The sequence below is a fragment of the Methylobacterium sp. UNC378MF genome (genome assembly GCF_900103195.1).
GTDB lineage: Bacteria > Pseudomonadota > Alphaproteobacteria > Rhizobiales > Beijerinckiaceae > Methylobacterium.
Window position 1 is genome coordinate 115344 of record NZ_FMWU01000004.1, and the last position, 55695, is coordinate 171038.

The 55695-nt window shown below is 68.1% G+C and carries 54 protein-coding genes (2 of these 54 running past the window's edge); 32 read left to right on the plus strand and 22 right to left on the minus strand.

Annotated features, from left to right (window positions below):
- From BLT59_RS05645 to fghA, 6 genes are all read left to right on the plus strand, one after another.
- Positions 1-5: the 3' portion of a hypothetical protein gene (locus tag BLT59_RS05645; protein WP_091777360.1), read on the plus strand. 379 nt of this gene lie to the left of the window's left edge; the window shows 5 of its 384 coding nt (coding positions 380-384); its start codon lies beyond the left edge, outside the window; its stop codon occupies positions 3-5.
- An 89-nt stretch (positions 6-94) separates the two neighbouring features.
- Positions 95-739 (plus strand): MBL fold metallo-hydrolase, encoded by a 645-nt coding sequence (locus tag BLT59_RS05650; protein WP_091777362.1) that lies wholly within the window; start codon positions 95-97, stop codon positions 737-739.
- A gap of 5 nt (positions 740-744) precedes the next feature.
- The gene (locus BLT59_RS05655) at positions 745-1707 is read left to right on the plus strand and encodes an aldo/keto reductase (protein ID WP_091777364.1); all 963 of its coding nucleotides are present in this window, start codon (positions 745-747) and stop codon (positions 1705-1707) included.
- A gap of 179 nt (positions 1708-1886) precedes the next feature.
- On the plus strand, positions 1887-4331 hold the full coding sequence (gene gyrB / locus BLT59_RS05660) for a DNA topoisomerase (ATP-hydrolyzing) subunit B (RefSeq protein ID WP_091777366.1): 2445 nt from the start codon (positions 1887-1889) through the stop codon (positions 4329-4331).
- 1017 nt (positions 4332-5348) lie between these two features.
- Complete coding sequence (locus BLT59_RS05670) at positions 5349-6485, plus strand: S-(hydroxymethyl)glutathione dehydrogenase/class III alcohol dehydrogenase (protein WP_091777368.1); 1137 nt, start codon at positions 5349-5351, stop codon at positions 6483-6485.
- A 214-nt stretch (positions 6486-6699) separates the two neighbouring features.
- Positions 6700-7533 carry an S-formylglutathione hydrolase gene (gene fghA / locus BLT59_RS05675; protein ID WP_091777370.1) on the plus strand — a complete coding sequence of 278 codons (834 nt, stop codon included), beginning with the start codon at positions 6700-6702 and terminating at the stop codon, positions 7531-7533.
- A gap of 361 nt (positions 7534-7894) precedes the next feature.
- Here the strand turns inward: fghA and asd are convergent, their stop codons facing one another.
- Positions 7895-8797: an archaetidylserine decarboxylase gene (gene asd / locus BLT59_RS05680; RefSeq protein WP_091777372.1), complete on the minus strand. Its 903-nt coding sequence runs from the start codon at positions 8795-8797 to the stop codon at positions 7895-7897.
- A gap of 32 nt (positions 8798-8829) precedes the next feature.
- On the opposite strand from asd, the gene BLT59_RS05685 reads away from it, so the two are divergent.
- Positions 8830-10521 (plus strand): aminotransferase class III-fold pyridoxal phosphate-dependent enzyme, encoded by a 1692-nt coding sequence (locus BLT59_RS05685; RefSeq protein ID WP_091777374.1) that lies wholly within the window; start codon positions 8830-8832, stop codon positions 10519-10521.
- 32 nt (positions 10522-10553) lie between these two features.
- Here BLT59_RS05685 and BLT59_RS05690 read toward each other — a convergent pair whose 3' ends face one another.
- Positions 10554-11165, minus strand: coding sequence for a hypothetical protein (locus BLT59_RS05690; RefSeq protein WP_091777376.1), 612 nt, complete (start codon positions 11163-11165; stop codon positions 10554-10556).
- Between the two features lie 50 nt (positions 11166-11215).
- Positions 11216-11902, minus strand: a complete 687-nt coding sequence (locus BLT59_RS05695) for a class I SAM-dependent methyltransferase (RefSeq protein WP_091777378.1) — start codon at positions 11900-11902, stop codon at positions 11216-11218.
- 684 nt (positions 11903-12586) lie between these two features.
- Between BLT59_RS05695 and BLT59_RS05700 the strand changes: the two genes are divergently transcribed.
- The 4 genes from BLT59_RS05700 to mqo all read left to right on the plus strand — a co-directional run bounded on the left by BLT59_RS05700 (position 12587) and on the right by mqo (position 17683).
- Positions 12587-13381 (plus strand): lytic murein transglycosylase, encoded by a 795-nt coding sequence (locus BLT59_RS05700; RefSeq protein WP_091777379.1) that lies wholly within the window; start codon positions 12587-12589, stop codon positions 13379-13381.
- Positions 13382-13611: 230 nt separating this feature from the next.
- Positions 13612-14718, plus strand: a complete 1107-nt coding sequence (locus BLT59_RS05705) for a tlde1 domain-containing protein (protein ID WP_091777630.1) — start codon at positions 13612-13614, stop codon at positions 14716-14718.
- A 168-nt stretch (positions 14719-14886) separates the two neighbouring features.
- On the plus strand, positions 14887-15411 hold the full coding sequence (locus BLT59_RS05710; RefSeq protein WP_244513866.1) for a lipocalin-like domain-containing protein: 525 nt from the start codon (positions 14887-14889) through the stop codon (positions 15409-15411).
- Positions 15412-15952: 541 nt separating this feature from the next.
- Positions 15953-17683 carry a malate dehydrogenase (quinone) gene (mqo, locus tag BLT59_RS05715; protein WP_091777381.1) on the plus strand — a complete coding sequence of 577 codons (1731 nt, stop codon included), beginning with the start codon at positions 15953-15955 and terminating at the stop codon, positions 17681-17683.
- 58 nt (positions 17684-17741) lie between these two features.
- On the opposite strand, the gene BLT59_RS05720 is transcribed toward mqo, so the two are convergent.
- The 3 genes from BLT59_RS05720 to BLT59_RS05730 all read right to left on the minus strand — a co-directional run bounded on the left by BLT59_RS05720 (position 17742) and on the right by BLT59_RS05730 (position 20601).
- A complete protein-coding gene (locus BLT59_RS05720; RefSeq protein ID WP_091777383.1) occupies positions 17742-18476 on the minus strand; it encodes a DUF3750 domain-containing protein in 735 nt (244 codons plus the stop codon).
- A gap of 96 nt (positions 18477-18572) precedes the next feature.
- Complete coding sequence (mdcB, locus tag BLT59_RS05725) at positions 18573-19463, minus strand: triphosphoribosyl-dephospho-CoA synthase MdcB (protein WP_244513867.1); 891 nt, start codon at positions 19461-19463, stop codon at positions 18573-18575.
- Positions 19464-19758: 295 nt separating this feature from the next.
- On the minus strand, positions 19759-20601 hold the full coding sequence (locus tag BLT59_RS05730) for a glycosyltransferase family 2 protein (protein WP_091777385.1): 843 nt from the start codon (positions 20599-20601) through the stop codon (positions 19759-19761).
- Between the two features lie 80 nt (positions 20602-20681).
- Here BLT59_RS05730 and BLT59_RS05735 point away from each other — a divergent pair, with 80 nt between their 5' ends.
- Positions 20682-22094, plus strand: coding sequence for a methyltransferase domain-containing protein (locus BLT59_RS05735; RefSeq protein WP_091777387.1), 1413 nt, complete (start codon positions 20682-20684; stop codon positions 22092-22094).
- Between the two features lie 87 nt (positions 22095-22181).
- Here the strand turns inward: BLT59_RS05735 and BLT59_RS05740 are convergent, their stop codons facing one another.
- Positions 22182-24164 carry an acyl CoA:acetate/3-ketoacid CoA transferase gene (locus tag BLT59_RS05740; protein ID WP_091777389.1) on the minus strand — a complete coding sequence of 661 codons (1983 nt, stop codon included), beginning with the start codon at positions 24162-24164 and terminating at the stop codon, positions 22182-22184.
- Between the two features lie 735 nt (positions 24165-24899).
- Here BLT59_RS05740 and BLT59_RS05750 point away from each other — a divergent pair.
- Positions 24900-25220, plus strand: a complete 321-nt coding sequence (locus BLT59_RS05750; protein ID WP_091777393.1) for a hypothetical protein — start codon at positions 24900-24902, stop codon at positions 25218-25220.
- A gap of 50 nt (positions 25221-25270) precedes the next feature.
- Here BLT59_RS05750 and arsH read toward each other — a convergent pair whose 3' ends face one another.
- Positions 25271-26047 (minus strand): arsenical resistance protein ArsH, encoded by a 777-nt coding sequence (gene arsH, locus BLT59_RS05755; protein WP_091777395.1) that lies wholly within the window; start codon positions 26045-26047, stop codon positions 25271-25273.
- A gap of 50 nt (positions 26048-26097) precedes the next feature.
- Between arsH and BLT59_RS05760 the strand changes: the two genes are divergently transcribed.
- From BLT59_RS05760 to BLT59_RS05775, 4 genes are read left to right on the plus strand one after another with little or no spacing between them, the layout of a single operon-like run.
- Positions 26098-26457, plus strand: a complete 360-nt coding sequence (locus BLT59_RS05760) for an ArsR/SmtB family transcription factor (RefSeq protein WP_091777397.1) — start codon at positions 26098-26100, stop codon at positions 26455-26457.
- A complete protein-coding gene (gene arsC, locus BLT59_RS05765) occupies positions 26450-26887 on the plus strand; it encodes an arsenate reductase (glutaredoxin) (protein WP_091777399.1) in 438 nt (145 codons plus the stop codon). The genes BLT59_RS05760 and arsC overlap by 8 nt, the downstream gene beginning before the upstream one ends.
- A gap of 34 nt (positions 26888-26921) precedes the next feature.
- A complete protein-coding gene (locus tag BLT59_RS05770; RefSeq protein WP_091777401.1) occupies positions 26922-28217 on the plus strand; it encodes an arsenic transporter in 1296 nt (431 codons plus the stop codon).
- A gap of 34 nt (positions 28218-28251) precedes the next feature.
- Complete coding sequence (locus BLT59_RS05775) at positions 28252-29421, plus strand: MFS transporter (protein WP_091777403.1); 1170 nt, start codon at positions 28252-28254, stop codon at positions 29419-29421.
- A gap of 40 nt (positions 29422-29461) precedes the next feature.
- Here BLT59_RS05775 and BLT59_RS05780 read toward each other — a convergent pair whose 3' ends face one another.
- Genes BLT59_RS05780 through BLT59_RS05795 form a run of 4 tightly spaced genes read right to left on the minus strand, consistent with a single transcriptional unit; the run spans position 29462 to position 32933 of the window.
- On the minus strand, positions 29462-30751 hold the full coding sequence (locus tag BLT59_RS05780; protein WP_091777405.1) for an NAD(P)/FAD-dependent oxidoreductase: 1290 nt from the start codon (positions 30749-30751) through the stop codon (positions 29462-29464).
- A gap of 8 nt (positions 30752-30759) precedes the next feature.
- On the minus strand, positions 30760-31491 hold the full coding sequence (locus BLT59_RS05785; RefSeq protein WP_091777407.1) for an amino acid ABC transporter ATP-binding protein: 732 nt from the start codon (positions 31489-31491) through the stop codon (positions 30760-30762).
- The gene (locus BLT59_RS05790) at positions 31488-32141 is read right to left on the minus strand and encodes an amino acid ABC transporter permease (protein ID WP_091777409.1); all 654 of its coding nucleotides are present in this window, start codon (positions 32139-32141) and stop codon (positions 31488-31490) included. Before BLT59_RS05790 ends, BLT59_RS05785 begins: the two co-directional genes overlap by 4 nt.
- An 18-nt stretch (positions 32142-32159) precedes the next feature.
- Positions 32160-32933, minus strand: coding sequence for an ABC transporter substrate-binding protein (locus tag BLT59_RS05795; protein WP_091777637.1), 774 nt, complete (start codon positions 32931-32933; stop codon positions 32160-32162).
- A gap of 140 nt (positions 32934-33073) precedes the next feature.
- Between BLT59_RS05795 and BLT59_RS05800 the strand changes: the two genes are divergently transcribed.
- Positions 33074-33697, plus strand: coding sequence for a cupin domain-containing protein (locus BLT59_RS05800; protein WP_091777411.1), 624 nt, complete (start codon positions 33074-33076; stop codon positions 33695-33697).
- Positions 33698-33794: 97 nt separating this feature from the next.
- Here the strand turns inward: BLT59_RS05800 and BLT59_RS05805 are convergent, their stop codons facing one another.
- Genes BLT59_RS05805 through BLT59_RS05815 form a run of 3 tightly spaced genes read right to left on the minus strand, consistent with a single transcriptional unit; the run spans position 33795 to position 36363 of the window.
- Complete coding sequence (locus tag BLT59_RS05805) at positions 33795-35108, minus strand: TadE/TadG family type IV pilus assembly protein (RefSeq protein WP_091777413.1); 1314 nt, start codon at positions 35106-35108, stop codon at positions 33795-33797.
- Positions 35109-35125: 17 nt separating this feature from the next.
- A complete protein-coding gene (locus BLT59_RS05810) occupies positions 35126-35740 on the minus strand; it encodes a TadE/TadG family type IV pilus assembly protein (protein ID WP_091777415.1) in 615 nt (204 codons plus the stop codon).
- Positions 35740-36363, minus strand: a complete 624-nt coding sequence (locus BLT59_RS05815) for a TadE/TadG family type IV pilus assembly protein (RefSeq protein ID WP_091777417.1) — start codon at positions 36361-36363, stop codon at positions 35740-35742. Before BLT59_RS05815 ends, BLT59_RS05810 begins: the two co-directional genes overlap by 1 nt.
- A 424-nt stretch (positions 36364-36787) precedes the next feature.
- On the opposite strand from BLT59_RS05815, the gene BLT59_RS05820 reads away from it, so the two are divergent.
- Positions 36788-37339 carry a protein phosphatase CheZ gene (locus BLT59_RS05820; RefSeq protein ID WP_091777419.1) on the plus strand — a complete coding sequence of 184 codons (552 nt, stop codon included), beginning with the start codon at positions 36788-36790 and terminating at the stop codon, positions 37337-37339.
- A gap of 23 nt (positions 37340-37362) precedes the next feature.
- A complete protein-coding gene (locus tag BLT59_RS05825; RefSeq protein ID WP_091777421.1) occupies positions 37363-38439 on the plus strand; it encodes an HD-GYP domain-containing protein in 1077 nt (358 codons plus the stop codon).
- A gap of 194 nt (positions 38440-38633) precedes the next feature.
- Here the strand turns inward: BLT59_RS05825 and BLT59_RS05830 are convergent, their stop codons facing one another.
- Positions 38634-39977: a dicarboxylate/amino acid:cation symporter gene (locus BLT59_RS05830; RefSeq protein ID WP_091777423.1), complete on the minus strand. Its 1344-nt coding sequence runs from the start codon at positions 39975-39977 to the stop codon at positions 38634-38636.
- A 295-nt stretch (positions 39978-40272) separates the two neighbouring features.
- Here BLT59_RS05830 and BLT59_RS05835 point away from each other — a divergent pair, with 295 nt between their 5' ends.
- The 6 genes from BLT59_RS05835 to BLT59_RS05860 all read left to right on the plus strand — a co-directional run bounded on the left by BLT59_RS05835 (position 40273) and on the right by BLT59_RS05860 (position 47449).
- On the plus strand, positions 40273-42138 hold the full coding sequence (locus tag BLT59_RS05835; protein ID WP_091777425.1) for an ATP-binding protein: 1866 nt from the start codon (positions 40273-40275) through the stop codon (positions 42136-42138).
- Positions 42135-43487, plus strand: coding sequence for a sigma-54-dependent transcriptional regulator (locus BLT59_RS05840; protein WP_091777427.1), 1353 nt, complete (start codon positions 42135-42137; stop codon positions 43485-43487). The genes BLT59_RS05835 and BLT59_RS05840 overlap by 4 nt, the downstream gene beginning before the upstream one ends.
- Positions 43488-43627: 140 nt before the next feature.
- Positions 43628-43864 (plus strand): DUF6894 family protein, encoded by a 237-nt coding sequence (locus tag BLT59_RS05845; RefSeq protein WP_091777429.1) that lies wholly within the window; start codon positions 43628-43630, stop codon positions 43862-43864.
- 156 nt (positions 43865-44020) lie between these two features.
- Complete coding sequence (locus tag BLT59_RS05850; RefSeq protein ID WP_091777639.1) at positions 44021-45946, plus strand: heavy metal translocating P-type ATPase; 1926 nt, start codon at positions 44021-44023, stop codon at positions 45944-45946.
- A 97-nt stretch (positions 45947-46043) separates the two neighbouring features.
- Complete coding sequence (locus tag BLT59_RS05855) at positions 46044-46856, plus strand: universal stress protein (protein ID WP_091777641.1); 813 nt, start codon at positions 46044-46046, stop codon at positions 46854-46856.
- 188 nt (positions 46857-47044) lie between these two features.
- The gene (locus BLT59_RS05860; RefSeq protein ID WP_091777431.1) at positions 47045-47449 is read left to right on the plus strand and encodes a BLUF domain-containing protein; all 405 of its coding nucleotides are present in this window, start codon (positions 47045-47047) and stop codon (positions 47447-47449) included.
- A gap of 268 nt (positions 47450-47717) precedes the next feature.
- Here BLT59_RS05860 and BLT59_RS05865 read toward each other — a convergent pair whose 3' ends face one another.
- Complete coding sequence (locus BLT59_RS05865) at positions 47718-48578, minus strand: universal stress protein (protein ID WP_091777433.1); 861 nt, start codon at positions 48576-48578, stop codon at positions 47718-47720.
- Between the two features lie 266 nt (positions 48579-48844).
- Here BLT59_RS05865 and BLT59_RS05870 point away from each other — a divergent pair, with 266 nt between their 5' ends.
- From BLT59_RS05870 to BLT59_RS05880, 3 genes are all read left to right on the plus strand, one after another.
- Positions 48845-49501, plus strand: coding sequence for a sensor histidine kinase (locus BLT59_RS05870; protein WP_091777435.1), 657 nt, complete (start codon positions 48845-48847; stop codon positions 49499-49501).
- A complete protein-coding gene (fixJ, locus tag BLT59_RS05875; RefSeq protein WP_091777437.1) occupies positions 49491-50099 on the plus strand; it encodes a response regulator FixJ in 609 nt (202 codons plus the stop codon). Before BLT59_RS05870 ends, fixJ begins: the two co-directional genes overlap by 11 nt.
- 91 nt (positions 50100-50190) lie before the next feature.
- Entirely contained in the window at positions 50191-50583 is a 393-nt protein-coding gene (locus tag BLT59_RS05880) for a response regulator transcription factor (protein WP_175543948.1), read from the plus strand.
- 174 nt (positions 50584-50757) lie between these two features.
- Here BLT59_RS05880 and BLT59_RS05885 read toward each other — a convergent pair whose 3' ends face one another.
- Both BLT59_RS05885 and BLT59_RS05890 read right to left on the minus strand, forming a co-directional pair.
- A complete protein-coding gene (locus BLT59_RS05885) occupies positions 50758-50943 on the minus strand; it encodes a hypothetical protein (protein WP_244513868.1) in 186 nt (61 codons plus the stop codon).
- 166 nt (positions 50944-51109) lie between these two features.
- A complete protein-coding gene (locus tag BLT59_RS05890) occupies positions 51110-51427 on the minus strand; it encodes a phasin family protein (protein ID WP_091777443.1) in 318 nt (105 codons plus the stop codon).
- A gap of 479 nt (positions 51428-51906) precedes the next feature.
- On the opposite strand from BLT59_RS05890, the gene BLT59_RS05895 reads away from it, so the two are divergent.
- The 3 genes from BLT59_RS05895 (at position 51907) to BLT59_RS05905 (ending at position 54117) form a co-directional block, all read left to right on the plus strand.
- On the plus strand, positions 51907-52599 hold the full coding sequence (locus BLT59_RS05895; protein ID WP_091777445.1) for a helix-turn-helix domain-containing protein: 693 nt from the start codon (positions 51907-51909) through the stop codon (positions 52597-52599).
- A gap of 382 nt (positions 52600-52981) precedes the next feature.
- Entirely contained in the window at positions 52982-53632 is a 651-nt protein-coding gene (locus tag BLT59_RS05900; RefSeq protein ID WP_091777447.1) for a BON domain-containing protein, read from the plus strand.
- A gap of 11 nt (positions 53633-53643) precedes the next feature.
- On the plus strand, positions 53644-54117 hold the full coding sequence (locus BLT59_RS05905; RefSeq protein ID WP_175543937.1) for a hypothetical protein: 474 nt from the start codon (positions 53644-53646) through the stop codon (positions 54115-54117).
- A 169-nt stretch (positions 54118-54286) separates the two neighbouring features.
- Here the strand turns inward: BLT59_RS05905 and BLT59_RS05910 are convergent, their stop codons facing one another.
- The 3 genes in view from BLT59_RS05910 to BLT59_RS05920 are tightly spaced (at most 5 nt apart) and all read right to left on the minus strand, a layout consistent with a single transcriptional unit that may run on beyond the window.
- Entirely contained in the window at positions 54287-54982 is a 696-nt protein-coding gene (locus tag BLT59_RS05910) for a VIT1/CCC1 transporter family protein (RefSeq protein ID WP_091777645.1), read from the minus strand.
- A 5-nt stretch (positions 54983-54987) separates the two neighbouring features.
- Positions 54988-55575, minus strand: coding sequence for a cytochrome b (locus BLT59_RS05915; protein ID WP_244513869.1), 588 nt, complete (start codon positions 55573-55575; stop codon positions 54988-54990).
- On the minus strand, positions 55566-55695 hold the 3' portion of the coding sequence (locus BLT59_RS05920) for a hypothetical protein (protein ID WP_091777449.1). Its footprint extends 188 nt past the window's final position; only the last 130 of its 318 coding nucleotides appear in the window; its start codon lies off the right edge, out of view; its stop codon occupies positions 55566-55568. Before BLT59_RS05920 ends, BLT59_RS05915 begins: the two co-directional genes overlap by 10 nt.

Genomic DNA, 55695 nt, shown 5'->3' on the forward strand with positions numbered 1-55695 from the left:
CCTGAGCGCGGCGCACAGGGTGCCGCCCACCGGCGTTCTGCGCTAAACTGCGGTCGAGGGCGTCCGGAGCGGCGCTGCCAACACGCGGGACGACATGCCAGGTACGCCACGCGCCGGGATCATCCCGGTCACGCCCTTCCAGCAGAATTGCACCCTGATCTGGGACGACGCCACCAAGGTCGGCGCCGTGGTCGATCCCGGCGGCGATCTCGACCGGATCGAGGCGGCGATCCGCGAGCAGGGCGTCACCGTGGAGAAGATCCTGCTGACCCATGGCCATGTCGACCACGCTGCCGGCGCCGACGAGCTGCGCGAGCGGCTCGGCGTGCCGATCGAGGGCCCGCATCAGGCCGACAAGTTCCTGCTCGATTCCCTGCCGGAGACGGCGGCGAATTACGGGCTCGGCGCGGCCCGTCCCGTCACGCCCGACCGCTGGCTCGACGAGGGCGATGCCGTGACGGTCGGCGGCCTCGGCTTCGACATCCTCCACTGTCCCGGGCACTCGCCCGGCAGCGTGGTGTTCGTGAGCCGGGACGCGCGCTTCGCGCTGGTCGGCGACGTGGTGTTCAAGGGCTCGGTCGGCCGCACTGACCTGCCTGGCGGCAACCACGAGCAGCTGATCCGGGCCATCAAGGACAAGGTGCTGCCGCTGGGCGACGACGTTTCCTTCATCCCGGGCCACGGACCGACCAGCACGCTCGGCGAGGAGCGGGTCTCGAATCCGTTCCTGCAGGACTGACGCCCATGGACAAGCGCCGCATCGGCCGCTCCGACCTCACGGTGGCCCCCTTCTGCCTCGGCGGCAACGTCTTCGGCTGGACTGCCGACGAGGCGACCTCCTTCGCGATCCTCGACCGGTTCGTGGAGAGCGGCTTCGACTTCATCGACACCGCCGACGTCTATTCGCGATGGGCCCCCGGTCACGTCGGTGGAGAATCGGAGACGGTGATCGGCCGGTGGCTTGCCGCCCGTCCCGGCGTGCGGGACCGGATCGTGCTGGCGACCAAGGTCGGCATGGATATGGGCGAGGCCGGCAAGGGGCTCTCGGCGGCCCATATCGAGCGGGCCTGCGAGGCGTCGCTGCGGCGGCTGCGCATCGACCGGATCGACCTCTATCAGTCCCATATCGACGATGCGGATGTGGCGCTGGAAGAGACGCTGCGGGCCCATGAGCGCCTGATCGCGGCCGGCAAGGTCCGCGCCGTCGGCGCCTCGAACTACAATGCCGCCCGGCTGAAGGAAGCGCTGGCGATCGCGGCCTCGGCGGGACTGCCGCGCTACGAGTGCCTCCAGCCGGATTACAGCCTCGCGCAGCGCGGCTACGAGGCCGAGCTGGAACCGCTCTGCCGCGCCGAGCAGATCGGCGTCATCGGCTACTTCTCGCTGGCGGCCGGCTTCCTCACCGGCAAGTACCGCACGCCTCAGGACGCGGCGGGGCGCGCCCGGGAGAACCGGGTCGCCAAGTACCTCAACCCGCGCGGCCTCGCTCTGCTCGACGTCCTCGATGCGGTCGCGCAGGCCCATGGCGCAAGCCCGGCCCAGGTGGCGCTCGCCTGGATCATCGCCCGCCCCGGCATCACCGCGCCCATCGCCAGCGCGACCTCGGTGGCACAGCTCGACGAACTCCTCGGCGCCGCCCGGCTGACCCTTTCGACCGAAGCCATCGACCGGCTCGATGCGGCGAGCGCAGGCGGGATCGAGGGCTAACGCGGCGTTAAGCGGGGGGCGTCACAAAAGCGACGGGACGGGTCCGCCGCGGGCCCGTAAAATCGTGCAATCTCAACGCGGAACCCCTATATCAGGCGGACCAAGCGAGAGTTCAGGCGCGGGCGCCCGACGGCGCATCTGCCACCGACGCGATCAGGCCCGCCTGCCCGAGGAAGTTCATGGCCGACACCCCCCAGACCGAGCCCGCCGATTACGGCGCGGAATCCATCCGCGTGCTGAAGGGCCTCGACGCCGTCCGCAAGCGGCCCGGCATGTATATCGGCGATACGGACGACGGCTCAGGCCTCCACCACATGGTGTACGAGGTCGTGGACAACGCCATCGACGAGGCGCTGGCCGGCCACGCCGATCTCGTCACCGTGACCCTCAACGCCGACGGGTCCTGCACCGTCTCGGATAACGGGCGCGGCATCCCGGTCGACATCCACAAGGAGGAGGGCGTCTCGGCGGCCGAGGTCATCATGACCCAGCTGCACGCCGGCGGTAAGTTCGACCAGAATTCGTACAAGGTCTCCGGCGGCCTGCACGGCGTCGGCGTCTCGGTGGTGAACGCCCTGTCGTCGTGGCTCCGCTTGCGCATCTGGCGCAACGACAAGGAGCACGCGATGGAATTCCGCCACGGCGATGCCGTGGCGCCCCTGGACGTCGTCGGGCCCGGCAACGGCCGGCGCGGCACGGAAGTCACCTTCCTGCCCTCGACCGACACCTTCACGATGATCGAGTTCGACTACGGGACGCTGGAGAAGCGCCTGCGCGAGCTGGCCTTCCTCAATTCCGGCGTGCGCATCGTCCTGACCGACGCCCGGCACGCCGAGAAAAAGCGTGAGGAGCTGTATTACGAAGGCGGCATCGAGGCCTTCGTCCGGTATCTCGACCGCTCCCGCAAGCCGATCGACGGCATGGCCAGCCCGGTGGTCGTCTGTTCCGAACGCGACGGAATCCGCGTCGAGGTCGCGTTCTGGTGGAACGACTCCTTCAACGAGACGGTCCTGCCCTTCACCAACAACATCCCGCAGCGGGATGGCGGCACGCACATGGCCGGCTTCCGCGCCGCGCTGACGCGCCAGATCACCGGCTATGCCGAGTCGAGTGGTGTCGCCAAGAGGGAGAAGGTCTCGCTGACCGGCGAGGATTGCCGCGAAGGGCTCACCGCGGTGATCTCCGTCCAGGTTCCGGACCCGAAATTCTCGTCCCAGACCAAGGACAAGCTCGTCTCGTCCGAGGTTCGCCCCGCCGTCGAGAACGTCCTCAACGAAGGCCTGTCGACCTGGCTCGAGGAGAATCCGAGCCAGGCCCGGTCGGTCATGGGCAAGGTGGTCCTCGCCGCCTCGGCGCGCGAGGCGGCCCGCAAGGCGCGCGAGACCGTGACCCGCAAGGGCGCCCTCGACATCGCCTCGCTGCCCGGCAAGCTCGCCGACTGCCAGGAACGCGACCCGACCAAGTGCGAGATCCTGCTGGTGGAGGGTGATTCCGCCGGCGGCTCGGCCAAGCAGGGCCGCGACCGGACCTTCCAGGCGGTGCTGCCGCTGCGCGGCAAGATCCTCAACGTCGAGCGCGTGCGGGCCGACCGGATGCTGTCCTCGGCCGAGATCGGGACGCTGATCACGGCCCTCGGCGCCGGGATCGGGCGCTCCTCGACGGACCGCGAGGGCTTCAACCCGGAGAAGCTGCGCTATCACCGCATCATCATCATGACCGACGCGGACGTGGACGGCTCGCACATCCGGACGCTGCTCCTGACCTTCTTCTTCCGGCAGATGCCGGAGCTGATCGAGCGCGGCCACCTCTACATCGCGCAGCCGCCGCTCTACAAAGCCGAGCGCAGCCGGAAGGCCATCTACCTGAAGGATGAGCGCGCCCTCGAGGATTACCTGATCGATCAGGGCACGGACGGGGCGATCCTGCGCCTGTCCACCGGTGCGGAATTCGCCGGGCCTCAGCTCAAGAGTCTGGTCGAGGAGGCCCGGACATTCCGGAACATCCTGCAGGGTCTGCACACCCGCTACGACCGCGCCGTGGTCGAGCAGGCGGTCCTGGCTGGCGCCTTCGATGCCGAAGCGGCGTCGCGAGCCGGTGAGGCCGAGGTGCTGGCCGACATGACCGCTCGCCGGCTCGACGCGATCGCCGACGAGATCGAGCGCGGCTGGCAGGGCGAATCCTTCGAGGGCGGCTACCGCCTCAGCCGGACGCTCCGCGGCGTCCGACAAGTGGCGACGCTCGATGCGGGGCTGATCGCCTCGCAGGAAGCCCGCCGTCTGTCCGAGCGGGCCGAAGCTTTCCGGGAGATCTACGGCGAGCCCGCCACCCTGATGCGCAAGTCCGACGAGACCGTGCTGCACGGGCCCGTGGCTCTGTTCGAGGCGGTGATGGCCTTCGGCCGGAAGGGCCTGCAACTCCAGCGCTACAAGGGCCTCGGCGAGATGACGGCTCAGCAGCTCTGGGAGACGACCCTCGATCGCGACGTGCGCTCGCTGCTGCAGGTGAAGGTCAAGGACGTGACCGACGCCGACGACCTGTTCGTGAAGCTGATGGGCGACGTCGTGGAGCCGCGGCGCGAATTCATCCAGGAGAACGCCCTGAGCGTCGCCAATCTGGACGTCTAAGGGCGAGCCGTGCAATTATTTGATGAAGATCGTCCTTAGGTCAGGATTTTCTGTCTCGGTTTACTGAGAAGCCTGGCGCTGGCGAGCGCGCGGCATACTGTCCACCGTCGCGGTCGCAGCTCGCACCGAGCCCTGCGGCCGCGACGTTCTCATGGCGTGCCGCATGAAGTTGACCCCGGCCCCGGAGCATCAACACGTTGCCGGCATGGTCGGAGCACACGCACACATCCGCGTCTCGCGTCCGGAGCAGATATGCGGCGACAGCCTCGGGAGGCAGCTGAAGACGTGCTTCCAGCGATGCGCTCGCCGTAGGGCAACCTCGACCGGGTCGATCCAATTCGCGGTCGCGGCCGAGACGACCGTCGCAAGGTGCCGGCCGCGCTCGATCCGCCGCCCCCTTTAAAGACTCAAGCGCAAGCGCCGGTCGGCCGACAAGCCGTTCGAGCGCGGCGATCCGCGCCTCATAGGCCTGGATCGTGTCGGCGGCCGCATCGTCATCGAGCGCGCCGGCCTCACGCGCCCGAGGTTGCGCGAGAGGTCGGCGCTTGGCCAAGCCGCAAAGCGTCTCGCCAGACAGGGACTCCTGCACGACCTGACGCTTGAATGCGATGCTGTGGGAACGAGGTCGGGCCATGGCCTTCATCCTCCGAAGACCCGGCGAACCGGTCAATCAGGCCCGGCCAATCCGTCCACCCGCAGGGGCCCGCTCCAAACGGACGCTCCATCCGGCCCCCCCATGACCGCTGTGAAGCTCACCCGACTGCCTATTGTGATGTGGCTGTTAGCACATTCCGGGCTGCGCGCGTTCCAGGCGGTGCGGATGCGACCCACTCCCCGGACCTGCCGAACGCTGGAGCCATGCGCTCAACACGGGGGCAGGACATTGCATCTTGACGTCAGAAGCAGCACACACGCGGCAGATTTTCGGACCGTTCGGTGCGCTGCCCTGGAGCGAGGTGCGCCGAAGAGCCGGCAGTTCGGCGCCGTTCGTGATCTCCCAGACAATAGGAAGACGTGATGAAGACGCGCGCCGCGGTCGCGTGGGAGGCTAAAAAGCCTCTTACGATCGAGACCATCGACATCGAGGGGCCCAAGGCCGGCGAGGTTCTGGTCGAGTTGATGGCCACCGGCATCTGCCACACCGATGCCTACACCCTCTCGGGTCTCGATTCTGAGGGCAAGTTCCCGGCGATCCTCGGCCATGAGGGCGCGGGCATAGTCCGCGAGGTCGGAGCCGGCGTCACCACGCTGAAGCCCGGCGACCATGTGATCCCGCTGTACACGCCGGAGTGTCGCAACTGTAAGTCGTGCCTCTCACAGCGCACCAACCTCTGCACGGCGATCCGAGCGACCCAGGGCCAGGGCGTGATGCCGGATGGTACGAGCCGCTTCTCCTGCGTTTCCACTGGCGGCAGCCCCGGCAGTTCGAGCACGGTGTTCCACTATATGGGCTGCTCGACCTTCTCGAACTTCACGGTCCTGCCGGCCATTGCGCTTGCTAAGATCCGCGAAGACGCCCCCTTCGATAAGATCTGCTATATCGGCTGTGGCGTGACCACCGGCATCGGCGCTGTAATTTACACGGCCAAGGTCTGGCCTGGTGCCAACGTGGTTGTGTTCGGTCTTGGTGGCATTGGTCTCAACGTCCTCCAGGCCGCCCGGATGGTCGGTGCCGACAAGATCATCGGCGTCGACATCAATCCGGAGAAGCAGGCTATGGCCCGCAAGTTCGGCATGACCGATTTCATCAATCCGAGCGAGGTTGGAACCGACAAGGTGGTTCAGGCCATCGTCGATCTCACCGGCGGGGGCGCCGACTTCTCCTTCGATTGTACCGGCAACGTCCACGTGATGCGCCAGGCCCTCGAGTGCTGCCATCGCGGCTGGGGCGAGTCGATCGTCATCGGCGTGGCCGAGGCCGGCCGCGAGATCTCGACCCGTCCGTTCCAGCTCGTCACCGGCCGCGTCTGGAAGGGCTCGGCTTTCGGTGGCGCGCGCGGTCGCACGGACGTGCCGAAGATCGTGGATTGGTACATGGAGGGCAAGATCAACATCGATGATCTGATCACCCACACCATGCCGCTCGAAGAGATCAATCACGGCTTCGACCTGATGCACGAGGGTAAATCGATCCGGTCCGTCGTCGTCTACTGAGAATGATGGACGCGGATCCTTTCCTCTGGGTCTGAGGATCCGTGTCCCATCAAATTGTGCCCCTCGCGGGGGACGCCGGCGGCCTGCCCTTCGCCCACGCGCGACACCGGCACGACGCGAGCGATCCAAACGTCGCCGGGCTCTGTCGAAGCCCGTCACATACCATCCAGCCCCGGAGCGGGGCTTTCGCCTCCCGAGCAGGAGAACAAAGCTCATGGACACCATCTCGAAGGCCCGCGCCCATGGCGGCACGCAGGGCGTCTACAAGCACGACGCGCAGACCACGGGATGCACGATGACGTTCGCGGTGTTCGTGCCGCCGCAAGCCGAGAACGGCCCGGTCCCGGTGCTGTGGTACCTATCGGGACTGACCTGCACGCACGCCAACGTCATGGACAAGGGCGAATACCGGGCCGCAGCCGCCGAGCATGGCGTCATCATCGTGGCCCCCGACACCAGCCCGCGCGGCCCCGGCATCCCGGACGAGGACGGCAATTGGCAGTTCGGCTCCGGCGCCGGCTTCTACCTGGACGCCACGCAGGCGCCCTATGACACGAATTACCGGATGTGGAGCTACGTCACGGAAGAGCTGCCTGCGCTCATCGCGAAGGAATTCCCCGCCGACATGACCCGCCAGGGCATCTTTGGGCATTCCATGGGCGGCCACGGGGCGCTCACCATCGCGCTGACCTACCCGGAGCGCTTCAAGTCCTGCTCCGCCTTCGCGCCGATCGTGCAGCCCTCCACGGCCGGCTGGTCGAAGCCGGCCTTCGAGAAGTATCTCGGTTCCGACCCGGTCGCCTGGCGCGCCCACGACGCCACCGCGCTGATCGAAGACGGCAAGCGTTTCCCCGAGTTCCTGGTGGATCAGGGCACTGCCGACAGCTTCCTTCAGGACGGCCTTCGTCCCTGGCTGCTGGAAGAGGCCTGCAAGAAGGCCGGCATCGCCCTGACCCTCAACATGCGCGAGGGCTACGACCATTCCTACTTCTTCATCTCGACCTTCATGGCCGACCATATCGCCTGGGCTGCCGCGCGCCTGAAGTGATATTGTCAGCCCCCTGAGCGGAGTCGGGGAGCAATGCCTCGCGACGTCGGGGGCACGATGCCGTCCAGGGCGCTTTCCGGTGGGCGGCGATCCGACCGCTTTCGGGACGCCCTGGCGACTTTCAGCATGCCCGAGACAGATCGGTGGGGGCTCGTCCGCTTGTCCGGCAAGCTCTCTTGCCCTGCGCCGTCTGCCCCTCGATCTGGCGCAGCTTCAGCACGACCTGCTCCGCGCTCGTCTTCTGACCTCGCCGCAGGTCCGACTTCTTAAATCCTTGGCTGATCCTCTCAAGCGGCCCGGTCCGAAGCCGGCCGGTCAGGTCACCCGGAACGGGCCGGCGGACCGGTAGGGCTTCGGCCGCTCAGGCCGAGGGCAGATCCGGCAGGCGCATCAGGGGCTCGCCGACGCGCAGGAGCGTCCCCACGGAGAGACCCGGCCAGAGTGTGAAGCCCGGCGGCGCCAGCACGACGATGGTGGAGCCGTGCTCGAACCAGCCCATCTCCGCGCCCTTCGCCATCCGCACCCCGCTCGGCAGGGTCCGCCCCCCGGTCGCGCGCAGGGCGAGCCCTTCGGGCAGGAAGCCGAGGCGCAACCCCGCTACGAGGATGGCCGCCACGGGCACCAGCGTCACCGCGTGCCCACCCTCCGCGAGGCACAGGCGCAGAATCGCGCGCTCGTTCCGGCAGAACAGCGCCTCGACCCGTTTCAGGGCGATCGGGTTCACGTTCCAGGTGTCGCCCCAGATGTGCCGGACCGACTCGACGCGCAGGTCGTGCGGGGCGTGGAAGCGATGGTACATCCCGGCCGTCAGACGCAGGGTGGCGTAGCAGCCTCCCTCATGGGCGCGCGCCACGGCCTCATCCCCGCCGAGCAGATCGACGAGCGGATAGGACAGGCCCTTGATCTGGAACAGGCGTCCGGCCTCGATGTGGCCATGCGCGCCGAGGATCGCGTCACTGGGACTCGTGAGCACGGCGGGATCGGCCGCGATCGGCCGGGCGCCGGGGCGCAGGGCCCGCACGAAGGCGGCGTGCAGGCTGGCAAAGCGCGTCTCCCGCGCGTCGCGGAGATCGACGTCACAGAACAGCCGCCAGGCCGCAATCGAGAGATCGCGCACCAAGGGCTGCTCGATTCGGCTGAACCAGCCCATGAAGCGGGTGGCGAGCCGGCGCGGCAGGCGGTTCGTCAGGAGGAAGTTCAGATCCTCCTGTGCGCCGATCCGCGCCAAGGCTTGCCGCAGCGGCGACCCAGAAACCGTCATCATGCCGTGAATTGCCTCCGATAGGGCGCGGGGCCATGTCCGCCCTCCTCGTCGCCCTGTCCGCCACCACCGCCGCAGCGGTCCTCGCCCTGCCGCGGGCCGCGCAGCGTCTGCAATTGTCCCGGGCGAAACATCCCTCGCTCACCGGCCATGCCCGGATGGCGAGGCGCGTCGCCGGGCTGATTCCGCACTACGCCTATTCCGAGCGCGCATTCTTCCGCTCCGATAAGCCGGACGCGGCGGTGGCGACCCGGCGCGAGAACGGCTTCGCCCGGCTCTCCGACCTGTTCCGGACGCGCTACCCGCGCAGCCGCGCCGAGACCGAAGCCGTGCGCGACGGTCTGTCGGATCTGCAGTTCACCGGCCTCTACCGGGTGCCGTTTCAGTACGCCCGCCACGTCCGCGCGCATCTCGGAACCGGCGCCTTCGCGGCCACGTCCCAGGGCGTGACCATCACGGATCTCGACGGCAACGTCCTCTACGATCTCGCCGGGTCCTACGGGGTGAACCTGTTCGGTGTCGATTTCTACCGCGGCTGCCTGGAGGAGGGCGCGGCGCGGGTCTCGGCGCTGGGCCCCGTGCTCGGGCCGCTGCACCCGGTCGTCACCGGCAATGTCGCGCGGCTGAAGGCAATCTCGGGCCTCGACGAGGTCTCGTTCCACATGTCCGGCACCGAGGCGGTGATGCAGGCAGTCCGGCTCGCCCGCTACCATACCGGCCGCCGCCGGATTGTGCGGTTCTGCGGCGCCTATCACGGCTGGTGGGGTGAGGTGCAGCCCGGCATCGGCAACCCTGTCCCGACCCGCGACACGCTCACCCTGGCCGAGATGTCCGAGCGGACGCTGCGGGTGCTCGCCTCCCGGCGGGACGTCGCCTGCGTTCTGGTCAACCCGCTTCAGGCCATGCACCCGAATGCCGGGGCGCCGGCCGATTCCGCGCTGGTCGACAGCGGCCGGCAGGCCTCCTTCGACCGCGCCGCCTACACGAAGTGGCTCCGCGATCTGCGGGCGGTGTGCAGCGCCCGGGGCATCGTGCTGATCCTCGACGAGGTCTTCCTGGGCTTCCGCCTCGCACGCGGCGGCGCGCAGGCGTATTTCGGCCTGCGCGCCGACATGGTCACCTACGGCAAGACACTCGGTGGCGGGCTGCCCGTCGGTGTCCTGTGCGGGCGCGCCGACCTGATGCGCCGCTACCGGGACGACCGTCCGGTCGACATCTGCTTCGCCCGCGGGACTTTCAACGCCCACCCCTACGTGATGGGCGCCATGAGCGCGTTCCTCGATCGGCTGGACACCCCTGCGGTCGCCGCCCTCTACGCCGATCTCGACGCGACCTGGGATGGACGCGCGCAGCGCCTCAACGCCGCTCTCGCGGAGGCTGACCTCCCGGTGCGCGTCGTCAACCTGTCGACGGTCTGGACGGTCCTGTATACGCGGCCGTCGCGTTACAACTGGATGCTGCAATTCTACCTGCGCGCGGAGGGGCTGGCCCTGTCATGGGTCGGGACCGGCCGGATGATCTTCAGCCTCGCCTACGACGATGCGGCCTTCGAGGCCGTCGCGACCCGCTTCGTGGCGGCGGCGCGGGCGATGCACGCGGATGGCTGGTGGGAGAGCGGTGCGCCGAGCGACAAGGCGATCCGCCGGTCGATCCTGCAGGAGGTCGCGGCGGTCCGCCTGGGCCGGCTCGGCAGGCTGCTGGGCCTGCGTGGTCCGGAACACGCCTGATCCGGCCAGCCGGCCCGGCGTGCGGGTCCGGCTCAGGCGCCGCGCTCGTGCGGCTCCTGCTCCTCGACCAGTTCACCGTGCAGCAGGGCAAGCGGCGCCTTGTGGTAGAGCTTGATGTCGTGGAACGGGTCCGTGAGGATCTTGGTGACCCAGACGAGTCCGGTCTGGACGTCGCGCTGGACGAAGAGCTGCACCATCCGGAACAGCAGGCCGGCCAGCGCCAGCCACAGCCAGATCCAGCCGACGTTGCGGATCAGGTCCGCGGTGCTCTGATGGGGCGAGATCAGGCCGAACAGGCTCGGATCGAAGTAGAGCGGCAGCGGCGACAGGGCCCAGATCGCCAGGAGGACGACCTTGCGCTGCAGGTTGTAGCCGACCTTGATCTCCTCCTTGTGCTCGTGCGTCGCGTCGTTGACGTGATCATAGCCCTTGGGCTCGAAAAACAGGTGTCCGGCCTGCCGGGATGTCATCGCCACGAGCCAGCCGATCAGCGCCGCCGTGGCCGGATCCTTGAACGCCAGCGTGTAAGCCACGAGGAAGCTGATTGCGCTCACCACGTGCAAGCTCTGGTTGATGCGGTTGTGATGGTAGTAGCGGTGATCGTCCCAGCGCTGCACGCGCAGCGCCTCCATAAAGCTCGCCATGATGTGCGTCCCCGATCGAAGGTTGTCGGCTGGTCGAAGGTGATCCGCCCTCAGGCCGCCCGCTTGCGCAGGCGGAGGAGGGAGAAGTGGCCGAGGGGCGGCAGCGCCCGGCGCTCGACGATCTCCACGGGTGCGCCGGCCGCCCAGGCGGCATAGCGCGCCCAGGCGAATTCGGTCCGCCAGCCGAGGCGGCTCGTCACGGGCGCCAGGGCGTGCTCCACCGCGCGCCGCGGGCCGGACTCGGCACCGATCCGCGTTGTGATCACGATCTCGCCGCCGGGGCGCAGCACCCGGGCAAACTCGTCCAGCGCCCTCTCGGGATTGGGGACCGCCGTGACGACGTACTGGGCCACCACCACATCGAAGGCGGCGTCGGCGAAGTCGAGCTGCTCGGCGTCCATCACGGCGAGGCGCTCGACGTTGCGCAGCCGCAGCCGCGCCACGCGCTGGCGCGCCTTCTCCAGCATGGGCGCCGAGATGTCGATGCCGACGATGCTGCGGGCGCGCCGATAGGCGGGCAGGGACAGGCCTGTGCCGACCCCGACTTCCAGGATCCGCCCCCCGATCTGTTCGGCCGCCGCCGCCGCCAGGGTCCGGCCCTGTGCGAAGACCGGCCCGAAGACCAGATCGTAGACCGGAGCCCAGCGGCCATAGGCCTTAGCGACGCCGTCACGGTCGAGATCGGGGCCGAGTGTTCCCGCGCGCGAGGAACCGGCGTCGTGCATTCCGAGGGCCATGGGCGTCCTGTCTCGTTGACGGCAAGATCAGCGCAGCGGCGGCTTGGTCATGCCGCCATCTGCAGGGTTCGGTCAGACGGTCCGGATCGGATTCACATCAGCGGCGTACGAGCCGGACACGCCTTGGCCCGCCGAAGGGCGCGCTCACATGCGCACCGCGCACCCGAAGACCGGTGGCAGCCACCGCGCGATGCTGCGCGCCGATCAGGAGGGGCGAACATGCGGGCTGCGGGGTCTTGGTGCATGCCACGTGGCCCCGACCAACAACGACCCCACGCCGCCTCTCCGCAGAAGTCTTTCCGCCGGCAAAGCTATGTCCAGCATTTGACAAGGTTGTGACAGGACCGAAAATGCTACGATGGTGTATTCAGTTTGTTGGCAAACTACAGATGACCGGCGTGAAAGATCCTTCTCAGGGGTCGGTTATTCGATCGAATCCATCATCGCGTCCCGTCCGACTCGCCTGCGGACGATGGCGGCGGCGCCCGCCGCTCGCGCGGCGTTCACGATGCTCGGAACGCGTCGCCGTCGCGGCCTCGTCGCGGAACTCCGGATGCGCGATGATTTGAGCGCAGGAGGCCTCAAGGTCGCTCCTTCGACATCTTCTTGCCCTGATATCGACGAGATGTGACCCGGTATCCCCAGCTGGACAGGGCGCGACGACGCGCCGAAGGAGTGTTTCGCGTGATCGACAATTTGCGGCGTCAGACTATCGCGGTCGCGGCCATCGCCGGGATCGCCCTCAGTGCCGGACAGGCGCACGCCGCACAGTGCGGCAACACTGCAGCCGGGTTCGAGGCGTGGAAGCGGCAATTCGCCGAGGAGGCGCGGGGGCGGGCCAGCGCGGCGAGCCTCGCGGCGCTCCAGAACACCACCTACTCGACAGCCACGATCTCGGCGGACCGTGGGCAGCACAGCTTCAAGCTGTCGCTGGAGCAGTTCCTCGCCAAGCGCGGCGGCCCGACGATCGTGTCGAAGGGCCGCGCGCTCAAGCGGCAGAACGCGGCCCTCTTCGACTCGATCGAGCAGCGCTACGGCGTTCCGCCGGGCCCGCTCCTGGCGATCTGGGGCATGGAGACCGGCTTCGGGGCCGTGCGCGGGAACGTCAACACGCTCTCGGCTGTGGCGACGCTCGCCTACGATTGCCGCCGGTCGGAATACTTCACCGACCAGCTCTACGCCGCCCTGACCCTCGTCGATCGCGGCCTGCTGACGCCGAGCACCCGCGGCGCAGCGCATGGCGAGGTCGGCCATACCCAGTTCCTGCCGAAGAACGTGCTCACCTACGGCACGGGTGACCTCAACAATGTCGGGGCGGCCCTGTCGTCCACCGCCAACTTCCTCAAGGCGCATGGCTGGCGGGCCGGTGCGGGCTACCAGCCCGGCGAGCCGAACTTCGCGGCGATCCAGGGCTGGAATGCGGCCCCGGTCTACGAGAAGGCGATCGCGCTGCTCGGGCGCCAGATCGACAACGACTGACTGCATGGTGGCCTGAAATAGGCCGCCTAAGCTTGTGAAGACTGGAGGCGATGCGCCCGAAAATGGTCTCGATCGATCCAAGATCGACCATCGCGTCGCCCCAGAAAAGCCGGCCCCGCCCCGCTGTCTCACGCTGAGCGGGGCCGGGCCGCCCGCCGCGATTCCTCCGCCTGACTCGGGGGGCGGCAGCCGGTGCGCCCCGTCTCGCCACGAGGAGCATGGGCAACCTGATGGCTGTCGATTCCGTGCCGCTGGACGGCCTTAAGACCCGCAACGCGCGCAACAACTGGCTGCCGCCTCTGACGGTTCTAACCGGCGTCGTGGCGATGGCCGCTCTGGGCGGCAGCATCCTGCACCGAGCCCCGATCACGGCGCCCGCCTTGGAGAGCGCCCGATCGGAAGCGCCGGCGCCCGCAGCGGACGCGTCGGGAAGAGCCGAAACCGCCACCGCGGAACCGGACGCCATCGCGGCGCCCGATCCGTCGCGCGAGGCCACCGGCGGCTCCCTGTCGCGCTGGGCCTGGAGCCAGATCGCGCTGCCCGCCCTGACGCCAGACCCCGCTCCCGAGGTTGGCTCCGAGCCGGGCCTGCCGGCCGCCGGGTCGCCGCTGAGCGCGATGGTGGTTCCGCTGCCGATCCCGCGCCCGCCCGAATTCCGCGCGCCCGCCGGCAGTGGCGTCGCCCGACGGTCCGAGCGGCGCATGGCGCGCCGGGAACTGCCGCCAGCGGCGCAGCCGCCGGTCCAGCCCGAGGAGCGCTCCTTCCTGGAGAAACTCTTCGGCATCGAGCGCGGTCCGGCTCTGGCCTACGCGGCGCTGGAGAGCAAGCCCGCCGACGTCGCGCCGCGGCAGCGCCTCTCGCCCCCGCTGAGCCTCTCGCGGGAGCCGAGCGCCACGGCTGGCATCGCCGTGTACAACATCGCCGCCAAGACCGTGACCCTTCCGAACGGCGAGCGCCTGGAGGCCCATTCCGGCCTGGGCGAGGGGCTGGACGATCCCCGCCTCGTCAACTTGCGGATGCGCGGGCCGACGCCGCCCGGCACCTACGACCTCACCGAGCGCGAGCGGTTGTTCCACGGTGTGCGGGCCATCCGCCTCACGCCGGTGGGCGGCACCGAGGCGGTCTACGGCCGCGTCGGATTGCTGGCGCATACCTACATGCTGGGCCCCCGCGGTGACTCGAACGGCTGCGTATCGTTCCGTGACTACGAGCGGTTCCTGCAGGCCTTCCTGCGCGGCGAAGTCCAACGGCTCGTGGTGGTCAGCGGCACGCAGGATCCGCTGCCGAGCCTCGCCGCCGGCAGTGGCACGACCCGGATGGCGCGCAACGGCGGCTGAGGCCGGATCGCCGGCAAGAGCGGCCGGCAGCGCGCTCAGCGTCTACCAGCTTTGCTCCCGCCGCGCTTGGAACGCGCCGCGACCGACCGCAGAACGCGGCGCGGCGCGATAATGCGCGCATCACGCGAGACCTGGGTGCAGACCATGCTTGCAAGACGATCGGCCGTCATGGCCCGCCGCGCCCTCGCTGCGCTCCCCCTCCTTCTGGCCGCCGATCAGACGATGGGCGCCTCGGCGCCGGATCATGGCGGAGCGGCCAGGGTCTACACGCGCTTGGAGGATCAGATCGTCGGAACCTGGGAACTCGTCTCGTACAAGGTCGAGGACAAGGAGACCGGCAAGCTCATCGACGCCATGGGCGGCACGCCCCGCGGACGGGTGATCTTCACCAAGGACGGCTGGGTCGCCTTCAACCTCGAGGGCAGCGAGCGCAAGCCTGCGACCACGGACGCGGAGCGGTCCGCTCTGATGAAGACCCTCGTCGCCTATATCGGCCGCTACCGGATCGAGGGAGACGAGTGGGTCACCAGCGTGCAGACGGCCTGGGCGCCCGAATGGGTCGGCACCGAGCAACGGCGCTCCATCCGGATCGACGGCGACTATGCCGACGTCACGACACCGTGGCGCAAGATGCCCAATTGGGATGACGGCCGCCTGTCGCGCAGCATCATCCGGTTCAGGCACCTTCCGTAGGACCAATTGCTCCCGCGGACACCGCTGGCGCCCTTGAGAACCCGTACAGGCGCAGGACGGCCACCGGAAAGTCTAGCGGCGCATCACGGCGGCAGCTCTCGGTCGTCGCCCGAACGGTCGTCCGAGTTGTCCGAGACGACGCGCGGGCGTGACAGGCAGACAGCAATTGCAACCTGCGCGGCGATTGTCCTTGCGAGCCTCGTCCTCTATGACGCCGCCATCAATCTGCTGAGCCAAGCCAGCCAGCGTCTTCCCTCTCCCTCGGCACGCGCGCCTTCGCGCGATCGCGATCTTGGACCGGAGTTCTGTGCTCCAACCGGATCGCGCGCCCGGAGCGGGGCAGACTCGCGCGTCTCAGCGATGCGCACAGGCGCATGACCGTCGTGCCGGGTCGAGCGAGACCGCAGGCGTATCGCGACGGGAACGGGGAAACGATCCGGAAGGCCGGATGAGCGGGATTCGCGCTCGTCGCATCAGAACGTCTTCCGTACGCGGGGCGGCCGATCGGGCCTGTCCGGTACGCAACCAGCAGGATCTGCCCATGTGTGGCGACGACGAGAAGCAACATCCGCGTGACCGCCGGGCCGCTGTGCCGCTGCCCCTGAATCGCCGGCAGCTCCTCGGCACGGCCGCGGCCGGTCTGGCGGCGGTGACGCTGCCGGGCTCGCTGGTGCAGGCCGATGCAGCCGACAGCAAGGTCGACGTGCTGCTGATCGGCGGCGGGATCATGAGCGCGACGCTCGGCGTCTGGCTCAATGCCTTGGAGCCGAACTGGTCGATCCAGATGGTCGAGCGACTGGATCAGGTCGCCCTCGAAAGCTCGAACGGCTGGAACAATGCCGGCACCGGCCACTCGGCCCTGGCGGAGCTCAACTACACCCCGGAGACCAGGGACGGTCAGATCGAGATCGCCAAGGCTGTCGAGATCAACGAGGCGTTCCAGGTGACCCGGCAGTTCCTGGCCCACCAAGTCAAGACCGGTGTGATGACGGATCCGCGTTCCTTCATCAACTACACGCCCCACATGAGCTTCGTCTGGGGCGACGACAACATTGCCTATCTGAAGAAGCGCTGGGAGGCTCTCAAGGCGAGCCCGCTCTTCGCCGGCATGGAATATTCGGAGGATCCGGAGCAGCTTCGCAAGTGGGTGCCTCTGATGATGGAGGGCCGCGATCCGAAGCAGAAGGTCGCCGCGACCTGGTCGCCGCTCGGCACCGACTGCGAATGGGGCGAAGTGACCCGCCAGTACGTCGCCTATCTGCAGAAGCAGCCGAGCTTCAAGCTCGGGCTCTCGTCCGAGGTCGAGAGCATCACCAAGAACGCCGACGGCTCGTGGCGGGTGATCTCCAAGAATGTGAAGGACGGCACCCGCCTGACGGTCGACGCCAAATTCGTCTTCATCGGCGCGGGTGGCGGCGCCCTGCACCTCCTGCAGAAATCCGGCATCCCCGAAGGTGACGATTACGCCGGCTTTCCGGTGGGCGGCTCGTTCCTGATCAACGACAACCCTGACGTCGCCACACTCCATCTCGCCAAGGCCTACGGCAAGGCGTCGGTGGGTTCGCCGCCGATGTCGGTGCCGCATCTCGACACTCGCGTGCTGGGCGGCAAGCGCGTGATCCTGTTCGGCCCTTTTGCAACCTTCTCCACCAAGTTCCTGAAGGAAGGCTCCTACCTCGACCTCCTCAGCTCGACGACCACCAGCAACATCTGGCCGATGATGAAGGTCGGCGTCGACGAGTTCCCGCTGGTCGAATACCTCGCCGGGCAGCTCATGCTGTCGGACGACGACCGGATCGCGGCTTTGCGCGCGTATTTTCCGAAGGCCAGGAAGGAGGAATGGCGCCTCTGGCAGGCGGGTCAGCGCGTGCAGATCATCAAGCGCGACCCGAACAAGGGCGGCGTACTGAAGCTCGGCACCGAGATCGTCAACGCCAAGGATGGCACCATCGCGGCCCTGCTCGGCGCCTCGCCCGGCGCGTCGACGGCGGCGCCGATCATGCTCCAGGTGCTGGAGAAAGTGTTCGCCCAGAAGGTCGCCACGCCGGAATGGCAGGCCAAGATCCGGGAGATGGTCCCGAGCTACGGCAGCAAGCTCAACGACGATCCCGAGCGCGTCGCGCGGGAATGGGCCGACACCAGCGCCCAGCTCCAGCTGCCGACGCCGCCGCAGATCGACCGAGCCGTACTGAAGCCGGTTCCGACCGGCAGCAGCGTGCTCAACAGCAGCGCTACCCCGGTTAAGGAGCCGGTCCACGACCTCGCGCCGTAGGTCGCGCCGGCGGCCGGTCGTCGCGGACCTTCGCGGCGGCCGGTCTTCCGGGCGCCACTCAGATTCCCAGCCGACCCAGAGCCGGCAGCTTGATCCCGGGCCGTCGCAGATCGATCCCCGCGACGCCGCCGAACAGGTTCAGTTCAAGTCCCTCGACCCAGCCGAGCGTCAGCCCGACATAGCCGCCGAGGTTGATGCGGATGCCCGTCTGGGAGGGCGTCAGTCCGACCCAACGTCCATCATAGGGAAAATCCTTGCCGATCGCGGTCGCCGGCAGGCTGGCGCGGATTTCCGGCACCGCCGCCATGACGGCGGCCACGAAGGTGTTCGAGTTCGGGCCGGGCCAGACGACGTAGTCTCCGGGCCGGTTGTAACGGTACTCCGCCACGGCCTGCCGGATCCGCGGCAGCATCGCTTCGGCCTCCGGTCCGTCCGCGGCGAACACGACCATCGGCAGGTTTCCGAACCAGAACCCGTCGGGCACGAACCGGTCTACCCAGATCGGCTGCCCCCATGCGGTGTAGTCGAACCGGCTGTAGGCGCGTGCGCCGTGCTCCTTGATGACGATCCAGCTGTGGGTCGCGACGATGCCCCGCCAGCTGACGGTTCGTGCCGATAAGATGCGCAGCACGGCTTCGGGATGCGCGTCAGCCGGCGGCAGCAGGCCGGCGCTGGACCGGTCAGCCATGCGCCAATCGCCGCGTGCCCGCGTCGCATAGAGCAGGGCGGAAATCGCCACCGGGACGAGGAAGAGCACGGCGAGCGCGAGAAGGGCGATCCTGACGAGGGTCACGGGCGGTCCGGCGGGGAGAGCGGGGGAGCTGTCGGGATGTAAGCATCGACCGCGCCAGGAAAACTGCGGCCGAAGCGACCCGGGGCTGCCCACGGGTCAGGGCAACGACCCCAATGCGTCCAGCAGCAGCGTTGCGGCGAGGAGATCGGCACAGCCACCCGGACTGAGGCGCGCGGCCACGAAGGCGCGGTGGACCGCGGCCGCACGATCCCGCCAAGCCGGAGCCGCGACCCCACCGGCATCGAGGAATGTCGCGGCGGCCGCGCGTGCCGCCAGGAGGCCGTCAGCCCCGCCGCGGTGGAGGAGGTTCGTGTCGTCGACCACCGCCAGGAGGGCGAAGAAAGATTGCACGCGCGCTGCATCAGGGTCGTGCGCCGCGCAGGATCGACCGAAGCGCAAGGCGGGAAGGCCGACGGCGCGGACAGTCGGGAAGCCCGCCGCAGCCTCGGCGCTGGCGCCGCCGACACCGAAGCGGCGGGCCGCCCGGCCACCGTGGGTCACGGTCGAGACAGGCGCCCGGGCGATCGCGGCCCCCCAGAGATGTCCGACCGCCTCGGCACGGGCTTCGGCACTGGCGCCTCCTGCACCCCGTATCCCGGCGGCCGCACAGATCAGGCCCAGCGAGAAGATGGCGCCGCGATGCGCGTTGATACCGCCGGTCGCCCGCATCATCGCGGTCTCGGCACGGAGGCCGATGGCGCGCAGTTCCGCCATCTCCGGATTGCGGGCGCCCGCCGCGACCAGGTCGGCAAAGAACGGCCGGATTGCCGCCGCGCTCCGCCGGAGCGTGTCCGCATCCATATCGTCGTGGCTGCCGGAATCGACCAAGCTGACGAGGCCGGGCTTCGGCCAGGTCTCCAGTTCCGCGATGAGTGCCGCGTGCGCGAGATCCGCGACGAAGACGGCCCAGCGCAAGCCGGCGAGGCCGCGATCGGCGACCGATGCGGTGAGGCGGGGATCGTCGCGCAGGGTCGGGTCTCCACACACGGTACGCCGGCGCGGCGGCGGCGTCGGGCGGACCGACCTATACCGGAAGGCAGCGCCTGGGCATCAGGAGCGGACCGGGTGAATTCGACCTTTCGGCGGATGCGCGCTGTGTCGGCTGAAGAGATGAAGGCCGGCGTCCGAAGCCTGACGCCGGCGGAGCTGCGATGGGAAGCCGTCCCACCTGCGATCTGGACGGCGCGCTCCGGTGCTCTCCCTGCAATGACCATCACGGATCGCGACGCTCGATTTGTCCGAGCCACGACGAAACGGACCTGTCCCGTACTGACGCTGAGCCCTAAAACGATCCAACGAAACGATCGGGCAGTTGCCACAGATCCGGGGCCTGGATGGCGCTCTTGCGCTCGATGGCGTCGGCGAAGATCCGCTTCGTGGTTTCGAAGACCGCTTCACCCCGGCGCATCTGCACGGGACGTCGCGCGATCCGGCCGATATCCGCCTTCACGAAGGCCAGGAACTCCGTCGGATCGATGGCATGATGCGAGTTCGGGATGCCGATCGGCGCGGCTGCATTGCGCTTCTGCTGGCGTCTGAAAAGGACGTCGTGGTCCAGATACGCCAAATGAAACAGGAACAGGTCACGGAATTCCGGGCGATGATCCCGGATCAGGCAATGAAAGCCGACATGCCAGTCGACGCGTTCCGATACGATGGTGGCCTTGCACAAGGTCGAGATCGGGCGGATGAACCGTCTCTGACTGGAAATGGGTGCCGTGACATCGATGGGCGCCTCGTCCGCGACGTGCACGACATCGGACCCGAACAGATCGAGGATCGGCGGCAGCGCTCGCGCGGCGATATAGTCCGAGAGGTTCGGCGCCACCTCGGGGTCCGGAACGATCAGCTCGTCGGCATCCGCATAGAGAACATATTTGAAGCCGATGAAGAGGGATGCGCAGAAATCCCTGACTGTATGGGCGCGCTCCCATTCGTTCAGGGGCAAACGAGGCAGCCGGATGACGTTAGCGCGAAGTCCAGTTGTCGAGCCGTCATCGGAGCCGTGGTCAAGAATATAGCAGTTTTCCGCACCGACCTGTTGCTCATAATGCTTCAGCCAAAGTGGCAACATGGTCGCTTCATTGTATGCCATGGTGACAGCGGCAAGCGGCTTCTTCTGCAACGAATTTCCTTCCCACCAACGCCGTATTCACGGCGCTTCTACAGCGCATTCGCGAAGCGTCTGTTCGGAGCTTAGATGCAATGGATCGTGCGCAGCAACTCCTAAGGTCACTGACCAGAGAGGCCCGTATCGTCGAGGTTGGCCCGAGCTTCAGTCCGCTCGCGCCGAAGCGCGATGGCTGGAACACGTTCGTCATCGATCACGCGCCACGCGCGGAGCTCATCAAGAAGTATCACGATCAGACCGTCGACCGGATCGAGGAGGTCGATTTCGTGTGGACGGGCGGCTCGATCGCAGATGCGGTACCGGTCGATCAGCACGGAACGTTCGATGCCTTCATCGCCAGCCATGTGATCGAGCACACGACCGACATCGTGACCTTCCTGCGCGCCGCCGAGATCCTGCTCCGCCCCGAGGGGGTCGTGATTCTGGCCGTGCCCGACAAGCGCAAATGCTTCGATTTCTACCGGTCCCTCACCGGGACGGCCGACGCCGTTGCGGCCTTCCTTGAGAAGCGGGACCGCCACACGGTGCGTACCCATATCGATTACGCCCTGAACATGGCGCTCAAGGAGAACGGGACGGTCGGCGCCTGGTCGGGCCGGGACACCCGGCCGGCCACCCCTGCCAATCCTCTGACCGACGAGGCGCAGTGGCTCAGCGCCGTGCAGATGCCATACTACACCGATGCGCATGCCTGGGTGTTCGTGCCGTCGAGCTTCAACCTGATGGTCCTGGAGCTGTCGCAGCTCGGCTATATCGATCTGCGCGTCGAGGACTCCCTCGAGATGGACGCCACGGAATTCTTCGTGTGGCTCCGCAAAGGGTGCCAGCGTCTGACGCCGGACGCACTCCGCGATGAGCGGACCGCACTGATGCAGCGTGTCATCGTCGAACTGGCGGAACAGGTGCAGCAACTGCCGGAGACTCGTTTCGCCCAGTCGGCCTCGGCGGGAGCCCTGCGGGACCAACTCCTCAAGGCAACCTATCGGACCGACGCCCTCCGCACGGTCCTCGTCGCGCTCCGAGCCAGCATCGGACGCTTCGGGCTGGATCGGGACAAGTTTAAGCGCCTCATCGGCACAGCCAGCCAGAAGGTCCCGGCCAATCTCTCGGCGGCAGTGCAGCACAAGATCCTGTTGACCGAGGCGACCAGGATTCTCGACGGCGTGACGGATTCCGCCGCAGAGGCGGATGATCGCGACCCGGCCGTCGTCGACGGTGCCGTCCTGGTCGCGCCTCTGGCTGCGACCCAGTTCGGGGATCCGCTGCTCGCCGCCGAACTCGAACGTGAGCGCCAGCGCGCCCGGGCCGTCCGCATGGTCCTGGACGCCGTCCTCGGAAGCCTGCGCGGCCGCGCCCTCGACAAGAAGCGGTTTCGCGATCTCGTCACGCGGGCGGCCGCGCAAACACCGAATGACGGCCCCGAAGCCGTGCGGCACGCGGTGCTGTCCGAGGAGTCGCGCAGAGTTCTCGGTCTGCCGGTCAGCTGAGACGGATCACCGCGACCGGCATCAACCGCGCGGCAGGGACGTCCGCGCTCAAGGCCGCCCCAGCGCGGGCCTCGAACCGACCGCCCCTCAGGCCGCCGACGCGACCGCCGGCGAGATCCGCTTGCGGGCCTTCTTGTCCTCGGTGCTGCTGACGAAGGCCTGCGCCTCCTCTTTGCGCTCGAAGACGTGCGGCGCGACCCCGCGCTTGTTCAGGGCCTCCTCCATCTTCAGGCGCAGGAACGCGCTCGTCGCGTATCGGGTCGTGGTGGCATAGTAGTTCGCCTGCAGGTACTGGACCATGCCGGCATAATCATCGACGAGATTCTCGTTGAGCCGGAAACCGTCGTGGTTGATCACGGCGTTGACCCGCTGACCGGCCTTCCGGCAGGCCTCCACGATGGTCATGCGCAACTCGTCCATGTCGCCCTTCACGCGGCAATACCAGCCTTCCAGGTTGACGAATAGGATGTTGCGCTCGCCATCGTAGCTGACGCGGGATTTGAGATCGAGGTTGAGCAGATCCGAGATCAGCTCCATCGGCTCGTCACGGAAGATGCGCGGGTCCATCGGCACCGGATTGCGCACCACGGGCGCGAAATCCATGTGGGCAAGGATGTCGCGCTCGATATCGATCCCCGGCGCGACCTCGATCAGCTCCAGGCCGTCCGGCGTCAGCTGGAAGACGCAGCGCTCGGTGACGTAGAGGACAGGCTGGGAGCGCTCGACGGCGTAAGGCCCCGAGAAGGTGTTCTGCTGCACCTGGGTGACGAACTTGCGGGATTTCCCCTCGCTCACGACACGCACCTGGCCGTCGTTCACCGCGATCTCGAGACCGCCCGCCGTGAAGGTGCCGGCGAACACGACCGTCCGGGCATTCTGCGAGATGTTGATGAAGCCGCCGCAGCCGTTCAGCTTGCCGCCGAACTTCGACGTATTCACGTTGCCGGCCGCGTCGCACTCGGCCATGCCCAGGCAGGTCATGTCGAGGCCGCCGCCGTCGTAGAAGTCGAACATCTGGTTCTGGTCGATGATGCAGTCAGCGTTGGTCGCGGCGCCGAAGCTTGAACCCGAGGCCAGCACGCCGCCGACCGCCCCCGCTTCGGTGGTAAGGGTGATGTAGGGGGTGATCTTTTCCTCGTTGGCGACCGACGAGATGCCCTCCGGGGCACCGACGCCGAGATTGACCACACCGTTCGGCGGCAACTCGAATGCGGCGCGGCGCGCGATGATCTTGCGCTCGTTGAGCGGCATGCGCTTGATGCCGGTCACCGGGACCCGGATCTCGCCCGCGAGGGCGGCGTCGTGCATCACGCCGTAATTCATGCGGTGCATCTCGGGCTCGGCGACCACCACGCAGTCGACGAGAATGCCGGGCACGCGCACGTCCTTCGGCAGCAGGTAGCCGTCATCGACGATGCGCTCGACCTGCGCGATGACGATGCCGCCATTGTTGCGCGCCGCCATGGCCTGCGCGAGACAATCCAGGGTCAACGCCTCTTTCTCGTAGGAGAGATTGCCTGAGGGATCGGCCGAGGTCGCACGGATGAAGGCCACATCGATCTTGGTCGCCGTGTAGAACAGCCATTCCTCGCCGTCGACCTCGACGAGCTTGACAATGTCCTCGGTGGTGAGCTCGTTGACCTTGGCGCCACCATGGCGCGGATCGACGTAAGTCTTCAGGCCGACCTTTGAGAACAGGCCCGGCTGGCCCGCGGCGCAGGCCCGGTAGAGCTGCGAGATCACGCCCTGTGGCAGGTTGTAGCCGCGGATCAGGTTGTCCTGTGCGGCCTTGGCGACCTTCGGCATGCGGCCGAAATTGGCCGCGATGACCCGCGAGAGCAGGCCGTCATGGTGAAGGCGGCCGGTACCGAGCCCTTTGCTGTCGCCGGCGCCCGCCGTCATGATCAGGGTGAGGCCGCGCGGCGATCCGGTGTCGACGAAACGCTTCTCGAGGGCGGCATGAAGGGCCTCCGGGATGCAGCTCTGGACGAATCCCGTAGTCGTCACGACGTCGTTCTCGCGGATCAGCGCGATCGCCTCTTCCGCCGAGATGACCTTGTTCTTCCTCATGGAGCCCGTGATCCTCCCCGGCATTCGCAAGAGCGACCGGACGTGATGCCCGTCGTCCCCGGCTTTGCCATGCGTTGCCCCCGTGGTGCCGGCACATGTCGGCCCCGGGCGTCGACTGAATCTTGAATACGATCTTTATTGCACCGCATCAATATTTGCGGCACTGCATGATCCCGCGCGCCGGCTGCGCGACAGTACTCCAGGAATGCAGATCAGCGCTGCTGAAAAACTCTTCGATCCCTGCTCAGAAAAATTGCGCGGCGTCCCGGGCCGCCCTGGGCATGTGCTCCGCCGCACGGGGTTTGCGCGATCCGCGTGTGCCGGCTCACCGCGGCACGACCGGATCCGGTGTCTGTCTGTCACGGGACGACAGGGAGGCGATCATGAACCGAGATCCGAGAGCCTGGGGCGCTCAGGCCGATGGCACGGCGCGACCGGGTGAGTCGAACCGGAATCCCGATTCCAGGGCGCGCGACGCCGTGGTCGCCGCCTGGCGGCGCGCGCTTCGCAGGATGCGGGAGCGACGGGCCGCGCAGGGCCCCGCGGATGTGGGCCCCTGAAGCCGGCAGCGCTGGCCTTCGGGCCCAGCGCGGCGCCCGATCCCGGCGCAGGTCCGGGAGGCCGGTTCGGCCCCGACGTCGCCCGAATGGTGACGGGGACCGACCCATTTTCTCTAATTTACCCGGCGCGGCGACCGCGCGACAGCGTGAGCAGCGGACGGGAGTGGATGAGCCGATGGACGACGACGTCGTAGACGGCACGGACGGCGGCGACGCGAGCTCCGCGGCGGCCCAGGAGGCGAACGGGATCGCCTTCCTTCTGGCGAGCGCAGCCTACCTGACGCTCGCCGACGCGCATCTCCGGCGGGAAGGTCCGGAGGGACTTGCCCTGATGGACGAGATCGAGGACCGGATCACGGAGGCGCTGCAGAGCTTCGTCGAGGAGACGTCCTACGAGGATGCGCGACCGGATATCCTCCTCCACGCGACCCGCAAGGTCCGCGCCCTGCTCGAAGCGGGGCGCTCGCTGGCGCCGGAGATGCGGCGGTTCCAGTAGGCACCGGCCTGAATCGGGCCGAGCCGCGACGCGTTCCCGGCAGACGGGGCTCAGGCGCCCGGCCGCGACGGCCTCGCGAAGCCGATATCGGCCGCCACTCCGGCGAGCCGATCCGGATCACGCTCCTTGCGCTCGCTGTAACGATCCACGAGGTAATCGGCGCGTCCGCGGGTCAGCAGCGTGAACTTCATCAATTCCTCGCACACGTCGACGACCCGGTCGTAGAGCGGCCCCGGCTTCATCCGGCCAGCCTCGTCGAACTCCTTGTAGGCCATCGGCACCGAGGACTGGTTGGGGATGGTGATCATCCGCATCCAGCGGCCGAGGACGCGCAGCGCGTTCACGGCGTTGAAGCTCTGGGAGCCACCCGAGACCTGCATCACCGCGAGGGTCCTGCCCTGTGTCGGCCTCAGGCTACCCTCCGAGAGGGGCAGCCAGTCGATCTGGCTCTTCATCACGCCGGTCAAGGCGCCATGCCGCTCGGGCGAGACCCACACCTGCCCCTCGGACCAGACCGAGAGGGTGCGAAGTTCCTGAACCTTCGGATGGTCCGCCGTCGTGTCGTCGGGCAGGGGTAGGCCGTCAGCGTCGTAGATGCGGACCTCACCGCCCATGGCCTCCAGCAGCCGGGCGGCCTCATAGGCCAGGAAACGGCTGAAGGACCGGTCGCGGAGCGATCCGTACAGGATCAGGAACCGCGGTGGGTGCGGGACCGGCACGGCCTGCGAAGCCTCCACGGCCTCCACACTCGGCACAGTGAAATGTGCCGTGCTGAGGTTCGGCAGGCCGTCACGGACGGAGGGGGCAGGAAACGGGCTCTTGCTCAACGGCGCGCTTTCTCATACGTTCAAATTATCTTTTGAAGATTGTAATGGAAATGGACGACGCGCAAGCCCTGGCGGCCTTCGCGGCACTCGCGCAGGAGCATCGCTTGCGGCTGGTGCGGTCGCTTGTGACGGCGGGTCCAGACGGCCTCGCCTCCGGCACCCTGGCCGACGCCGTCGGCGTGTCGGCCGCCACGGTCTCGCATCACCTCAAGGAGTTAAGCCGTGCCGGGCTGGTCGTCTCGCGGCGCGACGGCCGCTCGATCATCTACAGTGCCGCCTATCCGACGCTCTCCGATCTGATCGCGTTCCTGATGCGCGATTGCTGTCAGGGGCGCGCGGAGATCTGCATGCCGGCTGCGGAGACCCTTGCTGCCTGCCTCTGCTCACCCGGAGACAATCCCCATGCCTGAGCCGTTCGACGTCGTGATTTACCACAACCCGGCCTGCGGCACGTCGCGCAACACTCTGGCGATGATCCGCAACACCGGAATCGAGCCTCACGTCATCGAGTATCTCAAGACACCACCGGCCCGTGCGCTGCTGGAGCAGCTGCTCGCCCGCGCCGGGCTGTCGGTGCGCGACGTGCTCCGGGAGAAGGGCACGCCCTACGCCGAGTTGAATCTCGGCGACCCGGCCCTGACGGACGGGCAGTTGCTCGATGCCATCGCGGCGCATCCGATCCTCCTCAACCGACCGCTCGTCGTGACACCCAAGGGGGTCCGTCTCTGCCGCCCCTCGGAAGTGGTGCTGGATCTCCTGCCGCCGCAGCAGGCCGAGTTCGTCAAGGAGGACGGGGAGCGGGTCGTCGACGAGCACGGCCGCCGCGTCGCCACCGCCTGAACCGGACGCAGAAGCAGAAGAAGACACTGCCCGGATGCTCGCGCTCACCATTTTCCTGATCACGCTCGTGTTCGTCATCTGGCAGCCGAGAGGGCTGGGGATCGGCTGGAGCGCCCTGGCCGGCGCGGCCGCGGCCCTCGCCACCGGCGTGATCCAGCCGGATGACATTCCGACGGTCTGGCACATCGTGTGGGACGCGACCTTCACCTTTGTCGCGCTGATCATCATCTCCCTGCTCCTCGACGAGGCCGGGTTCTTCCACTGGGCTGCGCTGCACGTCGCCCGGTGGGGTGGTGGCCGGGGCCGGCGGCTCTTTCCCCTCGTCGTGCTCCTCGGAGCGGCGATCGCGGCGGTGTTTGCCAATGACGGCGCGGCTCTCCTGCTGACGCCCATCGTGCTGGCGATCCTTCTTCGGCTCGACTTCCCGCCGCCGGCGGCCCTCGCCTTCATCATCGCCTGCGGCTTCGTGGCGGACAGCACCTCCCTGCCGCTGGTGATCTCCAATTTGGTCAACATCGTCTCGGCCAATTACTTCGCCGTGACGTTCGGCCGATACGCGGCGGTCATGGTTCCGGTGAACCTCGTCTCGCTCGCGGCGACGCTGGCGGTGCTGGGGGCGTATTTCCAGCACATCATCCCGCCGACCTATCCGATGACCGTCCTCGAGAGCCCGGCAAGCGCCATCCGTGACCGGCTCGTCTTCCGCGCGGCGTTCCCGCTGCTGCTGATTCTCCTGCTGGCCTATTTCATCACTGCGCCCTTCGACGTACCGGTGTCGGTGGTGACTTGTGCCGGCGCTGCGGTCCTGCTGCTGCTCGCGAGACGCGGGCGCGTCATCGGCGTCCGCGCGGTGCTCGCCGGCGCGCCCTGGCAGATCGTCCTGTTCAGCCTCGGCATGTACCTCGTGGTCTACGGCTTGCGGAACGCCGGCCTGACCCGGGAACTGGCTCTGGGCCTGACTTGGCTCGCTGGCCACGGTCCCTGGATCGCCACCCTCGGCACCGGTTTCGCCGCCGCCGTTCTGTCGTCGGTCATGAACAACATGCCGAGCGTGCTGATCGGCGCGCTCTCCATCCAGCAGGCCCCGGACCTTTCGCCCCTGACCCGTGAGCTGATGGTCTACGCCAACGTCATCGGCTGCGATCTCGGACCCAAATTCACGCCGATCGGCAGCCTCGCGACCCTGCTCTGGCTGCACGTCCTCGCGGCCAAGGGGCAGACGATCACCTGGGGTCAGTACATGAAGGTCGGCCTGATCATCACACCGCCCGTGCTTCTGATCACCCTGCTGGCGCTGGCAGCCTGGCTGCCGCTGATCAGCCCCAGCTAGATCCGGCATGGCCGCTGAAGGTCGGACCGCTATCATGGCCACGCCAACAGCCCGCCGCTGGCCGGTGATCGCGGCCCTCGGCATCGTCGAGATCCTCGCCTGGGGCTCGTCGTTCTACCTGCCGGCGGTGATGGCCGGACCCATCGCTGAGAGCACCGGCTGGCCGCTCGCCTGGGTGGTCGGCGGACTGGCCGTCGGCCTCCTCGTCGCAGCTCTCGCCTCGCCGCATGTCGGGGCGGCAATCCACCGACGCGGCGGGCGGCCGGTCCTCGCTCTGGCCGCGCTGCTGCTCGCGGCGGGACTGACCGTCCTGGCCCTGGCGCCGATCTTACCGGTCTACCTCGCCGGCTGGCTGATCCTCGGCGCCGGAATGGCCTGCGGCCTGTACGACCCGGCCTTCGCGACCCTCGGACGCCTCTACGGCGCGACAGCGCGGCCGGCCATCACAACCCTGACCCTCTGGGGCGGGTTCGCCAGCACCGTATGCTGGCCCCTATCGGCATTCCTCGTCGCGCATGTCGGCTGGCGGGCCGCCTGCCTCACCTATGCCGCCCTGCACGTCGCGGTGACGCTGCCGCTCGTGCTGGTGATGATCCCGACGGCTCCGGCGCTTCTGGTGGCCGACGAGCGGCACGCCTCGGATTCCGGGCCCCTGTCAGCCCGGGAGCGCCGGGCCTTCCTGGTGTTCGCAGGCGTCCTGGTTCTCGGCGGCGCGATCATGTCCCAGGTGTCGGTTCACCTGCTCACCCTGCTTCAGGCCCGGGGCGTGTCGGTCGCCGCCGCCGTCTCCTTCGGAGCGCTGATCGGTCCGGCACAGGTCGGCGCGCGCGTCGCCGAGATCTCCCTGAAGGAGCGACATCACCCCCTTTGGACCCTGACGGCGGCCTTCGGCCTGATCGCCCTGGGGCTGTGGCTACTGGCGCTGGGACTACCGGGGGTGGCGCTCTGGCTGGTGCTCTATGCGGGCGGCAACGGGATCTACTCGATCGCGCGGGGGACGGTACCGCTCGCTCTGTTCGGTCCCCTGCGCTACCCGCTCGTCGTCGGCCGCCTCGCCCGACCGGCGCTGGCGGCCCAGGCGCTGGCGCCGCCGGCCGGAGCGGTGGTCTTGACCCATGCAGGGCCGGAAGCCCTGTGGTGGCTGCTGCTCGCGCTGGCGCTCGCCGCCATCGGCCTCATCGGCGCGCTGTGGCGGTTGCGATGAGGACGGAGCCCGGCCTCAAGCGGTGCCAGCCTTCGCCCAATTAGCGTATGCCGCCGTCGCTCAGCCGGTACCAGGCGATGATCGCCGAGACGTACAGCCGGTGCAGGGCGTGCAGCGGCAGCGGCGCGATCGGCGTGAGCGGCAAGGGCAGGCTGTCGGCATTGCCGGTGGCGATGTAGGCGGCCATCGCCCGGCCCATCGCCGACTGGAGACCGACGCCGCGACCCTGGCAGCCGATATCGATGAGGAGTCCGGGCGCCGGCTCGTGGAGATGGGGCAGGTAGTCCCGGGTGATCGCGACGCGGCCGCACCAGCGATGGTCGAAGCCGATCCCGTCGAGCTGAGGGAAGAGCTTGCCGACGATCCGTTCGAGATGGGCCCAGTCGGCGGGACTGCGCGGCTCCCGGAACGGTCCGCGGCCACCCATCAGCAGGCGACCGGTATGGTCGAGCCGGAAGTAGAGCAGGAGCTTCCTCGTGTCCGAGGAGACGTGGCCTTCGGGCAGGATCGAGCGCCGCAGGTTGTCGGAGAGCGGTACCGTGGCTACCTGGAAGGAATTGGCGGCGATCACCGTCTCGGCGAGGTCCGGCCAGAGGCCGCCGGTGTAGCCGTTGGTGCACAGCACGACCCGATCGGTGGTCAATTGTGCCCCCTGCGCCGTCGTGACCGTCCATCGAGATCCGGTCCGCGCGAGGGCGGTGACCGGCGATGCGCCGTGGATCGACGCTCCGGCCTTCAGGGCCGCCCGGGCGAGCCCGCGGGCGTAGCTCAGAGGCTGGATGGCGCCGCCGCGGCCGTCGAGCCAGCCGCCAAGATAGCGTTCGGTCCCGAGAAGCCTTTCGGTCTCGGCCTTGTCGAGGACGCGGGTCGGCGCGCCGAGATCGGCCCATTGGGCCGCGCGCCGCGCGACTTCGGCGAGACCGGCCTCGGTATGGGCGCCCTGGATCCAGCCGGCGCGCCGGTGCGGGACATCCATCCCGTGCCGCGCGATCAGGTCGAACACGACGTCGGCAGTCTCACCGGCGAAACGCGCGAGCCGCGCGCCGCGCTCACGCCCGAAGCGCGCGACGATGTCGGCGGGATCGTATTTCAGGCCCGGGATGACCTGGCCGCCGTTGCGGCCGGAGCCGCCGTAACCGACTTCCCGCGCCTCCAGAACGACCGGCCGGATTCCGCGCTCGGCCAGATGCAGGGCGGTGGACAGGCCGCAGAAGCCGCCGCCCACGATCACCACGTCGGCCGCACCGGATTCCGCAAGCGGCGGCGTGTCCGGCGCGGGCGCCGCCGTGGTGGCCCAGAGCGAGGGGGCGAGGGGGAACGGTTCGGCCACGGCGTGTCCTAGAGCGGGTGCAGCACGCGCTGCAGGAAGTCCTGGGTGCGGGGGTTCTGCGGGCGGTTCAGGACCTCGCTGGCCGGCCCCTGCTCGACGAGGCGGCCGCCGTCGAGGAACAACACCCGGTCGGCGACCTCGCGGGCGAAGCCGATCTCGTGGGTCACGACGATCATCGTCATCCCCTCGTCGGCAAGGCCGCGCATGACCCGCAGGACGTCGCCGACCAGTTCGGGATCGAGGGCCGAGGTCGGCTCGTCGAACAGGATCGCCTCCGGTCGCATCGCCAGCGCCCGGGCGATCGCCACGCGCTGCTGCTGGCCGCCGGATAGCTCGTTCGGCCGGGCATCCTCCTTGCCCGAGAGCCCCACCCGCGCGAGCAGCGCGCGCGCCCGCTCCTCCGCCTCCCGACGGGGCTCGCCCTTCACGTGGAGCGGACCCTCGACGACGTTCTCCAGAGCGGTCCGGTTGGCGAACAGGTTGAACCGCTGGAAGACCATGGACACCCGGGTGCGGATCGCCTTGATGGCGCGCTTGTCCCGGTCGACCCGCTGGCCGCCGACGCGGATCTCCCCGCCGTCATAGGCCTCCAAGCCGTTGATGCAGCGCAGGAGGGTCGACTTTCCGGAGCCCGACGGCCCGATGATGCAGACCACCTCGCCCTTGGCGACCTCGGCCGAGACGCCCTTGATCACCTCCAGGGTACCGTAGTGCTTGCGGACATTCTCCAGGACGATCATCGATGCCGTCCCTTCGCCTCGAGGTGTCGAACAAGCAGGATCAGCGGCAGGCTGAGCGCGAGGTACATCAGCGCGACCATCGTGTAGACGCTGGTGTTCTTGAAGGTCGACGACGCGATCAGTTTGCCCTGGAGCGCGAGTTCCGCGACCGTGATGGTCGAGGCCTGCGACGAATCCTTGAGCATCATGATCATGATGTTGCCGTATGGCGGCAGCGCGATCCGGATCGCCTGCGGCAGGATCACCCGCCGCATGGTCAGCCCCCAGCCCATGCCGATCGACAGTGCCGCCTCGACCTGCCCGCGATCCACCGCCTCGATGCCGGCGCGGAAGTTTTCGGCCTGGTAGGCCGAGTAGGCGATGCCGAGCCCGATGATCGCCGCCTGGACCGCGGTGAGCGACAGGCCGAAATCGGGCATGACGAAGTAGATGTAGAACAGCTGCACGATGATCGGGATGCCGCGCAGGATGTTGATCATCACCGCGCTGAAGCCGGCCAGCACCGCGATGCCGGAAACACGCATCATCGCCCAGACCAGTCCGAGCAGGGTGGAGACCACCAGGGAGGCGAGGGTGATCAGGACCGTGAGCTGCACGCCCTGGAGCAAGATCGGCAGGTATTCATGGGCGTCGGCGAGGAACTCGCGCATCGAATTGAGGGCCGAAGCTCAGGACTTGTCCGCCGAGGGCGGAAGGCCCCACTTGGTCAGGATCGCCTGAAGCGTCCCGTCGGACTTCAGCTTGGCGAGCGCCTTGTCGATCTTGGCCAGAAGCTCGGAATCGGTCTTGCGGACGCTCAGGCCAACAGAGGCGACGACGGTCGGCTTGAAGGTCTCGACCAGGCGGACGCCGGGAAACAGCCCCTGTTTGACGTAATAGGCGAGAATAGGGGCGTCGGCGAAGCCGGCCTTCAGGCGCCCGGAATTCACGTCCCGGATAATGTCGGGGATCGTGTCGTAGATCTTCACCTCGCCGAACAGGCCAGACTTCTTCAGCGGCTCGACGAAGGCGGTGCCGACCTGGGCGCCCACGGTCTCACCCTTCAGGTCGGCGAAGGATGTGTAATCCTTCGTGTCGGTCTTCGGGACGATCAGCCCCTCGCCATAGGTGTAGACAGGGGCCGAGAAGGCGACGACTTCCTTGCGCTGCGGCGTGATGAACATCGCCGCCGAGATGATGTCGATCTTCGAGGCGGTGAGCGCCGGGATCAGCGTCGAGAATTGCAGCGGCTCCACCGCGACCGTGAAACCCGCCTCCTTGCCGACTGCATTGACGAGGTCGACCATCACGCCCTGAATGGTATTCGTCTTGGTGTCGAGGAAGGTGAAGGGCAGGCCGGTTGGCGTCGCACCGACCTTCAGGGGCTGCGCGCTGACGGTACTCCCGAGAAATCCGAGAAGCAGCGCCGACGACAGACACAGCTTGGCCAACCGTCTTCTCATCATGCCGCTCCCATGAGGTGCCCGGATCGTACGGCGAAAGCCTGCGCCCGATTTCATTCTCGTGAAGAATACCGCACGTTTTCGATATCGACGCAAGCGACTTTCACGTGCATGAAGGGACACCCGAGAGGCAGAGTGGTGTGACGGTGAGCATCCCCCAAGGCGCAGCAACGGGTCCGGAACCGGTCGACCGGGCCGTGGGTCAGCGCCTGCGCAGCCTGCGACGGGCGCGGGGGCTCTCGCTCGAAGCGGTCGCGTCCAGCACCGGCCTGTCGATCGGCTTCATCAGTCAGGTGGAGCGGGGCCTGTCGTCGCCCTCGCTCCGGGTGCTGGCGCTGCTCGCGGACATGCTGCAGATCGGGATCGGCGGCCTCTTCGAGCCCGGCCCGGACGCGCCCGATCCGGACCCGATCGTGGTGTTCCGGAAGGACCGGCCTGAACTTCAGCTCTGGCGCGCCGGCATCACCAAGCAGTTGCTGACCCCGCCCGGGGGCACGCAGGGGATGAGCCTGTTCCACATGGTGCTGAAGGCCGGGGCGAGCACCGGCGACGAGTTGTTCAGCCACGATGGCGAGGAAGCCGGTCTCGTCCTGGAGGGGCGCCTGACCCTCGTGGTCGAGGCACGCACGCTTCAGCTCGCGGAAGGAGACAGCTTCCGCTTCGAGAGCCGGCGGCCGCACCGCTTCAGCAATCCCGACCCGCGCGGCCGGACTGTCGTGCTGTGGGTCAACGTCCTCGGTCCAGCGCCGTCGGCGCAGAGCTGACCGGGTTTCGCCCGGTCATCGCGCTCCGAGAACAGCCGCCAGAGGGACCGGCGCCCTCGCTGTCGCGAAGCCTCTGGGGCCGGCCCTGTGGAGCGCGTCAGTTGCTCAGCCGGACAGAGGCGAGGGTGGTGCTGAACAGCTTGAGCATGGCTGCGGTGATGTCGCCGCCCGACGCGACCGGGAAATACATATTGTCCGATGCGCAGGCCTGCAGCGCCGGGCCGATCTTCGATTCGTAGGGTTTGACGTATCGATTGTAGAAATCGTTGTCGTACAGCGGCAGATACTGCGTGTAAATGATACCGATTTTGACGTTCCTGTTCTTCAAAGCCGTACAGGTTGAAGGGCTCAGCGGACCGATGAAACGGTCGCTCTGGTATTGGAAGCCGGCGCTTTGATTGGTGACGCTGCCCCCCGTGTCCTCGACTCCGTCGGTGACGAGGAACAGGAAGCGGATCGGCTTGTCCGGCGTGAGACCGTTGCCGCTGTCCGGAATGGTGGTGTTCATCTTGGCAATTGCGCGTTCGAAATCGGTCTGGTTATCCGACTGATTGTAGTAAGCGTAGGCAATATCGATATTTGGCGTGGCGTTCTTGATGTTGTTCAGGGTTGGCGTCATCGTCTGGAGCCTCGTCTGAGACACAGAATCGTTGAACGTCCACATCTCCATCTGAAATTGCTGCGGCAGCAGCATACTGGCATTCGCCCGGTCGACGAGCGCCGAGACCGCATCCCGCAGAACTTGAATGCGAAGCTTGATATTGTTCTTGAGAGCAATATGATAATTATCGGATAGATTGTCGCCGGTGATGTTGCCCTTGCTATCGAAAGTATGCTGATGGCACGCGAAGGCACACCCATTGGTGGCGAGCTTCATATTGCGCACATCCGCATCGGTCGCGGCGAGGCCCATCGACGGCGAATTGTCGAGCAAAAGATAGTAATTAATGTACTGTGAGATGTTCCGGGTCGCCGCAGATGTCCCGTTGATGGTCATGGCTGGGATCTGCATCATCGATGCCAGTCCCGTCTTGACGGTCGCCGTGTAGCTGGCGGTCAGACTGAGGCTGGACGCCGTGTTGACCGGTGTTCCCGGCGTGAACGAGGTCACCGTGACGCCCGGGACCTTCGCGGCCTCCGCGCGGAACTGCGTCTCCATGTTCTGCAACGTCGTCGTCGGGATCGTGTTGGTCTTCTGTGACATCACCGCCAGCACGGCGCCGTCGAGGGCCGTGTCGAGCTGGGTCTTCGCGGCGTTGCGCCGGCCGTAATCGACAGCCGCCGCCGCCGCGAACATGACCGGTAGCGTGACGAGCGCGAAGATCACCGCAACCTGACCGGAACGCGCCCGCGGAAACGCCGTCGCGGGCCGCTTAAGAATGCGCGTCAACCGGCTCTGGAACACCGACACGGGCCATCCCTCGAACATCAGTTGTAGACCGGGCAGGCCGCGCCGCCCGGCATGACGATCTCGTTGGGGGTACGTTCCGACCACGGGACCTGCCGCTTGAAGGTCAGCCCCTGACCACCGAAGATCCACCGGTAGAGCGCGCTTCCGATGATCGGCGTGTAAGTCATCGTGACCTCGGCCAGGATGTAGCGGGCGCCGTCGAACTGATAGGCCGCCGGCGTCGCGGGCAATCCGTTGGTTCCGCTGGCCTGTTTGGCCGGCCGCCCGGTCGCGTTCTGAGGCCAGCTGGAACAGACGAAACCGTTGAGGGTGCCGTTCACCGATTCGACGCCCATGGCGTTGACCACGATCTGGAGGCCGGATGCGTCCAGCGGGCGCAGGATCGCGGTCGCAGCACCGGCGATCTTCGCCATGCCGTCCTGCGTGGTCAGGGCGTTGTCCATGCGCCCGGAGAGATCGCCCAAAGTGCGGGCGAACAGCGTCAGCTTGCGGCTTGTGTCGACGATGCGCGTCAGCTCCGTTGTCCCGAAATACAGGACGATCAGCAGAGGCAGGACCAGGGCGAACTCGACGGCGGCGACGCCACGCTCATCCTGTCGACAATGTCTCAGGCGCTCCAGCACACGATGCATCAGGAGCATCCTGACGGAGCCGGGTACGGCTCGACCTTGAACACCGTCGCGGCCTGGAGCACGCGGCGCTTGTTCGGCAGGTTGGGCACCGCCGCACCGAGCAGGGGGAAAAAGACCGGGATGTCCACGGCAGCCTGCACCACCACGATGGCTGAGGCCCCCGCGCAGGAATAGCCGGCGAAGTTTGCGTTCCAATCGCTCGCCCCGCTGGCATTGGTCGCCACCGGCGAGACCGGGGTCGCCGCGGTGTAGCTATCAGCCTTCGTGATGCTGACCCGAACGTTGGCGCAATTGAAGATCGTCACACGCGGGGTGCCGTTCGATTGCGTGCACATCGCCGTCCGGAAGCGGGCCATCAGCGTCGCGGTATCGGTGGTGCCTGCATTCGCCGTCTGGAAGGCGCCCGTGTAGATCTGCCGACCGGCATCGGCCACCGCCTGCTGGAGGATCTCCTGTTCCCAGAAGACGATACCGTTCTCCAGGCAAGCCCCGACCAGAGCGAAGAACGGCACTGCCACCAATGCGAATTCCACGGCCGTCGCGCCCGCACGCGCCTGCGTGAACCGTGCGACCTGCGTTCGGAGATCGAGCCAGCGACGCGCCGCTCGGAATGCCGTGCTCACATTTCAGCTCGACCTTGGGACCATGTGAGCAAAGGAACATCAAAAGCTTACTTTTCTCGGCTCATCACGGCTCAAAATCGACGATTTCCCCCGACACCCTCCTGTGCGGAGTGTCGCGGTCGCAACGTCGGTTTCGATCTGAGGCAGGACGGCGAGCCGACCGACTGACGCAGTCGGTTAGGCCGGCGTGCCGGATCGCTGCCGTCTGAGCCGGGAAACCAGCCCCGTGCGCGCCAGGCGGTGGCCTGCAAGTCGGTGACCGCAGCCAGCACATCAGTCGCGGCATCGATTAAACGACGTATTTTACAATCGTCGACTGCAGGTTACGCACCTTTCCCCGCCGAGATAAGCCGCATTAAGTGCAGCTTAAGACATCATCGTTATCGTTGCCGGCTGAAATTAAACCGCATGGCGATCCCCGCTCATGGCCCGTGCTCTACCCGACGTTGTCGCAATCGAAGAAGGTGTTGGGCTTCTGCGAAGCCAGCTCCTGTCGATTTCGGATGCGATCGCCCGGACCCGTCAGGAGATTGCCGATCTCCGGCAGGAGCAGGAGACCAGTCGCGCCTGCGATGAACTCCAGGCGGTCGTGCAGGGCACGGAAGACGCCACCAACACGATCCTGACCGCGTCGGAAACGGTCGACGCGCTCGCGCGCGGAATCGTCCGGCGGTCGGGCGATAACACCAACCGGGCCGACGCCGAGGCGATCCGGGCCGAGATGCAAACCATCTTCGAAGCTTGCAACTTCCAGGATCTTACCGGGCAGCGGATCTCGAAGGTCGTACGCACCATCGTCCTCGTGGAGGACCGGATCGGCGAGATGCTGCGCGTCTGGTCGGCGTCCGACGCCGCGCCAACGGCGCCGAATCCGCGGCCCGACAGGCGCAGCGGGGAGGCGGCCCTGCTGAACGGCCCCGTCCTGCCCGGAGAGGCCTCGGTTTCGCAGGACACCGTCGACGCGATGTTCCCGTAAGGGGCAGCCCGGAAGGCGTGCCGATGGGCCGGATACTTCTGATCACGGACGATCCCGCCCGCAGCTTGGGTTTGGCGCAGGAGCTCTCCGACGGGCTGGCCTGCGAAATCCACGACCTCCGCGCCGCGGACGTCCCGGCCGGCCTCGCGACGGGGATCGTCGCCGATGTTCTCGATCTCGGCACCGCATCCATCGAACGCCTGCGCCGCCTTCTGGCCGAGATCCGGCATGGCGCCCCCTTGGTTGTCCTGCGTCATGCCGACAATCCGAGGACCCGGCTGCTCGGCATTTCGCTCAATGCGACGAACACGCTCGGCCCCCCATTCGACGTGGATCGTCTGCGAGAGGCGCTCGGTGCGCCGCGCGCGGCAGCGCTCGTCGCGCCCCACGATGAGGAGCCGGTACCTGCCGGCGCGGTAAAGACGGCCGCGGAACTGCGCGGATTCTACGCATCGGTCTTCGTACCCGACCAGCCAATCACACCGCGCGTGATCGACAACGGTACCCAGGCCATCGACCTCGCCATCCGGGATACCGGAATCCGCGATTGGGTCCGTGCGGTTCGCCAGTTTGACGACGCCACCCATCAGCACTGCCTGCTGGTCGCCGGACTGGCGGCAGCCTTCGCGGCCGCCCTGGGACTCGGCGAGCAGGAGCGTCATCGCGTCACGAAGGCAGCCCTGCTGCACGACGTCGGCAAGATTCATATCCCGGCCGCGATTCTGAACAAGCCGGGTCGGCTTGACGACACCGAGATGGCCGTCATGCGGCTGCATCCGGAGAAGGGATACAGCATGCTCGTCGATCAGGGCTTCGAGCAGCAGATGCTACACGTCGTCCGGTCGCACCACGAGATGCTCGATGGGTCAGGCTATCCGGATCGCCTCAAGGCGCACGAGATCCCGGATCTCGTGCGGCTCATCACCGTCTGCGATATCCACGCGGCCTTGATCGAGCAGAGGCCCTACAAGCCGCCGATGCCCAGTGAGTCGGCCTACGCGATCCTGGAGAGCATGGTGGGGCGGCTCGATCCCGCGATCGTCGGTGCCTTCCGGCCCGTCGTCGCCGCGTTCGCGCCGCAGATCCTGGAACACGCGTAACGGCCGGGAACGATAGCCCTGACGGCGATGCTCGGAGGCGCGCATCGCCCGAGGACGATCCCGCCACGCCATCCGGTGGTTCGCCGCGCCGATGGAAAAGCCGCGCCGCGGTAAAAACTGACGACGCGGCGCGATGGGGCCTGTGCTTCGCCGAATCGTCGCGGGCTGCGCGCGCAGCCCGCGACGACCAGGGCTCACTCGGCCGGCTGGAGAGCTGCCGCGGGTGCGAGCGGCGCCATGGCCTGGCCGGACAGGGCCGCAGCGAGCTTGGCCTCGTCGACCTCATTCTCCCAGCGGGCCACCACGATACAGGCCACCGCATTACCGATGAAGTTCGTCAGCGCCCGGCACTCGGACATGAAGCGGTCTACGCCGAGGATCAGCGCCATGCCGACCACCGGCACGGAGGGCACCACCGCGAGCGTCGCCGCCAGGGTGATGAAACCCGAACCGGTCACGCCCGCCGCGCCCTTCGAGGACAGCATCGCCACCAGCAGCAGCAGCGCCTGCTCGCCGAGGCTCAGCGGCGTATCGGTCGCCTGAGCGATGAACAAAGCCGCCATGGTCATGTAGATGTTGGTGCCGTCCAGGTTGAACGAGTAGCCCGTGGGCACCACGAGGCCGACGACCGGCTTCGAGCAACCGGCCCGCTCCATCTTCTCCAGCAGCGAGGGCAGCGCGGACTCGGACGAGGACGTGCCGAGCACAAGCAGCAGCTCCTCCTTGATGTAGCGGATGAGCCGGATGATCGAGAACCCGTTGTAGCGCGCCACCGCACCGAGAACGACCAGCACGAAGATCGTCGAGGTCAAGTAGAAGGCGCCGACGAGGTAGGCGAGGTTGGCAAGCGAGCTGATCCCGTACTTGCCGATCGTGAACGCCATCGCGCCGAAGGCACCCACGGGTGCGACCTTCATGATGATGTTGACGACGCCGAACACCGCCTCGGACAGCACCTTGATGATGTCCAGCACCGGCTTGCCCCGGTCGCCCAGGAAGGCGAGACCGAAGCCGAACAGCACGGAGAAGAACAGCACCTGGAGGATCTCGCCGCCCGCGAAGGCGCCGACCGCCGTCGTGGGGATGATATTCATCAGGAAGTCGACGATGCTCTGCTCCTTGGCCTTGCCGGCGTAGGTGGCGATCGCCTTCGGATCGAGGGATTTCGGATCGATGTGCAGCCCGTTGCCCGGCTGGAGCACGTTGGCGACCACGAGGCCGACGATCAGCGCCAGCGTCGAGAATGTCAGGAAGTAGATCAGCGCCTTGCCGCCGACCCGGCCGACCTTCTCGAGATTGGTCATCCCGGCAATGCCGGAGACCACCGTGAGGAAGATCACCGGGGCGATGATCATCTTGACGAGCTTGATGAAAGCGTCCCCGAGCGGCTTCATCTCGGCGCCGAGCTGCGGATAAAAATGTCCGAGCAGGATACCGATCGCGACCGCGACCAGGACCTGGAAGTACAGCGTCCGGTACAACGGCTTCGGTTTGGCGGGCGGATGCGGGGCGGTGAGTGGTGACGGCACGGCAGCCATGGGGCGTTCTCCCTGTCGCGGGCTTCGGATGGGGCGGCTCGCGTCGGAGCGTCCCGACGATGTCCGCGCTTGCTGTTGGCCTTCCGGCACGCAGCCGTTCTCTGGTGACATGGCTGCGTTACGCATCGGGAATGGCAACCGGCATGCCACCCGGTCACAGGCCACCTCATTTCTTTAACCATTTGTGGAAAATAGGTTTTTCCCAGATGATGTCGGACTGTGCGTCACGCCGGAGTGCGGATTTCCGCACGCCGCTGGCCGGAACGGTCCGGATCCCCGCACAGGCCGTCCGCCGTTGAACGCGCCCGCGACCTCCGGTGGTGGCACGCCCTCGCGCCGGGGCCTCGCCGTCGTGATCGGCGTCTGCGCGATCCTCGTGGCGGCGTGGCTCGCCGGCCGGGCCGCGGAGCGCTGGGCCTTGTCGGATCTGCGACGCGGCGCCCGCTCGGCGATCGGGCTCCAGGTCGGCGTCTTGCTCGCGGAGATGCAGAAGCAGGCGTCCCTGCCGCTGGCGCTCGCGGCCGACCCCGAGGTCGCCGCCGCGGTCGGCCCCGATCCCGGGCGCAACCTCCTGGATCGTGTCGACCGGCGGCTCGCCCAGGTCGCGGCCGCCACCGGTTCGGCAGTCATCTACGTCATCGGCGCCGACGGGCTCACGGTCGCGGCGAGCAACGCGGGCGAGGACCGCAGCTTCGTCGGCCGGGACTACGGTTTCCGCCCCTACTTCAAGCAGGCCCTGGCCGGTGGGGCCGGCTCCCAGTTCGCCCTCGGCACGGTCAGTGGTCGGCCTGGCCTGTACCTCGCGCGCCGGATCGGGGCGGGGACCGGGGTCGTGGTGGTGAAGGTCGAGTTCGACGCCGTCGAGGCCGCGTGGCGTGCCGCACGCGAGGCGACCTTCGTGACCGATGCCCGGGGCATCGTCCTCGTCACGAGCGAGCCCGGCTGGCGCTTCGACACGCTCAGCGCCGTCGACGCGGCCGAACGCGCCCGGATCGAGGCGGGGCAGGAATTCGGCGCCGCCCGCCTCGAGCGCCTGCCGCTCCATCCGGTGGCGGGCGAGCCGGACATGGTGCGCGTCGGGCGCGGGTCGCTGCCGGCCTGGACCGCAATCCTGACACAGGCGCCCGTACCCGGCACGGATTGGCAGTTGCGGACGCTGACGCCGGTCGGCACCACGGTGGAGCGGGAACGGCTGCAGGCCTGGATCATCGCGGCCCTGGTCACGGCGCTCGCCGGGTACGGGATCTTCGCCCTGGCCGATCGCGGCCGCCGGACGCAGGCCCGGCTCGCCGAAGCCGCGGCGCGTCGGGCCGAGCTGGAATCCAGCGTCGAGGCGCGGACGCGGGCGCTGCGGGAGACCAATGCGCAGCTCCGCGCCGAGATCGCTGAGCGGCAGCGCGCCGAGGCCGAGCGCGAGCGCCTCGGCCGCGAGCTGGCGCAGGCCGGCCGGCTGGCGGCGCTCGGCCAGTTCGCGGCCAGCATGGCACACGAGATCAACCAGCCACTGGCGGCGATCCGCTCCTACGCGGACAACACCGCGATCCTCATCGGGCGCGGGCGCACCGACGATGCGGCCGAGAATGCCGCTGCCATCGGCCGGCTCACCGATCGCATCGCCGGCCTCACCCGGCAGCTCAAGGGCTTCGCTCGGCGCGCCTCGCCGCGGCGGGAGCCGGTGGTCCTGCGCGATGTCGTGGCAAACGCGGTGGAACTCGTGTCGGCCCGTGCGGCCGCCCTGCACGTCCCCCTCGACGTAAACGAGCCTGACCCGAAGCTCCGCGTACTCGGGGACGGTCCGCGGTTGGAGCAGGTTCTGGTCAATCTGCTCCAGAACGCCGTCGACGCGGTGGCGGGGCGGGCCGACGCCCGCGTAAGCCTGCGCTGGTATGCCGACGGCAGCGAGCGCGTCATGGTTGAGGTGACCGATACCGGACCCGGCATACCCGAAGCGACGCGCGGCCAGGTCTTCGACGCGTTCTTCACCACCAAGGCGGACGGCCTCGGCCTCGGCCTCGCCATCGCCCGCGGGATCGTGGAGGATTGCGGCGGGAACCTGATCCTGGCCGACGGCAACGGCGCCGACACGGTCTTTCGGATGGCGCTGATCCGCGCGACGGAGGCGGCTCCGAAGGTGGACAAGACCGTGGGAGCGGAACCGTGAGTGGATCGGCAGACGCGCGGGCGGCGGCCGAGCGCGTCGTGTTCATCGACGACGAGGCCGACGTGCGCCGCGCCAATGGCCAGAGTCTGGAGTTGGCGGGCTTCGCCGTGGAGGCCTTCGCCGCCGCCGAGCCGGCTTTGGCGGCGATCCTGGCCGCGCCCCCCGGCGCCGTGATCACGGATGTGCGGCTGCCGGGCCTCGACGGCGTCGGGCTGCTGGCCCGGCTGCACCGGGTCGATCCGGACCTTCCGGTCATTCTCATCACCGGGCACGGCGACATCGGCATGGCGGTGGCCGCCATGCAGGGCGGCGCCTACGACTTCCTGGCCAAACCCTATCCCGCCGAAGCGCTCATCACCTCGGTGCGTCGGGCCCTGGAGCGGCGGCGGCTCGTGATGGAAAATCGGACGCTGCGGGCTCGTCTCGATGCGGCAATCGAGGAGGATCCGGCCTTCCTCGGCGCCTCCCCGGAGATTGCAGGCCTTCGCGCCCTCGTGCGCGAGGTGGCAAAGGCCGATGTCGACGTGCTCGTCTTCGGCGAAACCGGTTCCGGCAAGGAGGTGGTGGCGGGCGCGCTGCACCGATGGAGCCGGCGCGCGGAGCGGAATCTCGTGGCGATGAATTGCGGCGCTTTGCCCGACAGCGTCGTCGAGAGTGAGCTGTTCGGCCACGAGGCCGGCGCCTTCACCGGGGCGCTCAAGCGCCGGGTCGGCCGCATCGAGCACGCACAGGGCGGCACGCTCTTCCTCGACGAAATCGAGAGCATGCCGCTGCCGCTGCAGGTCAAGCTCCTCCGGGTACTCCAGGAGCGCACCGTGGAACCCCTGGGCACAAATGAGGTGCGGCCGGTCGACATGCGGGTCGTGGCCGCCACGAAGGTCGATCTCGGGCAGGCCGCCGCGCAGGGCACTTTCCGCGACGATCTCTATCACCGCCTCAACGTCATCACGATCACGATCCCGCCCCTGCGCGATCGGGGCGACGACGTGCTGCTGCTCTTCCAGCACTTCCTGCGCCGCGCAGCCGAGAAGTTCGGGCGCCCGATGCCGCCCGTCACGCCGGCGATCCGCGACCATCTGCGCCGCCACACCTGGCCGGGCAATGTCCGCGAACTCGGCCATTTCGCCGAGCGTTGCGCCCTGTGCCTCGTCGCGCCGCCGCAGCCCGCCGCGGAGGCGGCCGGCGGCCTCACCGAGCAGGTAGATCGCTTCGAACGGCAACTGATCCGCGACGAATTGATCATGGCCGGCGGTGATGTACGCGCCGCCGCGGAAGCGCTCGGCCTGCCGCGCAAGACCCTCTACGACAAGATGGCCCGCCACGGATTGACGCCGGCCGATTACCGCTAGGACCAGCCCATCCAATTCCATACTGGCAGACTCAACCGGCGGTCGTGGCGCCTGGGCGATGGCGGCATGCCGAAAAGCGGTAGGCGGACCGGTGCGGAAACTGCTTAGCGTGGCTGACGCCCCAGCACCGCCGAGTCCCCATGCCCCGCTTCTTCATCGATCTGCACGACGGAACTGATATCGTCCGGGACAGGGACGGCTACGACCTGCCGAACCTCGAAGCCGCGCGCTCGCAGGCCGTGAAGATCATGACGCGGATCGCGCAGAGCCTTTCCGATGAACCCGGTCGGCAGGACTTTATCGCCGCTGTCCGCGACGATGCCGGAGTTGTGCGGCTGCGCTTCCGTCTGTCCCTCGATGCGGGGCCGGTCGGATGACACTGGGCGAGGCCCGGCAAATCGGTGACCTCGGGCGCTCTTTGCTGGACTCTCGGTCAGTCTCCGTGGATCCCGGTTGAGCGTTGATCCAGCGCAAGGGGCCGCCGCTCAGACCGGCGCAAACGGAACGCGCAGCAATTGCGGGCGACCCCGACGATGACACCGGTAGCCTTGGGCTCAACCCAGACGGGATCGTCGGCGGTCGACGGGTGGGTGCCGCGCCTTCGAGGATGGTTAGTCCTCCTGCCGTTTCTCGGCCTCTGCACCGGCCTGTCGGCACAGGCGCTCGCGCAGCCTGAGGCTGCCGCTTGGGCCTTCATGCTCCCGACGCTCGCGGTGCTCGCCATCCTGGCGATCCAGATCGTCACGAGTCTGGCGCGGGGCGATATCGGCCTCGATCTCGTCGCCCTGCTCTCGATGAGTGGCGCCCTTGCTCTCTCGCAGCCGCTGGCCGCCGTCGTCATCGCCATGATGTATGCCGGCGGCCAGGCGCTGGAAGCCTATGCGGCCGGCCGTGCCGGCAGGGCCATGACAGCGCTGATCGCGCGCCAGCCGCGCAGCGCCCTGCGCGAGGATGGCGGCGCGTTGACGGAGGTGCCGCTCGCGGCGCTGGTTCCGGGGGACCGCATCCTGGTGCGCGTCGGCGACGTCGTACCCGTCGACGGGCGGATCGCGGCGGGGCGCGCCGTGCTCGATCAGTCGAGCCTCACCGGCGAGGCGATGCCGGTCAGCATCGGTGCGAACGAGTCCGTGCTCAGCGGCACGGTCAACGCCGGCACGCCGTTCACCTTAGTGGCGGAGCGACCTGCGGCCGAGAGTACCTACGCAGGCATCGTCCGGCTGGTCGAGGCGGCGCGGGCTCGCAAGGCGCCGATGGCCCGCTTGGCCGACCGCTACGGGCTCGCCTTCCTCGGCCTCACGCTGCTGATGTCCGGCGGTGCCTGGATCGTCTCGGGCGATCCCCTGCGGGGCCTGGCCGTCCTGGTGGTCGCCACGCCGTGCCCGCTGATCCTGGCGGTGCCCGTCGCGCTCGTGTCCGGCCTCTCGCGCGCGGCCGGCATCGGCGTCCTCATCAAGGGGGGCGGGGTCCTGGAGATGCTGGCGAAGATCCGCGTCCTCATCGTCGACAAGACCGGCACCCTGACCCGCGGCATCGCCCGTCTGATTCGCGTCAGGACCCTCGCGGCGCCCGACGAGGCCGAGGTCCTGCGGCTCGCGGCATCCCTCGATCAGGCCTCCGGCCACCCGGTGGCGCGCGCATTGGTCGATGAGGCGCGCCGACGTGGCCTGGCGCTGGCGCAGCCCGAGGAGGCCACGGAAACGGCGGGTGAAGGCGTGAGCGGCCTGGTGGAGAAGTTGCACGTCGTCGTCGGCGGGCCGCGCTTCATGACGAGGCTGGGAATCCACTTCGAGCCGGTGGACGGGGAACGAAGCCGCGCGACGGCCGTGGCGACGGTGCTGGTCGCCATCGACGGCACGCCTGCCGCCGTGCTGGAATTCGCCGATCCGCTGCGAACCGATGGCGGCAAGGCACTCGTGGCGCTGCGCGCTTGCGGGATCGAGCGGGTGGTGCTCGCGACCGGTGACCGGCGCAACGTCGCCGAGACGCTCGTCGCCGGTCTCCCGATTGACGCCGTCGCGGCGGACCTCGACCCAGCCGACAAGTCCGGCATTGTGGGCGCCGAGCGCCGGAACGGTCCCGTCATGATGGTCGGCGACGGGGTCAACGACGCCCCCGCCCTGGCGGCAGCCGATCTCGGCGTGGCCCTCGGCGCCAAAGGCGCGGCGGCGGCCGCCGAGGCGGCGGACGTCGTACTGCTGGTCGACAGTCTCGCACCGCTGCCCCAGGCCATCCGCATCGCCAGGCGCGCCCGCTCGATCGCGCTCCAGAGCGTGTGGGCTGGCCTCGGGTTCTCGATCGCCGGCATGGTCGCCGCGGCCTTCGGCTACCTCTCACCCCTGCAGGGGGCGCTTCTGCAGGAAGTCATCGACGTCGCCGTGATCCTCAACGCCATGCGGGCCCTCGGCGGTTCGCCGGGCGAGCGCCTGCAAACGGCGCAGGATGCCCCGTGCCGTCCTTGACGCCGGCCGCTTTCAGCGCTTGCGCTGGACAAAGGTGGGCCCCGCTGCCCCCGATAAGGCTGATCGACAACGGCATCGATGCCCGATGGAGGGGATTGTGGATTACGCAAACATCCTCGTTTCCGTCGACCTCGGCGCGGCGGCACCAGACCGCGTACGTCTCGCCGCCGGGCTGGCCCGGCGCTTCGCCGCCACCCTCATCGGCGCGGCTGCCCACAAGGCTCCGGTCCCTTTCCTGGCGCGCGACGTCTACGAGGCCTCCCAGCGCGAGGAACGCAACATACGGCAGCTTCGCGAGATCCTCGAACTCGCGCACGCCATGTTCGAGCGCAGCGCCGGCGAGGGGACCGGCACGGAATGGCACGCTGCCCTTGCCGACCCGATCGCGCACCTCGTCGAGGAGGCGCGCGCTGCTGACCTCGTGGTGGTGGGCCGGCGCGGATCGAACGATGTTGATCCGGGCCCCCTCGGGGTGGCACCGGGTCGCGTGGCGATGGAGGCGGGCCGACCGGTGCTCGTCGTGCCGCCGCGGCTCTCGCAGCTGAAGGCGGCCCGCATCGTCGTCGCCTGGAAGGACAGCCCGGAAGCGCGGCGAGCCGTATCGGCGGTGCTGCCCCTCATCCGCGGCGCCGATGAGGTCTCCGTCGTGACCATCGGCGCGGAGGCCCGCCACCGGGGAACGGAGGATGTGGCCCGTCACCTCGCCCGTCATGGCGCCCCTGTCACCGCGCATCGCCTGCCCGCGGCGGACGATGACAGCTCTGCAATCCTGCGTTTCGCCCTGCGTCAGGATGCCGATCTGGTCGTCCTGGGTGCCTACGGGCATTCCCGTTTGCGCGAGTGGATATTCGGCGGCGTCACGGGCGACCTCCTCGACGGCTCGCCGATCTGCAGCCTGATGTGTCACTGATGTTGGGCAGGCACCTCCTCCTCGGATCAGCGGTCCCACGCCATCTGCTCGCCGTGCCCGCCGCGGCGCAGGTTCGATCCGGATGACGCCATCGACTGCACGGCTTATCTCAAGGCGCTGCGGTGAGGCTCGTTTTCGGAGCGACGGCGAAGTCGAGGACTCGATGAACCGGATTGGGAGACAGGGCCATGGAAGGGTCGCTACTCTACGTCAGCCGTAGCCTGGCGACGCCGGCCGACGTCCTGGACATCGTCGAGATGTCGCGGTCCAGGAACGCCCGGCTTCAGGTCACGGGAGCGCTCGTCGCATCGCGAAGCCGGTTCGCGCAGATTCTGGAGGGTCCACGCGCCGGCGTGGACGCGCTCATGGACAGCATTCGTCGCGACTCGCGGCATTCGGGGGTCGAGGTTCTGCTGTACGACGACATCGCGCAGCGGCGCTTCGCCGACTGGACGCTGGCCTATTCCGGCGCATCCGTTTTCATCGATGGGCTGATCGCGACGCTGACCGAACGGGTCCCGTCTCAACCGCATCCGGCCGACGTGCGCCGCTTGGTCCGTGGCATCGAGGAGCTTGCGCGAGCCCGGCTTTGATGCGCGGGGCTCACGAGGCGCCGAGACCGCGGCGGCTTGTCACTCGACGAAGCCCCAACCGGCCTCCAGGGCGGCGAGCTCCTCCTCGTTCAGCGGGCCGGGCCACGCGATGCTGTTCGGCGCGCGCACCTGAGGCGGCACCTCCGCGGCCTCAGGCTTCGCCGGTACGGATTGGCTCGGTCGGCGCGCGGAGGGGCGGGCCCGCACCGCTTGGCCAGCCACATCTTTTCGCGAACATCTTCGCTTAAGCATGGACGATCTCCGAAACTCAGCGGGCGAGGAACAGCGGTGCTGGGCTGCCCCTCAGGAAGGACCGCGTCACGCCGCCGAAGAAGTATTCGCGCGTGGGAGAATGCCGGTAGGCGCCCATCACGATCATGTCGGCCCGGAACAGCCCGGCCTGGGCTCGAAGAGTGCCGGCGACGCTCTCCCCCCTCGGAAGGTCGTTGACGCTGACATTCACCCCGTGCCGCGCGAGGTGCGGCGCGAACTCGGCCCCTGGAACCGCCTCGTCGATCTCAGCCTCTGTGCCGACCGAGACGATCTCCACGGCCTCGGCCGCGCGCAGGAACGGCAGGGCGTCGTTGGCGGCCCGGGCGGCCTGGGCGCTGCCGTCCCAGGCGACGATGATCCGCCGCGCCGCGAAGGCATCGTGCCCCGGCGGGACAGCGATGACCGGGCGACCGCTTTGGAACAGCGCCTTCTCGATCATCTCGCGGTCGAGGTCATAGGTCCGCGGGCCTATGTCCAGGATCGTCAGGTCGTGCAGGCGCGCGCGCCCGGCCAGCCGGTTCACGATCTCCGGATAGGGCAGGCTCGGCACCTCTGTCGTGCAGACCACCCCGGCCTGCACCGCGTCACCGGCCGAACGCTCCGCGATGGAGCGCGCGAGGGTGTCGAGGCGGCGGTCCATGACCGACACGCCTTCGCAGTCGAACTCGCCGAGCCACGCATCGTCGCCCGACAGGCGCCACGAGGCCGACTGGACGGTGAGGTGGGCGCCGGCGGCCTTGGCCAAGGTCAGGCCGTAGCCGATGGCCGAGGAGGCTTCTTCGCGCTCGCCCTCAACGGCGGTGCCGACGAGGACGTCGCGGATGCCGGCGAGCGAAGATGGGCTGGATCTGGACATGAGGCACCTCCGATTCGGGTCGGCCACATGGTTCGTCCCGTCGCGGTCGGTCGGCCTTGATCCACCTCAAGCGCCGTGTTCAGAACGTGATGCGCTTGTGCACCGATCCAGGCGTAGTGGGACGCCGGATGCGAGCGCCGTCCGACGGCTATTGCAGGTTGAAAAATCGCTGTAGTTTCGCGCTCGCCTGACGCGCGCGGTCCGAGACACGGCCACGGTCGGTTCCTGGCATCGCGGCTCGCCGGACGGTTTGGGGGCGAACGACGATGAACCCCGTCGAGACGGCCATCGGTGACCGGACCAAGGGCTGCCGCCTGCTGGCGCGGCGGGATGCGGTCCCCGTCGCCGGGACACTGGGCGCCCTCGGAAGAACCGCCGAGCGGGCGGTGCGAGCCGGCCGGATCATCCGTCGCCTGCACGAATTCGTCACCCGTGGCGAGACGGAAAGGCGGCGCGTGTCGGGCGCGCGGTCGATCGAGGAAGCCACCGCCCTGGCGCTGGTCGAGGCCCGCGAGCGGGGCGTCGTCACGCGCCTCGTTGTGAATCGGGAGGTTGGTTCCATCCTGGCCGACCGCGTGCAGCTGCAGCAGGTGCCGGTGACGCTGACGCGCAATGGGCGCGCGCCGAGGCAGCCGGGCGACCGACGCGAAATGACGGTCGAAGCCGGGCCTGTCGAGCCGGCGACCGTCGAGATCCCCGTCTCCGACAAGGATCCCGGCATCGCGGACGCGGTTGCCGACAGGCTGTTCCAGCCATTCGTCACGACCAAGCCGAACGGGATGGGCGGCGGGCTCTCGATCTGCCGTACCATCGTCGAGGTGCATGGCGGCCGCCTGAAGGTGGAACGCAACGGCGCCGGCGGGGTCACCTTCCGGCCGACCGTCCCGGCCGCGCATGACGGGGACGCGTCCCATGTCCACTGACCTCGTACACGTCGTCGACGACGAACCTGCCATTCTGGATTCGGTCGCCTTCCTGCTTGAGACGGCGGGCTTCGAGGTGCGGCTCTACGAGGCCGGTACGGAATTGCTCGATCGACTGGCGAAATCGGCCGCCGGATGCGTGCTGACCGATATCCGCATGCCCGGCATCGACGGGCTGGAGCTACTCCGCCGCTTGAGATCGGCAGGGCACCGGTTGCCGGTGATCATGATGACGGGACACGGAGACGTTCCGCTCGCGGTGGAAGCGATGAAGCTCGGCGCCTGCGACTTCCTCGAGAAGCCGTTCGACGATGAGCCGCTGCTCCAGGCCCTGCACACGGCTCTGGGATGCGACGGACCGGCCGAACCGGTTGAGCCGGCATTGCGGGACTTCGTCCGGCGTGTCGGCACGCTGAGCGAGCGCGAGCGTCAGGTGCTGGACCAATTGGTGGCCGGCGGCACAAGCAAGGAAATCGGGCGCACGCTCGACATCAGCCCGCGTACCGTCGAAATCTACCGCGCCAAGCTGATGGCCAAGACGCAGGCGGCCAACCTGCAGGAACTTGTGCGCTGGTCGGTGTTGGCCGGCTTGACCTGATCGGGATTGAGGCAAGTCAAGGCCGGTGCCGGCCCGCCCCGACAAAATCTCGGCCACGATCCAGACCTACCCAACGCCCATGTCGACTGTCATGCCATCTGCTGCTCCGGCCCTGATCTTCGTCGTCGACGACGACCCGGCCGTGCTGCACTCCACGCGCTTTCTCCTGGAAGGCGAAGGCCACGTGGTCCAGACCTTTGCCGACGGTCCCGAAGTGTTGGCCGCCTTTCCCGGCCGGAACCCCGCCTTCGTGTTGATCGACCACGTCATGCCCGGGATGGACGGCCTTGAAGTGTACGGCCGGCTGCGGATCCTTGATGCCCACGTGCCCGTGATCCTGATTACCGGACATCCCGCCCCGGCGATCCGGAGCCGTGCCCGCGCGGCCGGCGTGCCTCTGTTCGAGAAGCCGCTCGCCTTCGATGCCCTGCTCGGCATGATCGCCGCCCACAAAGTCGCCGGGGCCGGGATGCATCGGGTTTGAAGGGCTTATTCGACGGTCGACCGTTGCGTGACTTCGCGAGCGCGGCGGCGAGCGCGGATCGGCTCATGGCGCAGATCAAGGCGCCTCATGTGACGTCCCCGCACCGACGGATTTCCAGAGGGGCGGAGGCGGGGCGGACTGAACGTCGGTCCGGCGCGCGTCACCAAGCAGCCCTCACGCCCAGCGGCGGGAATATCGCGGGGCCAGGGTCTCGCAGGGATGGTGGAACACGTAATAGCCCAATGTTTCGGTGGCCTCCCGCGCGGGGGCGGGCAGGAAACCGAACGGAAGGCTGTCATCTTCGCGCACGGTCGCGCCGAAAATCCAATCGCCCGGTCGAACGAAGTTCGGGAGCGACATGGTCTCGCGCACGGCACAGCATAAGCCAGGCTGGCACCGGCGTTGGAACACCCGGTAGAGGGTCGGGGACACTGGCTTGGCCGGCATCAGGTCCGTCCTGGTGGTACCGCGTCGGACTGCGTCGAAGTGTGAGCGCCGGAGCCGCAGGTTGTCCCGGCGAGCCGTGTCAGGCCGCCTTCGCGGAGGCTGCCTCCGCGACCTCTTGAGAGAGCGTGATCGCCTCTGCTTGGTACGCAGCCACGCCCTGAGTCAGGAACGTCGTCTGAAGCGCGACGGCGGCCTTCAGCGAACCGCAGCCGCCCAGCGCCGCGAAATGATCCGCCTGAGCCTGGAGGCGGCGACTCGTGAATCGTAGTGTCTCCGCGGCGATGCGCAGTGGCAGATCGACCGCCAGGGTGCACCAGGTGCCGACGCCGGCTTCGATGGCCTCGGCGGGACCGGCGAATGCCGAGATCCGTATCGGCGTCGCGTGCTGCGAATGCATGGGGTTCTCCCTGATACTGGTTGGCGGCCACCAGAGAGCGCACCCGGGGAGATGTCTTTGATTTAGGTCAAGCAAGCTTAGCCGCAAGCGGACTCTAAACTTCCGAGATACATAAGATAGACGGTCAAGCTCTTGCGGTTCGATGGCTGGCCAAGCCATCCAGCATCCTGAGCCAGAGAAAGGCTCCGTTCGACGGATTCGCGAGCCGTGGTGCGACGGACCGCCTGCCGCCCGGGCGCCGGCGCTTCCGAGCGGAAGCCGATGATGTGCCTCGGGAACAGGATGGAGGATATGATCCAGAGCCTGCTCGGAGAGCCCGCTCCCGCTCGCGCGCCCGTGGCGAAACGGCAGATCTGAGCCCGTCCTGTGCCGCTACGTAGTTGCCCGTACGCGGATCCCCTTAAGACACCGACCGGAATTTCGCCGATCTCCGATTGCCGCCACTCTCGCTGCTACCGACGCAGGTGAGGAGCGACGCGATGAGCACCAAGAATACGGCACGGACGACCACGCGGCTCCCGGCAGGCCATTCCGCTCGCGTTCCGTCCGTCACCGGAAGCGCCGTGTTCGCGGGTTGCCCCGAACTCATCGGCACACCCTTCTCCTACGCTCGCGAGGAGGAGATCTATGGCGAGGCCGAGGAGGCCGAGTTCGTCTACAAAGTGGTCGAAGGCGCGGTGCGCACCCACAAGGTCCTGAGCGACGGGCGTCGCCAGATCACCGGCTTCCACCTCCCCGGCGACCTGTTCGGGTTCGGTCAAGGCGAGACCCACCGTCAAACCGCCGAGGCTCTCGCCGACACCCATGTGCTGATCTTCCGGCGGCGGCAAATCGAGCGCGCCGCCAGCGGAAGCGCCGCGGTCGCCTGCCAGCTCTGGACCATGGCCACAAACGACCTTCGGCACGCCCAGGATCTGACGCTCCTGCTCGGGCGGCGGTCGGCCACGGAGCGTGTCGCCTCGTTCCTGATGGAGGTGGACGAGCGCCTCGGCGCCACCGGCACCTTCACCCTGCCGATGACGCGGCGCGACATCGCAGACTACCTCGGGCTGACCATCGAGACCGTGTCGCGCACGCTCTCGCAATTGGAGGAGGAGGGGGCCCTGCTCCGCGCCGGCGGCCGCCAAGTCAGCCTGCGCCGCGCTCGGCTTCGCCGCGTCGTCGAAGACTGAGCGGGACGCCACATCGCACAGCGTATCGGTGCACCGTCCGACCGTAGCGTCCCCGGTGCCGCGCCTCTCTCTCGGCCGGTGCGGGCCTGCGGTTTCCGAGGCCGTCAAAGACCGCGGCCACCACCCGCCGGGCAACACCTCGCGGCGACGTCCGCGCTTGATCTGCCTCAAGGCTGGCCGCGGCGGCCGCCCGAGGATGGCTGATCCTCGGGCGGCACCGTCGGGCACCGCTCCGGCGATGGATCGACGTGCAGCACCGACTCGGGCCGGGCGACACGCGGGCGTTGCGCTGGATCAAGGCTCCTTCGTCTCAACCGCGCAGGATCTCCAAGCCCCCACATCGCACGACGAGAACGGGAGAGACATCATGAGGAAGGACGCCATGACCGACAAGGACCTGCGCCGCGCCGTGCTCGACGAACTCGATTTCGACCCCAGCCTCGACGCCGGCGACATCGGCGTGGCCGTGGCGGACGGGGTGGTGACCCTCACGGGCCATGTCGGCAGCTACGCCGAGAAGGTCGAGGCGGAGCGCGCTGTGCGCCGCGTCAGGGGTGTGCGCGCCATCGCGCAGGACATCGAGGTCCGCTACGCCGACGACAAGAAGGTCGCCGACGATCAGATCGCGGCGCGCGCCCTGGCGATTATCGACTGGTCCGTGCACCTCCCGAAGCAGGCCATCCAGGTGAAGGTCGCGGGCGGCTGGGTCACGCTGACCGGCACGGTGGATTGGCAGTACCAGATGGCCGGTGTCGAGGCGGCCGTCCGGAAGCTGTCCGGCGTGCACGGGGTGACCAATCTCATCGAGGTGCGGCCGCAGGTTCCGCCGAAAGCGGTCAAGGACAAGATCCTGGAGGCGTTCAAGCGGGGTGCCCTGTTCGAGGCCGACCAGATCAAGGTCACCGTGTCGGGCGACAAGGTCACCCTGGAAGGCGCCGTGACGGCCTGGGCCGAGCGGGACGCGGCCGAGCGCGCGGCTTGGTCGGTGCCAGGCGTGCGCGCTGTCGAGGACCGAATCGTCGCCCTGAGCTGAGGAGAGCCACCATGTCCCACGGAACGCACGCGCCGGCGGTCTCTCACCGCCAGCCATCGTCTCCCATCAAGCCGGGCGCTCACGCCGGGCTTCACCACATCATCCTGACGCTGGCCCGCTGCCCGGAGCATCCGGACGGCAGCGCCGGCCGCGGCTACGAGATCGTCGCGCCGCTCGGGCCGGACGGTCGCCTCGACGCGGCGCTCTGGCACACAACGCGCGATTATTGCCGCGTTCGTCGCTTCTGGACGGGCGAGCCGGACCGCCACGGCCGACTCGCGCACCGGGCGGGCGGAGAGGGCGGCGCGACCTGGCTGATCGACTACGACGACCGCACCGATGCGGACGACGAGCCCGGCTATCGACTCGGGTCACACACCTTCATCGAGGGCGAGTACGTCTCCATCCGAGATGCGGAGGAGGACGTCGATCACACGTTCAGAATCGTGCAGATCAGAGCGACGAGCGCGGGACACTCTGACTGAGTCCGACGTCGCGCGCGGAGCCGGTGCGTACGTTCCGGTTCAAGATCCCGCGCGCGCCGGTCGGCGAGATGGTTCGATCGCTGTCCCGGCAGCCGACGCCGGATGACGTTGCAGGTGGCTCATGAGGCCGCCTGCACGATCCGGCCTGTGAAGGACACACCGCGACCGGTCAGACGGCCTTTCCGACGAGATGCCCGATGCCGGCGGTGACGGCCATTGCGAGGGCACCCCAGAAAGCCACCCGCGCGGTCGGTCTCCAGATCTCCGCGCCTCCGACTTTCGCGGCCAGGGCGCCGAGCACGGCGAGGAAGAGCAAGGCGGCCGCCGACACCCAGTAGATCGCAAGGTGGGCCGGCGAGACGGCAGCCACGACCAGCGGTAGCGCCGCGCCCGAAGAAAAGGTCGCCGCGGAGGTCAGCGCCGCCTGGATCGGTCGTGCCGTGGTGAATTCCGAGATACCGAGTTCGTCGCGGGCATGCGCGCCGAGGGCGTCCTTTGCCATCAGCTGCTCGGCGACCCGCACCGCAAGGTCACGGTCGAGGCCGCGGGCGATGTAGATCGCCGCGAGTTCCTCACGCTCGGCAGCGGGGTCCTGCTCGAGTTCACGCCGTTCACGGGCGAGATCCGCGCGCTCGGTATCCGACTGGGAACTGACCGAGACGTACTCGCCCGCCGCCATCGACATCGCCCCGGCCACGAGACCGGCGCTGCCCGCGACCAGGATCTCGCCGGTGGACGCCGTGGACGCAGCGACGCCCACGATCAGGCTCGCGGTGGAGACGAGCCCGTCATTGGCACCGAGCACCGCTGCGCGGAGCCAGCCGATCCGTTCGATCAGGTGGTTCTCAGAATGGAGCCTGCGCACGGTCGTCATGGCCTCTCGAAGGGACGTTGCGCGGCGCGGCCGGGGAGGATGCGCCGCAGGATGCCGTCGTGCCAGAGGTAGTGGTGGACCAGGGCCGCCGCGGCATGGAACAGCGCCAATGCCATCAAGATGTTGGCGGCCAGCCCGTGCCAGTGGGTGAGCAGCCGGCGCCAGGCCGGGTCGCCAACGGCCGGCAACGCGAGGGGACCGACCAGGGTGACGCCGCGCACGAGGGCATTGGCGATGCCGAGCCCCGCGATCACGAAGAGCAGCAGGTACAGGGCGGCATGGGTCATCATTGCGAGCACATGCAGCGAGCCTGGATCATCGACGGGAAGCTGGCGCCCACCGGCATGGCGCCAGACCGGGAACGCAACGATGACGGCCGTCAGGACGAAGCCCAGGTCGAAGTGGACCGACCAGATCCCGGAGCGCATGGCACCCTTTGGGACGAGGTCTTCGAGAAAGGTACCGATCAGCCAGAGCACCAGCACGAGCCCTGCGGTCAGCCAGTGCAGGGCGATGGTGCCCCGGTCGTAGGTCGCGGTGCCCCGCCTGCCGGGCGTTGCGTCCACCGCCGTGTTCATGCGCATCGCGGCATCTCCGTTGCGGCCGTATCCAGAGCGGGTGGAGCCTCACGAGTCTCGAGCGTACCGGCTTCGACGGGCTGGCGCGGGAGAATGCTCCGGATCCTCACGCTCGGAATTCGCAGG

Bases quoted from the DNA above. Each gene is read 5' to 3' on its own strand.
- BLT59_RS05685 (WP_091777374.1), top strand. From the start codon at position 8,830: ATGTCCGCCCTCCTCGTCGCCCTGTCCGCCACCACCGCCGCAGCGGTC.
- gyrB (WP_091777366.1), top strand. From the start codon at position 1,887: ATGGCCGACACCCCCCAGACCGAGCCCGCCGATTACGGCGCGGAATCC.
- BLT59_RS05905 (WP_175543937.1), top strand. From the start codon at position 53,644: ATGTCCCACGGAACGCACGCGCCGGCGGTCTCTCACCGCCAGCCATCG.
- BLT59_RS05740 (WP_091777389.1), bottom strand. From the start codon at position 24,164: ATGAGGAAGAACAAGGTCATCTCGGCGGAAGAGGCGATCGCGCTGATC.
- BLT59_RS05915 (WP_244513869.1), bottom strand. From the start codon at position 55,575: ATGCGCATGAACACGGCGGTGGACGCAACGCCCGGCAGGCGGGGCACC.
- BLT59_RS05880 (WP_175543948.1), top strand. From the start codon at position 50,191: ATGCCATCTGCTGCTCCGGCCCTGATCTTCGTCGTCGACGACGACCCG.
- BLT59_RS05735 (WP_091777387.1), top strand. From the start codon at position 20,682: ATGGATCGTGCGCAGCAACTCCTAAGGTCACTGACCAGAGAGGCCCGT.
- BLT59_RS05655 (WP_091777364.1), top strand. From the start codon at position 745: ATGGACAAGCGCCGCATCGGCCGCTCCGACCTCACGGTGGCCCCCTTC.
- BLT59_RS05705 (WP_091777630.1), top strand. From the start codon at position 13,612: ATGGCTGTCGATTCCGTGCCGCTGGACGGCCTTAAGACCCGCAACGCG.
- BLT59_RS05820 (WP_091777419.1), top strand. From the start codon at position 36,788: ATGGCCCGTGCTCTACCCGACGTTGTCGCAATCGAAGAAGGTGTTGGG.
- BLT59_RS05870 (WP_091777435.1), top strand. From the start codon at position 48,845: ATGAACCCCGTCGAGACGGCCATCGGTGACCGGACCAAGGGCTGCCGC.
- arsC (WP_091777399.1), top strand. From the start codon at position 26,450: ATGCCTGAGCCGTTCGACGTCGTGATTTACCACAACCCGGCCTGCGGC.
- BLT59_RS05895 (WP_091777445.1), top strand. From the start codon at position 51,907: ATGAGCACCAAGAATACGGCACGGACGACCACGCGGCTCCCGGCAGGC.
- fghA (WP_091777370.1), top strand. From the start codon at position 6,700: ATGGACACCATCTCGAAGGCCCGCGCCCATGGCGGCACGCAGGGCGTC.
- BLT59_RS05795 (WP_091777637.1), bottom strand. From the start codon at position 32,933: ATGAGAAGACGGTTGGCCAAGCTGTGTCTGTCGTCGGCGCTGCTTCTC.
- BLT59_RS05710 (WP_244513866.1), top strand. From the start codon at position 14,887: ATGGCCCGCCGCGCCCTCGCTGCGCTCCCCCTCCTTCTGGCCGCCGAT.
- BLT59_RS05790 (WP_091777409.1), bottom strand. From the start codon at position 32,141: ATGCGCGAGTTCCTCGCCGACGCCCATGAATACCTGCCGATCTTGCTC.
- BLT59_RS05750 (WP_091777393.1), top strand. From the start codon at position 24,900: ATGGACGACGACGTCGTAGACGGCACGGACGGCGGCGACGCGAGCTCC.
- asd (WP_091777372.1), bottom strand. From the start codon at position 8,797: ATGATGACGGTTTCTGGGTCGCCGCTGCGGCAAGCCTTGGCGCGGATC.
- BLT59_RS05890 (WP_091777443.1), bottom strand. From the start codon at position 51,427: ATGCATTCGCAGCACGCGACGCCGATACGGATCTCGGCATTCGCCGGT.
- BLT59_RS05770 (WP_091777401.1), top strand. From the start codon at position 26,922: ATGCTCGCGCTCACCATTTTCCTGATCACGCTCGTGTTCGTCATCTGG.
- BLT59_RS05825 (WP_091777421.1), top strand. From the start codon at position 37,363: ATGGGCCGGATACTTCTGATCACGGACGATCCCGCCCGCAGCTTGGGT.
- BLT59_RS05670 (WP_091777368.1), top strand. From the start codon at position 5,349: ATGAAGACGCGCGCCGCGGTCGCGTGGGAGGCTAAAAAGCCTCTTACG.
- BLT59_RS05650 (WP_091777362.1), top strand. From the start codon at position 95: ATGCCAGGTACGCCACGCGCCGGGATCATCCCGGTCACGCCCTTCCAG.
- BLT59_RS05695 (WP_091777378.1), bottom strand. From the start codon at position 11,902: ATGGCCCTCGGAATGCACGACGCCGGTTCCTCGCGCGCGGGAACACTC.
- BLT59_RS05810 (WP_091777415.1), bottom strand. From the start codon at position 35,740: ATGCATCGTGTGCTGGAGCGCCTGAGACATTGTCGACAGGATGAGCGT.
- BLT59_RS05775 (WP_091777403.1), top strand. From the start codon at position 28,252: ATGGCCACGCCAACAGCCCGCCGCTGGCCGGTGATCGCGGCCCTCGGC.
- BLT59_RS05900 (WP_091777447.1), top strand. From the start codon at position 52,982: ATGACCGACAAGGACCTGCGCCGCGCCGTGCTCGACGAACTCGATTTC.
- BLT59_RS05865 (WP_091777433.1), bottom strand. From the start codon at position 48,578: ATGTCCAGATCCAGCCCATCTTCGCTCGCCGGCATCCGCGACGTCCTC.
- BLT59_RS05830 (WP_091777423.1), bottom strand. From the start codon at position 39,977: ATGGCTGCCGTGCCGTCACCACTCACCGCCCCGCATCCGCCCGCCAAA.
- BLT59_RS05850 (WP_091777639.1), top strand. From the start codon at position 44,021: ATGACACCGGTAGCCTTGGGCTCAACCCAGACGGGATCGTCGGCGGTC.
- fixJ (WP_091777437.1), top strand. From the start codon at position 49,491: ATGTCCACTGACCTCGTACACGTCGTCGACGACGAACCTGCCATTCTG.
- BLT59_RS05690 (WP_091777376.1), bottom strand. From the start codon at position 11,165: ATGGCGAGCTTTATGGAGGCGCTGCGCGTGCAGCGCTGGGACGATCAC.
- BLT59_RS05760 (WP_091777397.1), top strand. From the start codon at position 26,098: ATGGACGACGCGCAAGCCCTGGCGGCCTTCGCGGCACTCGCGCAGGAG.
- mqo (WP_091777381.1), top strand. From the start codon at position 15,953: ATGTGTGGCGACGACGAGAAGCAACATCCGCGTGACCGCCGGGCCGCT.
- BLT59_RS05885 (WP_244513868.1), bottom strand. From the start codon at position 50,943: ATGTCGCTCCCGAACTTCGTTCGACCGGGCGATTGGATTTTCGGCGCG.
- BLT59_RS05785 (WP_091777407.1), bottom strand. From the start codon at position 31,491: ATGATCGTCCTGGAGAATGTCCGCAAGCACTACGGTACCCTGGAGGTG.
- BLT59_RS05860 (WP_091777431.1), top strand. From the start codon at position 47,045: ATGGAAGGGTCGCTACTCTACGTCAGCCGTAGCCTGGCGACGCCGGCC.
- BLT59_RS05845 (WP_091777429.1), top strand. From the start codon at position 43,628: ATGCCCCGCTTCTTCATCGATCTGCACGACGGAACTGATATCGTCCGG.